44 protein-coding genes are annotated in these 57,038 nt (G+C 43.1%); 10 read left to right on the top strand and 34 right to left on the bottom strand.

What is annotated here, in order from left to right:
• The first annotated feature begins 301 nt into the window (after positions 1-301).
• A complete protein-coding gene (locus tag ABDW16_RS21590; protein ID WP_343672607.1) occupies positions 302-3,232 on the top strand; it encodes an FAD-linked oxidase C-terminal domain-containing protein in 2,931 nt (976 codons plus the stop codon).
• Between the two features lie 384 nt (positions 3,233-3,616).
• Entirely contained in the window at positions 3,617-4,129 is a 513-nt protein-coding gene (locus tag ABDW16_RS21595; protein WP_343672609.1) for an OmpH family outer membrane protein, read from the top strand.
• Positions 4,130-4,330: 201 nt separating this feature from the next.
• Here ABDW16_RS21595 and ABDW16_RS21600 read toward each other — a convergent pair whose 3' ends face one another.
• The 4 genes from ABDW16_RS21600 to ABDW16_RS21615 form a co-directional block, all read right to left on the bottom strand.
• Complete coding sequence (locus tag ABDW16_RS21600; RefSeq protein WP_343672611.1) at positions 4,331-5,209, bottom strand: inositol oxygenase family protein; 879 nt, start codon at positions 5,207-5,209, stop codon at positions 4,331-4,333.
• Positions 5,210-5,377: 168 nt separating this feature from the next.
• Positions 5,378-5,986, bottom strand: a complete 609-nt coding sequence (locus ABDW16_RS21605; RefSeq protein ID WP_343672612.1) for a ParB/RepB/Spo0J family partition protein — start codon at positions 5,984-5,986, stop codon at positions 5,378-5,380.
• A gap of 11 nt (positions 5,987-5,997) precedes the next feature.
• Positions 5,998-7,194, bottom strand: coding sequence for a DUF3440 domain-containing protein (locus tag ABDW16_RS21610; protein ID WP_343672614.1), 1,197 nt, complete (start codon positions 7,192-7,194; stop codon positions 5,998-6,000).
• Between the two features lie 155 nt (positions 7,195-7,349).
• Positions 7,350-8,981 carry a sodium/sugar symporter gene (locus tag ABDW16_RS21615; protein ID WP_343672616.1) on the bottom strand — a complete coding sequence of 544 codons (1,632 nt, stop codon included), beginning with the start codon at positions 8,979-8,981 and terminating at the stop codon, positions 7,350-7,352.
• Positions 8,982-9,088: 107 nt separating this feature from the next.
• Between ABDW16_RS21615 and ABDW16_RS21620 the strand changes: the two genes are divergently transcribed.
• Positions 9,089-10,126: a hypothetical protein gene (locus tag ABDW16_RS21620; RefSeq protein WP_343672618.1), complete on the top strand. Its 1,038-nt coding sequence runs from the start codon at positions 9,089-9,091 to the stop codon at positions 10,124-10,126.
• 33 nt (positions 10,127-10,159) lie between these two features.
• Here ABDW16_RS21620 and ABDW16_RS21625 read toward each other — a convergent pair whose 3' ends face one another.
• From ABDW16_RS21625 to idi, 6 genes are all read right to left on the bottom strand, one after another.
• Positions 10,160-11,164 carry a ketoacyl-ACP synthase III gene (locus ABDW16_RS21625; protein ID WP_343672620.1) on the bottom strand — a complete coding sequence of 335 codons (1,005 nt, stop codon included), beginning with the start codon at positions 11,162-11,164 and terminating at the stop codon, positions 10,160-10,162.
• A gap of 9 nt (positions 11,165-11,173) precedes the next feature.
• The gene (locus tag ABDW16_RS21630) at positions 11,174-11,914 is read right to left on the bottom strand and encodes an SDR family oxidoreductase (protein WP_343672622.1); all 741 of its coding nucleotides are present in this window, start codon (positions 11,912-11,914) and stop codon (positions 11,174-11,176) included.
• Between the two features lie 5 nt (positions 11,915-11,919).
• Positions 11,920-12,156, bottom strand: a complete 237-nt coding sequence (locus tag ABDW16_RS21635; RefSeq protein WP_343672623.1) for an acyl carrier protein — start codon at positions 12,154-12,156, stop codon at positions 11,920-11,922.
• A 13-nt stretch (positions 12,157-12,169) separates the two neighbouring features.
• Positions 12,170-12,823, bottom strand: a complete 654-nt coding sequence (locus ABDW16_RS21640) for an acetyltransferase (protein ID WP_343672625.1) — start codon at positions 12,821-12,823, stop codon at positions 12,170-12,172.
• Between the two features lie 288 nt (positions 12,824-13,111).
• On the bottom strand, positions 13,112-14,071 hold the full coding sequence (locus tag ABDW16_RS21645) for a (-)-gamma-cadinene synthase (RefSeq protein ID WP_343672627.1): 960 nt from the start codon (positions 14,069-14,071) through the stop codon (positions 13,112-13,114).
• Positions 14,072-14,254: 183 nt separating this feature from the next.
• Complete coding sequence (gene idi / locus ABDW16_RS21650) at positions 14,255-14,770, bottom strand: isopentenyl-diphosphate Delta-isomerase (protein WP_343672628.1); 516 nt, start codon at positions 14,768-14,770, stop codon at positions 14,255-14,257.
• A gap of 286 nt (positions 14,771-15,056) precedes the next feature.
• Here idi and ABDW16_RS21655 point away from each other — a divergent pair, with 286 nt between their 5' ends.
• The 3 genes from ABDW16_RS21655 (at position 15,057) to ABDW16_RS21665 (ending at position 17,229) form a co-directional block, all read left to right on the top strand.
• Positions 15,057-15,536, top strand: a complete 480-nt coding sequence (locus ABDW16_RS21655) for a GAF domain-containing protein (RefSeq protein ID WP_343672630.1) — start codon at positions 15,057-15,059, stop codon at positions 15,534-15,536.
• A gap of 9 nt (positions 15,537-15,545) precedes the next feature.
• Positions 15,546-16,304 (top strand): CpsB/CapC family capsule biosynthesis tyrosine phosphatase, encoded by a 759-nt coding sequence (locus tag ABDW16_RS21660; RefSeq protein WP_343672632.1) that lies wholly within the window; start codon positions 15,546-15,548, stop codon positions 16,302-16,304.
• Positions 16,305-16,551: 247 nt separating this feature from the next.
• A complete protein-coding gene (locus tag ABDW16_RS21665; protein ID WP_343672634.1) occupies positions 16,552-17,229 on the top strand; it encodes a response regulator transcription factor in 678 nt (225 codons plus the stop codon).
• A 672-nt stretch (positions 17,230-17,901) separates the two neighbouring features.
• Here ABDW16_RS21665 and ABDW16_RS21670 read toward each other — a convergent pair.
• Complete coding sequence (locus ABDW16_RS21670) at positions 17,902-18,471, bottom strand: hypothetical protein (RefSeq protein WP_343672636.1); 570 nt, start codon at positions 18,469-18,471, stop codon at positions 17,902-17,904.
• Positions 18,472-18,967: 496 nt separating this feature from the next.
• On the opposite strand from ABDW16_RS21670, the gene ABDW16_RS21675 reads away from it, so the two are divergent.
• Both ABDW16_RS21675 and ABDW16_RS21680 read left to right on the top strand, forming a co-directional pair.
• Entirely contained in the window at positions 18,968-19,582 is a 615-nt protein-coding gene (locus ABDW16_RS21675) for a hypothetical protein (RefSeq protein WP_343672638.1), read from the top strand.
• Positions 19,542-20,144: a hypothetical protein gene (locus tag ABDW16_RS21680; RefSeq protein WP_343672639.1), complete on the top strand. Its 603-nt coding sequence runs from the start codon at positions 19,542-19,544 to the stop codon at positions 20,142-20,144. Before ABDW16_RS21675 ends, ABDW16_RS21680 begins: the two co-directional genes overlap by 41 nt.
• Positions 20,145-20,196: 52 nt before the next feature.
• On the opposite strand, the gene ABDW16_RS21685 is transcribed toward ABDW16_RS21680, so the two are convergent.
• The 22 genes from ABDW16_RS21685 to ABDW16_RS21790 form a co-directional block, all read right to left on the bottom strand.
• Positions 20,197-20,565, bottom strand: a complete 369-nt coding sequence (locus tag ABDW16_RS21685) for a hypothetical protein (protein ID WP_343672641.1) — start codon at positions 20,563-20,565, stop codon at positions 20,197-20,199.
• A 21-nt stretch (positions 20,566-20,586) separates the two neighbouring features.
• Positions 20,587-25,008, bottom strand: coding sequence for a DUF6443 domain-containing protein (locus ABDW16_RS21690; RefSeq protein ID WP_343672642.1), 4,422 nt, complete (start codon positions 25,006-25,008; stop codon positions 20,587-20,589).
• Positions 25,009-25,017: 9 nt separating this feature from the next.
• Complete coding sequence (locus ABDW16_RS21695) at positions 25,018-28,227, bottom strand: hypothetical protein (protein WP_343672643.1); 3,210 nt, start codon at positions 28,225-28,227, stop codon at positions 25,018-25,020.
• A gap of 20 nt (positions 28,228-28,247) precedes the next feature.
• The gene (locus ABDW16_RS21700) at positions 28,248-29,414 is read right to left on the bottom strand and encodes a hypothetical protein (RefSeq protein ID WP_343672644.1); all 1,167 of its coding nucleotides are present in this window, start codon (positions 29,412-29,414) and stop codon (positions 28,248-28,250) included.
• Position 29,415: 1 nt separating this feature from the next.
• Positions 29,416-30,600: a hypothetical protein gene (locus ABDW16_RS21705; RefSeq protein WP_343672646.1), complete on the bottom strand. Its 1,185-nt coding sequence runs from the start codon at positions 30,598-30,600 to the stop codon at positions 29,416-29,418.
• Positions 30,601-31,064: 464 nt separating this feature from the next.
• Positions 31,065-32,657 carry a gliding motility-associated C-terminal domain-containing protein gene (locus ABDW16_RS21710; RefSeq protein ID WP_343672647.1) on the bottom strand — a complete coding sequence of 531 codons (1,593 nt, stop codon included), beginning with the start codon at positions 32,655-32,657 and terminating at the stop codon, positions 31,065-31,067.
• A gap of 227 nt (positions 32,658-32,884) precedes the next feature.
• Positions 32,885-34,015 carry a DegT/DnrJ/EryC1/StrS family aminotransferase gene (locus ABDW16_RS21715; protein WP_343672649.1) on the bottom strand — a complete coding sequence of 377 codons (1,131 nt, stop codon included), beginning with the start codon at positions 34,013-34,015 and terminating at the stop codon, positions 32,885-32,887.
• 15 nt (positions 34,016-34,030) lie between these two features.
• Positions 34,031-34,630 (bottom strand): acetyltransferase, encoded by a 600-nt coding sequence (locus tag ABDW16_RS21720; protein WP_343672651.1) that lies wholly within the window; start codon positions 34,628-34,630, stop codon positions 34,031-34,033.
• 12 nt (positions 34,631-34,642) lie between these two features.
• Complete coding sequence (locus ABDW16_RS21725; RefSeq protein ID WP_343672653.1) at positions 34,643-35,257, bottom strand: sugar transferase; 615 nt, start codon at positions 35,255-35,257, stop codon at positions 34,643-34,645.
• A 16-nt stretch (positions 35,258-35,273) separates the two neighbouring features.
• Positions 35,274-37,421 (bottom strand): discoidin domain-containing protein, encoded by a 2,148-nt coding sequence (locus ABDW16_RS21730; protein WP_343672655.1) that lies wholly within the window; start codon positions 37,419-37,421, stop codon positions 35,274-35,276.
• 28 nt (positions 37,422-37,449) lie between these two features.
• A complete protein-coding gene (locus ABDW16_RS21735) occupies positions 37,450-38,616 on the bottom strand; it encodes a glycosyltransferase family 4 protein (protein ID WP_343672657.1) in 1,167 nt (388 codons plus the stop codon).
• A gap of 40 nt (positions 38,617-38,656) precedes the next feature.
• On the bottom strand, positions 38,657-39,739 hold the full coding sequence (locus ABDW16_RS21740) for a glycosyltransferase (protein WP_343672659.1): 1,083 nt from the start codon (positions 39,737-39,739) through the stop codon (positions 38,657-38,659).
• Positions 39,739-40,260, bottom strand: a complete 522-nt coding sequence (locus ABDW16_RS21745; RefSeq protein WP_343672660.1) for an acyltransferase — start codon at positions 40,258-40,260, stop codon at positions 39,739-39,741. Before ABDW16_RS21745 ends, ABDW16_RS21740 begins: the two co-directional genes overlap by 1 nt.
• Positions 40,257-41,345: a glycosyltransferase family 4 protein gene (locus ABDW16_RS21750; protein WP_343672662.1), complete on the bottom strand. Its 1,089-nt coding sequence runs from the start codon at positions 41,343-41,345 to the stop codon at positions 40,257-40,259. The genes ABDW16_RS21745 and ABDW16_RS21750 overlap by 4 nt, the downstream gene beginning before the upstream one ends.
• Before the next feature lie 4 nt (positions 41,346-41,349).
• On the bottom strand, positions 41,350-42,546 hold the full coding sequence (locus ABDW16_RS21755) for an O-antigen ligase family protein (protein ID WP_343672664.1): 1,197 nt from the start codon (positions 42,544-42,546) through the stop codon (positions 41,350-41,352).
• Positions 42,547-42,548: 2 nt separating this feature from the next.
• The gene (gene asnB, locus ABDW16_RS21760) at positions 42,549-44,474 is read right to left on the bottom strand and encodes an asparagine synthase (glutamine-hydrolyzing) (protein WP_343672666.1); all 1,926 of its coding nucleotides are present in this window, start codon (positions 44,472-44,474) and stop codon (positions 42,549-42,551) included.
• 3 nt (positions 44,475-44,477) lie between these two features.
• Positions 44,478-45,701: an oligosaccharide flippase family protein gene (locus tag ABDW16_RS21765; RefSeq protein WP_343672668.1), complete on the bottom strand. Its 1,224-nt coding sequence runs from the start codon at positions 45,699-45,701 to the stop codon at positions 44,478-44,480.
• A 102-nt stretch (positions 45,702-45,803) separates the two neighbouring features.
• On the bottom strand, positions 45,804-46,811 hold the full coding sequence (locus tag ABDW16_RS21770) for an SDR family oxidoreductase (protein WP_343672670.1): 1,008 nt from the start codon (positions 46,809-46,811) through the stop codon (positions 45,804-45,806).
• A gap of 18 nt (positions 46,812-46,829) precedes the next feature.
• On the bottom strand, positions 46,830-48,119 hold the full coding sequence (locus ABDW16_RS21775; RefSeq protein ID WP_343672671.1) for a nucleotide sugar dehydrogenase: 1,290 nt from the start codon (positions 48,117-48,119) through the stop codon (positions 46,830-46,832).
• 31 nt (positions 48,120-48,150) lie between these two features.
• The gene (locus ABDW16_RS21780; protein ID WP_343672673.1) at positions 48,151-50,562 is read right to left on the bottom strand and encodes a polysaccharide biosynthesis tyrosine autokinase; all 2,412 of its coding nucleotides are present in this window, start codon (positions 50,560-50,562) and stop codon (positions 48,151-48,153) included.
• Between the two features lie 21 nt (positions 50,563-50,583).
• Complete coding sequence (locus ABDW16_RS21785; protein WP_343672675.1) at positions 50,584-51,429, bottom strand: polysaccharide biosynthesis/export family protein; 846 nt, start codon at positions 51,427-51,429, stop codon at positions 50,584-50,586.
• A gap of 60 nt (positions 51,430-51,489) precedes the next feature.
• On the bottom strand, positions 51,490-53,394 hold the full coding sequence (locus ABDW16_RS21790) for a nucleoside-diphosphate sugar epimerase/dehydratase (protein ID WP_343672677.1): 1,905 nt from the start codon (positions 53,392-53,394) through the stop codon (positions 51,490-51,492).
• A 1,387-nt stretch (positions 53,395-54,781) separates the two neighbouring features.
• Here ABDW16_RS21790 and ABDW16_RS21795 point away from each other — a divergent pair.
• Positions 54,782-55,798, top strand: a complete 1,017-nt coding sequence (locus ABDW16_RS21795; RefSeq protein ID WP_343672678.1) for a GntR family transcriptional regulator — start codon at positions 54,782-54,784, stop codon at positions 55,796-55,798.
• A gap of 13 nt (positions 55,799-55,811) precedes the next feature.
• Here ABDW16_RS21795 and ABDW16_RS21800 read toward each other — a convergent pair whose 3' ends face one another.
• Positions 55,812-56,411 (bottom strand): FMN-binding negative transcriptional regulator, encoded by a 600-nt coding sequence (locus tag ABDW16_RS21800; protein WP_343672680.1) that lies wholly within the window; start codon positions 56,409-56,411, stop codon positions 55,812-55,814.
• A gap of 88 nt (positions 56,412-56,499) precedes the next feature.
• On the opposite strand from ABDW16_RS21800, the gene ABDW16_RS21805 reads away from it, so the two are divergent.
• Positions 56,500-57,038 (top strand): Crp/Fnr family transcriptional regulator (locus ABDW16_RS21805; protein WP_343672681.1); only part of this gene is annotated, 539 nt, incomplete at its 3' end.

The following is a 57,038-nucleotide window of genomic DNA, read 5'->3' on the forward strand; positions in this document are numbered from 1 at the left end:
CTTACCCAAACCATAGTGAAGCTTTAACACTAAATGAGTACTAATACATCACTAAATGTGCACCTCAATATCGAATCGATATAGAAATGTACTTTTAATATACTTATAGTGTACTAATGGCAGTATAGTTATGCTATAGCTGAATTAGCTTTTAATTTTGGAATTCACAGCCAAAAAACAAGGCTTTTATTAAAAAAACAGCAAATAATCCCCCATTCATTAGAAAGTTTCCAACAAAATCACCCATTTGCATTCCACCATTCTAAACCGTACTTTTGCCTTCTGAAAAGGGAAGACTAATATGCGCGAAAAGCTTAGGGAGCTTGCCGGACAATTTACCGGAACGTTATACACAGATGACACCATGCGTACCCTGTACGCCACAGATGCTTCAGCATACAGAGAAATGCCATTGGCAGTAGCTATTCCAGCCAATGAAGAAGACATCAAAACACTGATCCGTTTTGCGAGGGCAAACAAAACGTCGCTGATTCCGCGTACGGCCGGTACCTCGCTGGCAGGCCAGGTAGTCGGAAACGGTATAGTGGTAGACGTGTCGCGCACCTTCACCAAAATCCTCGAAATCAATACGGAAGAACACTGGGTAAGAGTTCAGCCCGGCGTGATCCGCGATGAGCTCAACCTGTTCCTGAAACCATACGGCTTCTACTTCGGCCCGGAGACATCGACCGCTAACCGCGCCATGATAGGCGGGATGGTGGGCAATAACTCCTGCGGCTCCAACTCCGTTGTATACGGCAGCACCCGCGAACACCTGCTCGAAGTAAAGGCTATTCTCAGCGACGGTTCGGACGTGACTTTCAACAGCATCTCTGCCGATGAGTTTCATGCCCGCTGCGAAAGGAACGACGGCAGCCTGGAAACCGCCGTGTACAAACAAATGCGTACCCTGCTCGGGAACCACGCCCACCAGGAAGAAATACGCCGCGAATTTCCCAAGCCCAGCATCCTCCGCAGAAACACCGGCTACGCCGTAGACCTGCTGCTGGAAACGGCCCCCTTCACTGCCGGCAAAGAAGACTTTAACTTCTGTAAACTCATTGCCGGTTCCGAAGGTACCCTCGCGTTCCTCACCGAAATTAAAGTCAACGTATCGCCCCTGCCTCCCAAAGAAACAGGGCTGCTCTGCGTACACTTCAACAATGTAGACGAATCGCTGCGCGCAAATATTATTGCCATGCAATATAAACCCAGCGCCAGTGAACTGATCGACCACTACATCCTGGAATGTACCAAAGACAATATCGAACAGCGCAAGAACCGCTTCTTTGTGCAGGGTGATCCCGGTGCCATTCTCGTTGTTGAATTCCAGCGCAATACCCGCGATGAAATCACCGAAATTGCCGACCGCCTCACTGCCGAACTAAAGGCTGCCGGCCTGGGCTACCACTTCCCCCTCCTGTTCGGGGCTGACTCAACGAAGATCTGGACACTGCGCAAAGCAGGTCTCGGTCTGCTCAGTAACCTCCCGGGCGATGAAAAAGCAGTGCCAGTGATCGAAGATACCGCCATCGATATCTACGACCTGCCCGACTACATCCGTGACTTTAACGAGATCTTAAAAGCCAATAACCTTTACTGCGTACACTATGCGCACGCTGGTAGTGGTGAGATCCACCTGCGTCCTATCATCAACCTGAAAACCAAAGAAGGGAACGCCCTCTTCCGCAAAATTGCCGAAGAGATTGCAACGCTCGTAAAGAAGTACAAAGGTTCCCTGAGTGGTGAACACGGTGATGGCCGACTGCGTGGTGAGTTCATCCGCCAGATGATCGGAGATAAAAACTATGAACTGCTCAGGGAAGTGAAATATACGTGGGACCCGGAGAACATCTTCAATCCAAATAAGATTGTAGATACCCCGAGCATGAACAGCATGCTGCGTTATACACCGGGGCAGCAAACACCACCTATTCAAACCGTCTTCCACTTTCCGGAACAAACCATTCTGCAACATGCAGAACAGTGTAATGGCTCTGGCGACTGCCGCAAGACACAATTGAGTGGCGGTACCATGTGTCCCAGTTATATGGCTACCCGCAATGAAAAAGATACCACCCGTGCAAGAGCGAATATCCTGCGTGAGTTCCTGACACATTCTACCAAAGAAAACCGCTTTGACCACCAGGAGATCAAAGATGTACTGGACCTTTGCCTGGCTTGTAAAGGCTGTAAGTCTGAATGTCCTTCGAATGTGGATATGGCGAAACTGAAAATGGAATTCCTGCAGCATTATTACGATGCGAATGGAGTGCCTTTCAGGGCGAAACTGATCAGTAACTATACCCGGCTGAATGCACTGGCACAGTATGTACCGGGCATTTACAACTGGATGATCAATACCAAAGCAACCGGTAACCTGATTAAGCAAACTTCCGGTTTTGCAAAAGATCGTTCACTGCCGGGGTTAGCGTCTACTACCCTGCGGCGTTGGTTTAAGAAAGAGTGGCCGGGTATGAAGGCATCATTGCCGGTGGCGACTAAAAAGGTGTACCTGTTCTGTGATGAGTTTACCAACTTCAATGATACGCATATTGGTATCAAAGCGGTGCAGTTGCTGCATCGCTTAGGATATGATGTGGTGATGATTGAGCACCCTGAGAGTGCACGTGCATGGATGTCTAAAGGGTTGCTGCGCAAGGCGAGGATTTTTGCAGAGCAGAATGTACGCATCTTTAGTGAGGTGATTAATGATAATGCGCCTTTGCTGGGTGTAGAGCCTTCGGCGATTCTGAGTTTCAGGGATGAGTATCCTGATCTGGTGCGGGAAGAGTTGAGAGCAGCAGCGAAGGAGTTGGCGAAAAATGTATTTTTGATTGATGAGTTTTTGAATAAGGAGGCGGAGAAAGGGAATATTACAGCTGCTCAATTTACAGATCAGAAAAGACAGATTAAACTGCATGGGCATTGTCAGCAAAAGGCGTTGTCTTCTGCATTGTTTAGTAAGAATATTTTATCACTGCCGGCGCAGTATACGGTGGAGGTGATTCCTTCTGGTTGTTGTGGTATGGCGGGGTCATTTGGGTATGAGAAGGAGCATTATGATTTGTCTATGCAGATAGGTGAGTTGGTGTTGTTTCCTGCTGTGAGGAGTGCGGAGGAGGGTACGCTGATAGCGGCGCCGGGTACGAGTTGCAGGCACCAGGTGAAGGATGGGACGGGGAAGAAGGCGATGCACCCGATTGAGATATTGTTTGATGCGCTGAAGTAGGTTAATGTTGCATTCATAAACCGCCAAAAAATAACGCTTTTGCCGTAGGCAAAAGCGTTATTTTTTTGGGGGGGATAAATGGCCTGCGGCCGGCTAAGAAGCGTTATTTTTTGGCGTTATTTTTTGGGGCAGTGGCAAATGGCCTACGGCCGGCTAAGATCAGAAAATCCCCATAAGACAATCCTTCAAAATATTTCAACCGGATCAACAACCAACCCCTACAGCTTAACTTTCCTTTATCATTACCTTAACTTTTTATTAAAAGACATTTTTTCACCTTAGCATTATCACGGTAGCGGATCAACTGTCACATGCAGTTTTGATCCGAAGGGATTGCTTATGAAGTTGTTGTTTCGCTATCCTTTTTCTAACCAAACAAAGCCTATGCGCAAAAAATTTACGTTCGTTATCCTGTTGCTCTGTATTACCGCATTCTTTTCTTCTACATCATTTGCACAGGCCAAAATCGCCTATGTGAATATGCAACAATTAGTTGTCAGTATGCCGGAAGCCCGGAAAGCATATGATTCACTGCAACAATATCAACAGGAATTACTTAAAGACGGGCAGGCATTAGTCGCTGCTTACCAGGCAAGGGCGAGTGAATTTGATAGTACGCAGGAGAAACTGAGCCCCGCTATCAGGGAGGTGAAAATGAAGGAGCTGGAACTGGCCAAAAACAATATTGAAGAATACAGGCAAAAGATGGAACAGCAGTTGTCGGACAGGGAGCAAAAACTCACTGCACCGATCCTGGCAAGGGCGAAGAAAGCTATTGCAGACCTGGCGGCGGAGAAGGGTTATGTATGTGTACTGGACAATTCAAAAGATATTGTGGTTACTGCTACCTGCGAAGATCTTATGCCAGCAGCAAAGCAGAAATTAGGCATAAAATAAGCGGTCTTTCGCCATTGATACCCAACCCTCACACGACAAACGAAAGAAGAATTCGAAGTAGCCCCTCCCGGTCGGGAGGGGTTCTACTCTACTTAAGTGATTAACCACCGCAACAAAGATTTTTTTTCCATTAGTTGTCTGAATAAAAAAAACGGCTGTTTCATTTCTGAAACGGCCGCAATTTTTTGATATAAGCCCTTTTTAAAGGCGAATAGTTGCCGGCAGGTACTTTGCAATTAAATCCTCATAATAAGACTTTAATTCGGAGATAACCGGTGGTTTTGGACTCTTACTATACAGATCGTATGGGTTGAATTTCTTCACCCACTCAAACATTTCTTTATCATGATTGGTCATCAGGTGCTCGTAAGCATGCTCCCTGTGCTGTGAATAGAAAGAGTGATAACGGATCATATACAATGCCGGTTCCGGCAGGTAATCCTTCATCATCTGGTACAGGTATTCATCATGCCCCCAGCTCATAGATACATTATCCAGGCCGCAGTTAGGGCTGTAAACACCATATTTGGAATTATAGCGCTCATCCCGGGTATCGGGGTTCAGCGCAAAAAATTCAGGATAAACGATCTTGTCAGAAAAAGCACAACCTACCGGGAAGGTATCTCCCACCACCGCCCATTGGGCTTCGCCAAACAGGCACAGTACTTTTCCCATGTCATGGATAAAACCGGTCAGCACAAACCAGTCAGGATGCCCGTCTGCACGAATGGCTTCTGCTGTTTGCAACAGGTGTTGCAGCTGGTCGAGGTCAATGTCCGGATCTGAATCATCCACCAGGGTGTTCAGGAATTCCATGGCGCCCCATACCGGCATTTCTTTCCTGTTGAACCGCAGGAAATCGGCCCGTTTTTCCTGCACAAACTCATAAGTCTGATAGGTATGATTAAGGCGGTAAAAATCCCGTACAGTGTCTCTGCCGGGGTTTTCATAATTACGAAACTCTTCTTTGGCTTTGGCTGGTTCACCTGCATCCGGATAGCGCAGGAGTACATCATCTTCCCATTGTTCAATACTCTGCAGTGGGCGAAGCTCCTCACCGGAGAATTCATGTGCTTTCATACGTGTAGTTTTAAATAAAAGAGTGGAATCAGACTTGATAAGCTGAATTTACAAATTTCAATCGATTTCAACAAATGTTTTTGGGTGATTTTGAGGTAGTTTTGTGCTTTTTTAAAAAAGAGGGGAATTTCTGAATAAACTGTAACCAGTGGTGGGGAAAGCGCCCCTCTATTCGTAACTCTCCCATGAATCAGAAAATTTCTGATCCTGAAATGCCTCTGCCAGACCGGTAATCTGCCTTAATCGCAGCACTTCGTCCGGATCCATCCCCAGCTCCTCTCCAATTCTTTCATTGGACCAGTCCTTTCGCCTCAGAAAAGTAACAAGCTTAGCAGACAGTTCTATCTGGTGCGTGCCCCGGGCCATATTATGCCTTACAGTAGAAGCCACCCGGTTTTCCAACGATTTATCGAGCCGGGTAACCGGGATATATCCATTCAGCCCCGCCCCAATGTCTGCTATATTTTTACAAACTTCTGTGCGATGAAATCCATCCACGACCACCCAATGGTTATCTGCTTTTTCTTTGGCTACCACTACCGGCATGGTAAGACCATCTTTCCTGATCGATAGCTCCAGCAGTTTCATTTCAGGAGGGGCTACCTTATTGGGATTGTAATCATTCCCTTCCAGGTGATCTATGGGTATTAACTGTACATTTAACACCGGATGCGGGAGGCCAATAAATTCATACAGCTGTTCTGTAATGCTGTTAAAAATTTCTACTTTTTTTTCAAAGGAATCGTGTCTGTGGCTTTCAATGATTTTACTGATCATATTTCAAATTACTATAGTGTCGATGTTTTTAAGAGCAGGTTTAGCTGGCGCGTCATCTCCTTTTTGGTTTCTGAAAAAGAAAGTCCCTTACACCAATAATCATTTTTCAACAACACTTTGCAAATTCGCCGCCATGAGGGCGCCTTACGCTTTGCTTCAAGCTTCAGGTCGGCTGTTTCCGGGATATCTGTTGCATACCCACGAACCCGCCAATAGGATAAGAATTTATCTATTTTTTTCTCGTAATGTTCTTTCAGATGAGGCGGCATGGTATCCAGCAAAAAACGGGTATAACTCTTATAGGTGTGTCCTTCGGGCAGGTACATTTTAAAATTTGCAAATGCGATCCTGTTATTTTCACTGTAGCGGTTGCCGAAGTTAGCTCCTTCCACCCGGCCTACTACTCTTGACCATACTTCCGGTTCAAGTATTTTATAGAGGTATAATCCCTTACGCTGATCATCTCCATATGGCTGGCAAAGCCTCATTTTGGAAAGTGGTATACCGGCGAGGTACATCAGGTCATAGAGCTTATTATAATCAAAGTCATATTTGCCATTTGCAATCCAGATGTCCTTCGTTTTCCAGTCATATATAGGATAAAAATTATAGAAGTGCGGGGCGATCTTTGTACTCCATTGTTTATTCTGGTAACGGCTTTTGGAAAAGTTGGCGATCGTTTTGTACCTGTTATAACTTTCATCTGCACGTATGCCTACCAGGCAGGCAGTGTCTTCGCCCTGGGCAAACCATTTCCCGAATTCCCTTACAAATTCTTCAAATTCCATCCCCTTTCTGAAAAAAGGAAAGAATTGCTGATCTTTTATTACAGCCGGATGATCTGCGTATTCCCGCACCCATGAGTCCCGTTTTTCTTCGTCCCAGCAAATCCAATGTGGCTGGTATTGGCTAACAGCGTTACGTAAATTAAGCGGCAGGCAAACCCAATAGGCTTTCACTTCAACCCTGGATACCATCCTCAAAATAAATTCAACTGTTTTCTGATATTGTGCTTCGAGGTCAACTATCAATACATGCACCGGCAATTTGTTATGACGGCGGGCAACTTCTATTGCCATGTTTAGCATGACCCCACTATCCTTTCCACCACTAAATGCGATGTATATTTTGTTGAAGTTCGAATAGATAAAATCCAAGCGATCAATAGATGCGTCATATACTGCCGTATTGCTATACTTCTTATACATGCCGGGTTTTATTACTCAATTTAAAAAAATAAATTTAAATACCCCGGCACTCATCAAATTAACTATATGAACAGCAACGTTTTATAACGAGGAGGTTGTAAATAAAAAAAGGCTTCCATGACGAAAGCCTTTTAAAATTTAACAAGAGATTTTTTTTACCAGAATACTGTATACAACGCCGTCAGGATACCCATTATAATAACGGACCCTACCACGAATGCAGGCGACGCCTTAAACATCTTTTTATCTACGATGATCACCGGCTCCTGGTACTTACTTTTCTCTTCTGCATAAGTCAGTATCAACATAATTACTATCAGCAAACCGAACACGATGCTCATCCTATCCAAAAATGGCAAATCGGGGAATGCCCCACCCGTCCAGGCCGGGAGGAACTTGAGCACCACTGACAATGGAATAGTAAGCAATGCACCCGCCATGGCAGCTCTCGTAGTTGTTCTTTTCCAATACAAACCTAAAAGGAAGATAGCCAGTACCCCCGGTGCGATAAAACCTACGTACTCCTGTATAAACTGGTACGCCTGGTCCAGTGTACGCAATGCCGGTGCCACCACCGCTGCTATTAACATGGCAATGATCACCACATACCGCCCTATCCGCACCAACTCTTTTTCCGTTGCATCTTTCTTAAAATACTTATGATAAATATCCAGCGAGAAGATGGTAGATATACTATTGGCCTTACCTGCCAGCGACGCTACCACAGCTGCTGTGAGCGCGGCAAATGCCAGTCCTTTCAACCCTGGAGGCAATAAATTCAACAAGGTAGGATACGCCTGATCCGGTTTTAATGCCCCGGCAGCATCGTGCAGTTCTGCGCCAAACACGCCATTCTTATATAATACATACGCTGCAATACCCGGCAGTACCGCAATTACAGGAATCAGCAATTTCAGGAATGCTGCAAACAGGATACCACTGCGCGCTGTTTTCAGGTCCGCACCCAGCGTACGTTGTATAATGTACTGGTTACATCCCCAGTAGTTTAAATTATTCACCCACATCCCCCCTATCAGCACTGACAATCCCGGCAGGTCCTTATAATACGGATGTGTGGAAGGGAAGATCATATGAAAATGCGTATCTGCTTTTTCCTTAATTAAGCTCAACCCTTTAAAGATATCATCGCCGTAGCCAAAATGCCGGCTCACCATGTGCAATGCCAGGTAAGTAGTAGCCAGTCCTCCTACAATCAGTACAATCACCTGGATCACATCGGTATACCCGATCACTTTCATTCCGCCCAAAGTCACGATAACGGCAAACAATGCGAGTCCGAAGATGCACCAGTAAAAATCAATGCCTGATATGGCGGAGATAGCCAGTGCCCCTAAATAAATAATAGAAGTGAGGTTCACAAATACATACACCAGCAACCAGAATACGGCCATAATGGTACTCACTGTAGAATTATACCGCTGCAATAAAAACTGGGGCATGGTATAAATCCTGTTTTTCAGGTATACAGGTATAAAAAACACGGCGACAATAATCAGCGTTGCAGCACTCATCCACTCATACGTAGATATTGCCAATCCCAGCGCAAACCCTGACCCTGACATGCCTATAAAGTGCTCTGCACTGATATTGGATGCGATCAGTGAAGCCCCGATAGCCCACCATGTCAATGACCCTTCTGCCAGAAAGAAGTCTTTGGAACTCGCCATGGCAGACTTCTTGCGTTGGTAAATCCAGTAGCCGTAGCTCGCTACTATCACGAAATAAATCAGGAAGACGATATAATCAAGTTGCTGCAAATGCTTCATTACAACTAAGCTGTTTAATTGGCCTTAGGGAAAATTATAACTGGGCAAAGAAAGGAAAATATACGGAATTAATGTAGGCTTTTCAATTTATATTATATTTACTCAATATGCTGGAAGTTGACAAAAAAGACGCCCACCTGCTTGAAAGAGCCATTTCACAGTGGGAAACCGATGCCCTCATTACTCCCGACCAGGCGCAAAACCTGCGGGGCACCTGGCACATCCGGGCTACGGACTGGCAGGCAATTACCCTTTATATTTTTATCGCGGCCATCTCCTGTGCCCTCATGGCTTTTGGTGCACTGGTGCTCGATGAAAAGTGGATTGAGGTACTGAGGTTGAAGTTCTCCCTCGATGATGGTATTATCGCTGCGGGTTTTGCACTACTCACCGTGTTCCTGTGTCTCCACGGTTACCGCAGGCAACAGCGCTACCCGGTATACTCACTCAACAGGGAATTATTCTGGCTGTTGCCCATACTTAGTATAGGAGTCAGCGTAGTATACCTGGGCAAGTCGTTGCATTACCTGAATGGTAATTACGGGGTGTTCTGGTTGCTGGCTACCGCCTGCTATGGTGTACTCGGCGTGGTATTATCCAGCAGGTTACTGTGGTCAGCGACGCTGCTTTGCCTGATACCGGCGTATGTAAAGCTGACTTATTTTATCAGTCATGACCAGCCGTTCTTTTTGGGCATGAACCTCCCCTGCCGGATGATACTATTGGCGGCGCTGATGATGCTGATTCACGCTGCATTTTATAAAAATAAACATTACAGGCGGATTGAGGATATTACCTGGACGGGGGCCTGGCTGCTCTTTTTCCTTTCCGGCTGGCTGATTTCTATTTTTGGCAATACGGCCAACTGGGAAGAATGGCAGCAGGTACGGCAGGTGCATTTGCTCTGGTGGGTGATCGGGTTTACGATTCTTTGTGTGGGTGCGTTATTGTTTGGCATCAAAAAACAGGATACAATGGTCAGGGACATGGCGGTATTGTTCCTGCTACTGGATATGTATACACGTTACTTTGAATACCTTTGGGACCGTACGCACAAAGGACTGTTTTTCGCTATCCTGGCGGTATCTTTCTGGTGGATCGGGAAGTTATTGGAAAGGAGATTAAAAAAGGCTGATCCTAAGTAGATCAGCCTTTAAATAAAGAAAAGACTTTTATTATTACTGAAAATGTAAAACGGTTCCGCCCCAGGAATACCCTACACCAAATCCGGCGAGTAATACTTTATTCCCTTCCTTTATCTGGCCGTATTCGATGGCTTTGGCCAATGCTATTGGAATAGTAGACGAAACGGTATTTCCGGTATTTTCTATATACACAAAGAACTTCTCATCGGGAATTTTAATCTTTTTCCTGAGGTGATTCAACATATACAGATTTGCCTGATGGAAAATAAACAGATCCGTATGCTCCATGTCCAGCCGGTTTTTGACCATTGTTTCATTCACCAATCCTGGTACCGCCCTGGAGGTAAATGTGAATATTTCAGGTCCATTCATGTAGAGGCATGAAGAACTGTGTACGTTACCATACTGGTCTGTTTCCTCCTGGAAAGTCAGCACTGGTGCTTTGCTGCCACCTTCCTTAACAATCAGGTTTTCTGCACCTTTGCCATCAGATCCCAGTTCAAACTCACCGATCTCCGCAATACCTTCGTTCGCAACAATAGTCGCGGTTGCAGCATCACCGAAAATCGTTTTGTTTGATTTATCCATTTCGTGAATGTATTTGGTATATGTATCTGCTGTCAGTAAAAGGATTTTCTTTGCAATATTCGCTGCAATTAATCCCTTTGCTATCGCCAGGCCATATATGTAACCAGAGCAACCCAGGTTAAAATCCAAAGCCCCTGCTTTGGTAGATATCCCAAGTTTTTCCTGAATGATACAGGCAGTGGTAGGAAGCATATAATCCGGGCTCTGCGTACAGAGTATCACAAAATCGATATTTTCTGCAGCACCGGGGTGCGTTTCGAATAAGCGTTTGGCCGCAGCAATCGCCATATCAGATACATACTCGTCCTTGCCAGCAATATGTCTGTTAACAATACCTGTTTTCTCTGCAATTTTCTCAACAGACCATTCCGGATATAATTGATTCAGCTCGTTATTGCTCAATACGGTTTCCGGCAGGTAAAAAGCTGTAGCTTGTAAGTATGCTTTCATCTTCGAATTTTATTGTAGCATAAATCCTCCGTCCATTACAATATCACTTCCCGTCATCCACCTGGACTGATCAGAGAGAAGATAAACTACCTGGCCCGTAATGTCCTCTGCTGTACCGTATCCCAGCGGATATGCCTTTTCTGCTTCGGTCATCGCATCAGTAGATAATTTATTATTATCTTCTATAGCTGTCGTTTTTACGATACCGGGAGATATTGTATTTACACGGATTCTACGTGGAGCCAGCTCGCTTGCCAATACTTTTCCAAAAGCTGTAAGTGCAGCCTTGGAAGCTGCATAGAGCGCAGTGCCTGGCACCCCCAATTGTGCAGAAATGGAAGAGATAAATATGATAGATGCGCCAGCTGCTATTTTCTTTTTTTTCAGCAATAGCTGAATCAATAGCACGTTTGCATCAAAGTTTACTGAGAACACGTCTCTCAGCTTTTTCTCTGAAATCAATTTTACCGGCAGATATTCAACTACTCCTGCATTCAGTATAATACCGTCCAATACAGGGAGTGCATCTGTCAGCTGATGCAAATCGGTTGTGGATGTTAAGTCAGCCCGGTATGGTATAGCCGTTCCCTGTGTATACAAGCGAATGGTTTCATTCAGGCGCTCCTCGTTTCTTGCTGTAAGATGCAGTTCGGCGCTATATTGCGAGATGTCCCTGGCTAGTACACGACCTATGCCTGAAGAAACGCCGGTAATGAGAATTTTTTTGGCTGATAAAGTTGATGTCGTCACTATAATCAGGAATTCTGGGTTACAGTAATGTTATACAGGTCTTCCACAGTCCTCGCTTCATCAATCTGGCGTGCATTTACGCTGGTATTAAATTGTTCTTCGAGCATTACGATAGTAGCCAATGCGGTGAGGCTGCTCCATTCTCCGATTTCTTTAAACTCAGTTTCTAATTGAATTTCTTCGGGTGAGGTTTCGTCAAATAATCCTTGAAAAGCTTCCAGAAATGATTCTTTTGATTCCATTTAATATTTATTTTTAATCATGAAATTTTACGGGTTTGGCGGGCATCCCAACGGCTGTACATTTAGGAGGCAGGGATTTGGAGACAATAGCTCCCATCCCAATGACAGTTTCTTCACCAATTTCGCAACGGTTAATTATTTTAGCGCCGGTGCCTGCATACACGCCCTCTTTAATAACCACTTCGCCAGAGATATTCACAGATGGCATGAATGAGGAATAGTCGCCAATGATCGTATCATGTCCTACCGTACATCCCAGGTTCAGAATCACGTGTTTACCAATCCGGATATTTACGGTGATAATACAACCAGCTGTGATGATACAGCCTTCACCAATGCTCACATCATCCTTACCAATGATCACATTTGGGTGGATCAGTGTAGGATAATGGATTTGGGGGTTCAGGATTTTCTCAACAATAGTTTTCTTGACCTTAGGATTTCCTATGGCGACCAATATTCCCATTGGTTCATTTACTTCATTTAACGCGGCCAGTCCCCCCAAAACAGGGTATCCATTTACGATTTTTCCGGCTTCCATACCATCATCATAAAACCCGACAAACTCCAGCCTGGGGCCTTTATTTTCCATTTCATTGACCTGATCAATGAGCATTTTTACTTCACGGCCGAATCCCCCGGCGCCATAAATTGCAATCTTTCCCATGTTTATTTGGGGCTATTTGATTATAGGTATATTAAAAAAATTCGTGCAATATTAAGAGAATTACAGGAACAACTTGTTAAAAATAAGTTAAACCGCTGATACTGTGAGCTTTTCTAAAAAAAAACTTCTATTTATGGAAGCCCACGCAATCATCTAACCTTTGGGATTATAATGTATTGAATGCAATTGAAGGCCCGATTATCCAACGACAAACGGCTTGAGTCCAGTAAACTACCGAACTCAAGCCGCTTAATTAAAATAGCAGTTGCCTAAACTTCAGGGTTGTGTTTAGTGTGCAATTTCAATGGCTCTCACCTGGTACCTGCCGGTATCATAAAAACTCCAGTCATAATTTGCGGTAATCCACGACCGCAGGATCATAATAAATCTTTCCAGTTCCTTGTCCATCACTTCTCCAAATGAGGGCACCAGTTTTTCGAGCGCGGTGAAGAGTTTTACTTCTTCGTTGTGCATGCGTGCAGTTTCGTCGACTGCCTGCTGCAGGGACAGCTGCCGTTCATGCTGCAATACGAGTACGAGGTTGTGTACATCGCCCTGTTTTGCCTCTTTGGCACAGGAGAAAATGTCATTGCTCCAGCACACAATATTGTTACAAGCTAAAACCAATCGCTGCACGATAAAATGCTGCAGAATTTCTGCGGGCAGGTAGACCTTTTCGATGATCTCGATAGCCTCTACATCGGCAAATAATGCGCCGGTGTAAGGGCGCATGGTCACGTATTCTGCTACGGTAGGCGTAACATTGGCGGCACGGTTGCCGGCCTCCCAGTGGCAGGAAGTAAAATACTCTTCCATGCTCCTGATAAACCGTAACTGCCACCCTGGCGAGCCCAGTGCCTGCATGCGTTCCCAGATATCTGCAAAACTGCGGCCGAGGATGCTATCCACTGGCGTATTATTGCGTAAGATCTGCATAAAACTGTCCGTCACGCTCTCGAGGTATACTGCTTTCTTACCCAATTGCGCTTCGTCGCACTGGTCATCGAGCATAAAGAGCCAGGTATTAAAATTAGCGATCACGCATAGTTCATGCAGTGCTGCATATGGAAAGGCTCTTGCCGCCAGCCATGCAAAGCGTGCTTTGTTAAATTTAGCAATGCCTTCGGGCGTATTGACAAGACCAAACTGCGTAACAAAGGCCAGGTTCTGGGCGTGTGCAGCTTCTACATGCTGGTTAATAAGAGAGGGAAACGGATATGCAATCCGTGGCATAATGATCGTTGGCATAAAAAAGAGGATTTTTTTTGAGTGGGTACATGCATCTGCGGCAATTAGGGGCGTAAAAATGAGGAAGGGCCCGACCTTCCGGGGTGCCGGATGATCAAACCCTCAAACATTCAGGAAAAGAGGTTCCTGGTGCTGTCATTAAAAACGACGGCTCCCTGGTTCTCTTACTGCATTTTGACAACCTTATTTGCCCAGATGCTCAATAACTTTTGGAAAAGCCAGCTTAAACCAGCTGGTGAACTGTGCAGGTTGTTCGTGCAACAACCGGGTTATGGTTTCTACAGGTATAAACCGATAGTCGTTTACTTCCTGTGGGTTCGGGTTAATTGTACCGTTATATGTCCCCATGAGTACATGGTCATATTCATGCTCTATAAGGCCATTATCAAAATCTGTACGGTAGGTAAACTGAAACAATTCTGACAATGGGCAGTCAAAACCCATTTCTTCTGTTAAGCGCCTATGGGCCGCCTGTGCGACCGTTTCTCCTGGCATTGGATGGCTACAACAGGCATTGGTCCATAATCCTCCTGAATGATACTTATCAAGTGCACGCTGATGTAACAACATGTCTCCGGCATCATTCCTGACAAATACAGAAAACGCCCTGTGTAATAGTCCTTTCCGATGAGCTTCCATCTTCTCCATTACCCCCGTCACTTCATCCTGTTCGTTAACTAGAATTACCTGTGCTTCCATAATCGTAACAAATATACTAAAACCCGGTTGGCATTATAAACAACTGGCAATTTGAATGCTGAATGGCAAGCATCATGCATGCGGTGGCGAATGAATGGTTTTCATGACTGTAGTCTTTTAAAGGTTTTGTTTTGTGTGGGGTCTTCAATAGGAACGCCGTTAAGAAAGAACGGGCTGATTGGCTAAAAAATACGCCCTGAATATACGACAATATTTGTTCATTCTATCTTTTGGTACGGTAGTGGCTGGTCTCCCATATCTTAAGTTTACCGTATATTTGTAGCTTATGGCAGAAGATTTAAGCATTGTACAAGGAGACAAAACAGCCCAATACAAGTCTATCATTCCGCAAATAGAGGCACTAACAGCAGGGGAACCCGATCTGGTGGCTAACCTTGCTAATACTGTAGCTGCGCTGAAAGAGCAATTTAACTGGTTTTGGGTAGGATTTTACCTCGTAAAAGGAGATGAACTGGTGCTTGGCCCCTTTCAGGGTCCGGTAGCCTGCACCCGCATTAAAAAAGGCCGTGGCGTATGTGGTGCCAGCTGGGCACAGGCCACCACCCTCATTGTTCCTGACGTAGAAAAATTTCCGGGGCATATTGCCTGCTCGAGTCTCTCGAGATCTGAGATTGTGCTGCCTGTCATTCGCCAGGGCGAAGTGATTGGGGTACTGGATGTAGATAGTGAACACCTGTCACATTTTGATGAAACGGACCGGCAATACCTGGAGGCGATCATCTCCGGCCTGAACTTTGAGGAATAAATTACAATTATGTTTTTCTTTCGTAAAAAATCTGAAAACGTCGGGACCAATCTGCCCTTTCTGGCAAGTATTGGCACTGATATTCATTCACATCTGTTACCCGCTGTGGACGACGGTTCTCAGGACCTCGACACATCTATAGAATTTATTGAAGCCTTGCATGCACTTGGTATCCGGAATGTGATAACGACCCCACACTGCATGATGGACCGCTATCCAAATTCTGTTGAGACCCTGAGTGAGCCGTACCAACAGGTAAAAAATGCACTGGCTGAAAAGAATATTCCTGTGCATTTTCACCATGCAGCAGAATACTACATGGATGAATTTTTTGAAGAGCTGATGAAGGCGCCGCTCATGACACTGAATGGTGAACTGGTGCTGGTGGAGATCTCGTTTATGAGTGCACCGCCACAACTGCATCAATGGCTCTTTGAACTTTCAGCACAAGGTTACCGCCCGGTGCTGGCACATCCGGAAAGATATAATTACTACCATACGCAGCTGGAAGAATACAAGGTTTTTAAACAGAGAGGTTGTCTTTTGCAGGTAAACCTGCTCTCCCTGACGGGGTACTATGGCAGGCATATTCAGAAAGCGGCGGAATGGCTGATTGAAAATAAATTAATAGACTTTATTGGCACTGATTTGCATCATAGTAAGCATTTGCAGGCTATTAAAGCAATTGGGAAGGATAAAAAACTGGTGAAGTTGCTGGATACTTACCCTTTTAAAAATAATACGATTCAACTGGTTCCCCAGGTTTAATAATATGGCGGCGAAGCGATGCTTCGCCTTTTTTTTTGTCACTGCGAAAGCGTTGCTTTCCGCAGTGGTTGATGTATTCTAAAAAAAAAGCAATATCTTTACACAGGCCTCACACTTAAAAAACCCCATATCTTTTCTGCAAAGCCTCCCTAAGATTGTTATTATTCTATTCCGATCCTAAACCATTACTCAGATTCAACAACAATTGATTATTCTCATAGCAACCGTATGAGAAAAACCATATACCATGAACGTACCTAATAATGACCCTGGCGTAAATGATGTTACCCAGCGAATACTCTTAGTAACCGGCGATGCAGGCATGGCCCGGAAAATCCGGCAATTGCTTACAGAGCAGTACACCCTTCTCAACACCAACTCAATTACAGAGGGTATAGAAATGGCCTATCAACATCACCCCGATCTCATTCTCTGCGATGCGATGGTACAGGACGCTACTGGCTACCAATTCCTGATCACACTACGAAATGATGCGGTACTGAAGCCGATCCCTTTCATACTCTTTTCCCGTCCGAATATGCCGGCGAACATGCGCAAGGGCATGAACCTGGGTGCAGATGATTACCTTGTGGCACCCTTTACGGGCGAGGAATTGCTGAAAAGCATTCACTCCCGCATCAGCAGGTTTCATCACATCAGGGACACCCCTAATTATTATATGCGGGAAAAAATGACATTGCAGGAAGTAAGTACGCTTGCCATCAATGACAGGCTGAGTAAAACGGAGGCTAAAATACTTGGTATGATAGCGAGAGGGATGAGTAGCAGGGATATTGCATCTTATAAATGTATAAGTGTGAGGACTGTCGATAATCACCGGCATAATATCACTAAGAAGTTACAATTGTCCGGCCCCAATGCGCTTGTTAAGTTTGCTATTGGTTTTGCAGGTGCTATGAAATGAGGTAGTTTACCCATTTCTCATAATATATGTCGCGTTGAACCCGGGGACGGGGGAGACAGGCAGCATTGTGGGTATATGGTACTTTTATGTGGGAGATGCGGGGATCTGGCATATGCCCTAAGGGTTGTTTTTTAGCGTCAGCCCCATCTGGTGGACATTTTTGGGCAAAAAAAAACGGCCAACCATGAATGGAAAGCCGGTCTTTCATCCATTGTTTGTTAACCCCAGTTACCGAATTTTTTGTTTCAAATTAAGTAGCTGGGGCTACCCTTGCAATGTTTGTTATGCAATATTAATGCATTACTCGATACGATTTTGTTAACCCTTGGTTAACGCGAAATTATTCTTTTATTATTTTTGCCATTCGTTCATTTCCATCCCACGTTAATGGGATATTGCAGAGGCCCTTATCCAGCGTCATTTTCACACGACTACCCGATACAGGTGCATCTGTACGCATGCACTAAGATATATATACGATTACTTCCGGGTACCGGGAACTACAACTAAATACATACCGTGAAATCTGCAGAAATTTTCCCGTTATCTCACTGATTGTCGGATGATTGATAAAATATGGTGCGGTTTAAGCAATTAGTTTTGGGGGGCGTTGAAATAAAAAAACCCCGGATGAAGAATCATCCGGGGGGTTCATCAGTATGAAAGTTAACCCTATGCTTCAAAATCAACTATTGTCTCATTGTCTGCCAGGTCTGTCGCTACCACATTGATGATACTACCTGCTACGGCGTCGTTGGCGGCAGTGGCAGTATACTGCCAGCGCCATTTACGCTGCTTCACCGCATTGCCGGTTTCCACGAGTGTACCATCAGCTTTCACAATGCTCACTACTACGCTGGCTGCATCGACCACATCTCTGACGTCTATGGACAGGGGATCACCGATATTGCCCTTGTATTTTGTTGTCTGCACTTCCTTTATTTCAGGGGCATCGAACGCATCCTTGAGGGCAAGGTTGTAGGCAGATGCACCGACTTTTGAGCTATCGGCTGCTGCCTGGTATAGTGCTTTTTTAGCAGCATCTGCCAGGATACTTTGCGCATAACCGGCTGCCATTGAAAAACGATCTCTGACAGCCGACTGCTGTTCATTGGGAGGCAGGGAATAGGCGCCTACCTTTTTACCGAGAACGGTATTTTCTCTGCGCACCCTGACGGTCATCTGGTTACCGATGGAGCCGGACAGTTTTGCGAGAAAGAGGTTTTTATTTGCTATTGCCATGTTTAATATTTTTGTTTGTTGAACAATGCACTGACAACCGGATGAAGCAACAGGTACCGCTCTATTGCTACAGGTACAGCTCCGGTGGATCATTTCGATGCAATAGTAGGGAGAAAAATTATACAAAAAACTACCCTGCGGCTGGTATATAACTATATAGTATATACGACTATTTTGATCCGTATCACTTTTGATACCTCTATACAGGTACTACAGATGTAGCGCCATCCGTACCGCTTTTGATACCTCTGGAGAGATACTACGGTGGCGCACATATATTTTTAAAAAAATATTTCCATTGTACTTCCCGCAGCAGGCTGCTGTCGTTACTTTATCCTTATTCACCATTAAAATCCTACTATGTACCCTTGCATCATTCGATACTTCGTGATCGCCGGTTGCATCAGCGGAATGTATCACGTGTTCTAGTACTCATAGCATGCAATCGGACTTATTAATAATCATCACATTATTTAATTAAAGTCACTCATTGCATATGCAAACTTTTAACTTTGAAATCCAGCTTACGGCTTTTTATACACACGCCATTGCCGATAAAAAAATCAAAAAGCATCATATCTCCCTGTACTTCGCCCTTGTGATGAAGTGGCGGAAACAGAAAGAAAACCCTGTAATAAGGATTAAAGCCCGGGAAATGATGCCCATATCAGACATAGGCTCCAGGAACGCTTACTTCCGATACATGTCGGAACTTGTAAAATGGGGCTATATTGCTCAATATGGAAAAGGGTTGAGAGACGCTTTTGTAGTCATGAAGCCCCTATACGCCGATATACCGCGGCACATCAGTATCTCATCCGATACTGATCTATCTGATCTGAATAATAATAAGATAGAGATAAGAGAAGATCAGAGTTCTCACGCACCGTCACTGGAAGAGGTAATAGCCATCTACACCGCCCAGGGCCTCACTGACAATGAAGCCACCCGGTTCTATAGTTACTACAGCAGAAAAGGCTGGAAAACGAAGAATGGGGAACCGATAAAGGACTGGAAGTCCCTTACACAGGTAGCGGTTTACAGGTTGCTTAATAAAAAACAGTCTTCCAATGACAGCGAAGGGAAAGGTAAATATCAGGAGCCTATTTGACTACAAGGCTATCTATTCCCTGATAGAACAGCACATCAGGGAATACCCGCAGTGGCAGGACTTCACCTTCAGGCGTTATCATTTTACTGCTGTACGACAAATACTGGGATGGGCGCTGCGCGATGAAACAGAAGCAGCCGCACTGAATATTGATCTTCAAAAAGGGTTGCTGGTCATGGGTACTGCCAATATTGGCAAGACCCGCCTGATGCGGTTCATCAGTAAAATAAAAGTTGATGATGATCCACGACCTTTTAAGATGATCAATTGTGCAAATCTCAGTGATCAGTATGCGATCACAGGCAGGCATGCTTTGCTACCTGTGGTTCATACCTCCTGCTGTTTGGATGGGCTGGGCAGGGAAATGCCGACGGGGTATTTCGGTCCTACATTTGAACTAATGGCGAAGGTATTGTTGGATTTTGCGGAAGATCATGTTAGTACAGGGTTGATAACGCATGTTACTACAACGCTCGGAGGAAAGGAGATTGAGGATAGGTATGGGAAGGAAGTAAGAGCGAAGATGAAGGGTATGTTTAATCAGGTAGTGCTGGATAAGTAAAAAGTATAAGGTTGTCTCCTGGCGGAGACAACCTTTTTTTGAATTAAGATGTTTAAACTCCTACTTTGAATTTGAAAAAATAAATTATAGCAACAAGTCCAAGTACACCAAGACCGATCCCGCTCCAAAATTCACTCTTGCCGTCATCCGTGGGGAATAAGAGTTTATCATACCCTTCCAGGTATCTCATATTGATGAGATCTCCTACAGCATGGTCTTCACAAAATCTCACCCCGATCTGTTTATCAAAAATTCGCCCCTGATAGCTCAGCTTCATGTAATATTTGGCCTTTGTAGTGATACAATGTCCGGAGATCTCTGTGATTTTCATTTGAACAACCTTACCTTCCCTGGCAATTTTTATATCGGGGAATTGTAGCATAAGGTATACAAATCCATAAACGTAAATGGCTAAAACCATCCAAAAAATAAATTTCATATCTTATAAACCTGGCATTCTTGTAAAGTTAATGGATTTTACCTGATTTGTTCCATGGTTTTCATTTGCCACCGGAGAATTAGCTTCACTCATTCCTTCTATTTTCTCCTGGGCCACAGCTGCACCAGCACTCATAACAACGCTAGTCGCTGAGTTAGCAACAGTATTGGCAACTTTTTTAGTCTTCAATTCTCCTTTTAATGCGTTAACTGCATTTTGCCTTGATGCCCTGGCAGTATTGCCTGCTAATACTCTTTCTGCCCGGTCAAGCTGCCTTGCAGTTCTTGCAACTGAATTATCACCGTAAATATTCGCCCTGTCGGAAACTTCACTTACTACCAAATTCACTGATGCATCGATCACTACCTGCCCTACCGATACCGGTTCATTTGGTTTTTCCGGGTCATATACTTGTCTCACTACCGATTCTGCTGCACTTATTGCAACCCCTACAGCTTTCATTAAATATTTGCCGGCAGCGGTCGTTGATTTAATAGATGAAAGCCCTCCCGAAATAGCACCCGACCCTGCAGCAATCGTAATGGATTTTAAGCTAATATCATGAGTAAAGGATTCGCCAAGGGAATACCCTTTCATCTTGTTAGCAACCACCTGCGCGCTATAATCCATTACTGCACCTGCCACAGCACCCGCTACAACTCTGCCGGCTATAGCCAAACACGCAGGGCATTTTCCATCGGGGTCATTATACTTAGCCGGATTGTTTTTTGCAAATTGGTATGGACTACCCTGTTCCTGCTCCCCTTCTTCAATTTTAGGATCTATCTGGCTAAAACGTCCTAATTGCTGGTCATAAACTCTGGCATTAAAGTCATACCATTCCAGGCCACTTCCGTCGCTAAACTCGGCCTTTTGCAGCTCATTCGCATTATACCTGTGATAGTTTTCTGCATAAGCAACTCCTTTCAGGGCCTTACTACTTATTGCTGCCATCGTGAGGCCATAAGGATAATAATGCGTCTCTTCTAATAATGGCCCTGCATTATGCACCACCACCAGGTTATCAAAATACACATCCTGACCACTCTCATTGGACTCATAAATGTAGATGAACCCGGTTTTTTTGATCACCATTTTTGGCACTTCCAGCTGGAGTAATACATTCGTCTCTCCTTTTACCTGCCTTACGCCGCTATTATCATCTACCAGGTTAAACTGGTCATCAAACGCAGCATAATTCAGGTAAGCTTTCGGCTGCGTGGTAACATTCTGGGTCGCATCCTTGTTCTTTAATGCATCGTAGATGTCAGTTGTCAAAGATGAGATAGGAGAATTGGTACCTGTACTTCCATGGCTACCATCGCTCACCCCGCTGCCCGAAAATGCCTGTAATATAGCACTCAGCATATTCTGAGAGGAATTCTGAGAAGTACTTGCACCTGCGTCTTTATAAAATGCTTTACTTACAATCGCTATTGTATCTCCGGCCATTACACGTAATACCAAAGAAGGACCGATCTTCTGTCCATTCACCCCATTCAGCTTTGCTACATAATCGTTCGGACTGGTCGTGTTATCTTCGGGGTAACCAACCGGTTTGGCCGTTCTTGTATTATCGATGTTACTGAACAACGCATTTTCAGTAGCACCTGTAGCCGTCTCCATGGTGGCAGCATATACGGCTGTATCAGATTTTGTGCCCAGCACTATTCTTATATTGTCCAGGTGATCCTTTTCAAAATAGTCATAGGTGAAATTCACTGGTTTGTCTGTAGCATACAATGGCCTGATCCGCCCCTCTTCGTGAGAAAGATATTGCAGCGTATCCTGTTGGTAAACAAAACCACCCAGATAATCTGTAACAATTGTTCTGGCAGGGCTGCTTGTATTATCCACCACGGTTTTCTTCAACTTAGTTCCGGCTGCATCATACAGATAGGTAACAGTGCCTTTGCCTGTAACGACTACAGTAGCCGGAAGATTCAGGAGGTTATAGGTAATACTGGATATTCCCCTGTTTGCATCTGAGATGATATTTCCGTTTCCGTCGTATACATACTCATTCGTAATATTACTTCCGTCAGTAAAATCACCCAGCTTTGCACCAGTGGTAACCGCTGTATCTTTAACTGCGATCAGTTTGTTAGTTCCCCCCTGGTAGGTATACTTCAATTGATCGACATTAATTAGTTTAATGCCGTCCATACCTTCCTGGTGCATACTATTGATATTACCATTTGCATCATAGGTCATGTATTTTACAGTGAAGTTCATTTTATCAGCTTTCCAGGTATCGCCAGGGGTATTTTGTTGGGTAAAGTCGGCCTGGGTAAGGCGGTTCACCTTATCAAAACTAAACCCGTATGATCGCGGGATGCCATTTGACTGGCTCTTCCATTTTACGCCTGCAATGTTACCATTGATCTGGTTAGCTGTAAATCCATTATCATAGGCCACTTCTTCACCAAACCAGTTTGTAGTACTGGTTGAATTGACATAGGCCTTGTTAATACCGGCTATCCATCCACGGATATTATAATGATAGGTCAATGAGTCAAGCTGGCTGCTACCTGCCGCATTGAGCCGCTTACGTTGTAACTGGCCCAGTTCATAATAGGTATTGGCTGCGATTATTTTATCATTTGCGGTATTGTCATTGATACGTTTCAAGGTGCTGACTAACCTGCCGCCATTATCATATGTCATAACGGTTAACAGTGTTGTCTGTGCGGTTGCATTGCTTAGCGGGTTTTTATGGCGCAGATAGGTACTGAGTATTTTACCATTGAAATCATACAGGGTAGTCAGGACATCTTTACCGCCTGCGTGATTGTCAGACACCACCTGGATCATGCGTCCCTTGTCATTGTAATAATTGGTAGTGGTCAGCCACTGGTTGGTACCTAATACGCGGACTTTACCACCGGTCACCATGCCTTTTGTATTGCCGGAAGGCACCGATGACAATGTTTCCGGATAAGGATTACTGCCTGCTTCGGGCTTACTGAAATCGCTGCTTACATAGGCCAGTTTACCATTGAAATTATAATTATCGTAAAAAGTATATGTTAATGGCGTCAGTGCAGCGGTATTGATTGATGGCAACGAATTAGTTGTTTCTACCGTGATGGTACTACCAGCAGTTGTAGTGTCCAGGTAGGTATCCATTTCGGCGCCATCACCCGTATTAAAGCCGGTTGTTAGTATGATAGAATTACTGGCTTTGTATTCACTGCTACCGTCATACTCATTCAATACCAGGTCTGGTACCAGTGGGAAACTATTCGCAATACTTTGAGTGGCAGTTGCCGTCGCGGTATTCATGCTTGCCTGTAAAGCCGCCCTCGTAGTGGTGGCATTGTAAATAGCGGTCATCACCTGCCTGTCCAGGTTATCATAGAAAGTGGCTAACCATTGCTGCGGCGAAGCGGTACGTTGTACTGAATCCTGCGTGAATACCAGTCTGTCTCTTACATCATAGACCATATAAACAGCACCGGCGCCGGGTACCCGTTTTGAGATCATGCGTTTCCGTTCATCATACTGATATTGGAAGCACAATTCGTTCAGGATAGCGCTCACGCTCCAGGTAGCCGCCATCGCATATTCTACTGCAAGCGGCGGGAGCACTGCCACCAGGTTGTCCAGGTCATCATATACATAGTAGGTGTTTAGCCAACCTACATGCGCGGTGCCTGGCGTAGTTGCCTGCTGGGTTCTTTTCAGCATGACATGCTTGTCTTTGTCTGTAAAAGAAACGGTTTTATTACCAGCTTCGTCGATTACCACATTTTTATACAGGGTACCTGCGGTATAATAGCCGGTCCTGGTGGGAATGCCGCCACTGATTGACCAAATCACGACGGAGTCCGTGCCATTATTAACCAGGTACTGATTTTCTACAGGTTTATTGCCACCTTCTTTTGCCCAGCTGTTTCCCGGCGCATAAGTTTTCAGTACCCTGTTCAGCGGAGACGCTTCGAAGATTGTCTGTCCGTAGTAGACAGTTTCTCCGGCGGCACCGGGATTGATAGTTACGTCCTGGTAGAAAGTTTTTTGACTATTAAAAGGATCAGTTTTAAAACTACCATCGCCTGCAGTTCCTGTATAAGGAAGATAGGAATATTGTTCCCTGCCATATGCATCGTATGTTACAGGAGCTATTACATCATTCCCCCGGGGGCTTATTCCTTTATTTACCTTTTGAAGGGTTCTGCCCAGGCCATCCATATATTCGGTACTCATTTTCACCTCAGCTACGGTACGGGTTGTTGCATTCACCACTGCGGTATCTGCCGTAGGCATGGATGGCTCCCATGTCCTTACATAATTTATATTGATATTACCGTAAGCTGATGGTACTGTTACCGGTGTTGCTGTTGGACGTGCACTGGATAGCGGCACATTTTGAGCATATCCAATTTTACCTACCAGCAGAAAAAGGCATATACTAATTTTTCTCATAGGTTTATGTTATTGGTTGATAGGTTGGACATACTGGTAAGAGAACTGCTTCAGTATCTTACCATTCAGATCTTTGATCACTTTCAGTCTTCCAATCGCATCGTATTCATAGTAAATGGTCTTGCCGGAAGGATCTGTTTCGCTTGTCACACCTACTTCCGGGTTCACGGTATAGGTACTCACCAATACGTTGGCAGCAGCTAACCCTGTCCTGATTTTATTCAGTTCAGTGCGCAGGGCTTCGTCACTGGAGGGATTACGGATTACGTTCATGTTGACGTAGCTCACAGCGGTATCATAAGATGTGCCCACGATTCTGGCCACAGGGTATAGATTGTTATATCCCCATATATAGGCCTCTTTCACCCCATATATTGCTTGTTGTTCGCGGATGTTGCCTGTGCTGTCGTATGTTTTAAAGCTGATCGTTGCCTCATAGTTTGCATCTGCTTTCACGGTTCCATTTGATACGGCAGCTGGGGTAAAGCTGGTGAGCGGTGCGGCTGTTTTCAGTCTGAATGCGGTATCCATCACGACCATTGTTGCAGAGGTAGCAGGTAATACCTTGTATCTCACATATTGAGCACCTAACGTGGTGGTAACGCCCTGTTTGATCTGCTGTTCATATTGTTCCAGGGGAACGTTATGCATATTGCTATCCTGCATCTGTTTTAAGGCCTGTGCACCGGAGGTTAATGTACCGGTAGGTACAGCAAAATCAGTGGGATATTTTCTGAATGTCCAGATATCATTGCCCTGGGAATTTGTATTGTGAATACGGGTAGGCAGGATATGGTTCATATTATCATAAACATAATCAGTCTCAGTGATCAGGGAATCAGTTCCTGCGTATTCAGTTTTAACAGAACTACTCAACAGTGTGCCGTTACTGATGTATTGATAATAGTTGTTTACAAATCCTTCTTCCGCATATGTAGGATACAAATCATCTTTTTTGCTGTATGCAGCTTTCCAGCCCTCAATAGACCCTTTAGCAAAGGTTGTATAGGTATTGATTGTCTTACTTAGCAGCTGTCCTGTATTTGAGAAAATGTATTGTTCTTTTAAAGAACCTTTTTCAGGATAGACATTTGTGGACGGGCCAAAGGGATAGCTGCCCACGCCGCTGGAATTGTTCATAAATTCATACACATACCGGGTACTTCCATTTTGGTTATCGGTTTCAAGCACGGTTTTATAGACGACACTACCCTCTGCTGACTCTATCTCATTGCCTGCTGCTGAGGTCCTGATCCAGACGTCGCAGGGAAAGGCAAATCTTTCTCCGACCCCATAGGTAACCGGCCGCATGGAGGTGAATGAATATTTGTAATTAGGCCGGTTTGTTAAATATCCGCTTGAAGAAACGGTATCGCCGGGAAACTGATACGTATAGGTTTTAATAATATCCCTGTCATGACTGATCCCATCATAGGTGGTCATTTTTTTTAATCGTAAACCGCCACCAGCAGCTATTCCTGTAGTACCTGTCAAGGTCTGATATTTTGCATTTACCGTCACCTTCTCGTCACTCACTGTAGGCTCTTCATGAGAAGCTTCCATGATTATTCTATACTGTCCGCTGTCGAGGTATATATAGCTGTGGCCATTTGCGGGAGTGACAGTATCGCCAGTAGTTACATTTGTAATATAACAATGGGAAAAATTACCACAACAGGACGTCAATGAAAGTTCAAAATCCAGGTACTGGTCAACATTCAGGTTGATGGTCAGGCTATCTTTGATATAGGATGGATAAGTTGTACTGCCTGACACCCCGGTATGAATTGATTTATATACACTTGCTGATCCATATACAGGATCCGCCACTACAGCGGAGGTTCCATAATGGCTGTAGCTGTTGCCTTCATATTCAAAAGTGGTAGTTCCTCCTGTAGGGTATGTGATCGTCTGCAAAATGCCAGCCTGCGTATATTGAATATTTGCCTCCCTGTCTGCGCCGGAATAACCAGGCATAGCAGGCAACAAAGTAGTATTGCTGGCGCCGTTGTAATATCCCCAATGGTCTTTAGCATAAGAATTTACAGCAGGTAGTTTTGTAGAATTATATGAAAAGTTATAGGAATTAATTACATTATTTGAGGGATCGACCGTACTTACAGACGATAATCTTAACCTGTCAGGAGTAATGTAATTCAGCAGGTATTTTTCGGTAGTAACATTACCATTGCTATATACTATTTCGCTTAATGCATAGATTATATCCGTAGTAAATGCAGACAGGTCAGTTCTTTTGAAACTATAATTAAATGTAACGGTACCGCCCGGGTAGGTTATCTTTTTGATCTTTTGCTGCTGCTGTACACGGGTGGTATTACAGGTAGATAAGATCGGAATAGTAGGAGTTGGACAACCTGCCAGTCTGTTAGTATAACCATAGTTCCGTCCCCATGATTCAGTCATACTGGTATTGGGTATAGCGATCCCGGGATCAGCCACGTACTCAAAATTGATAGTACGTTTACTTTTAGGCAAAATAATCTGGCTCAGGTACCATGCAGATACATATATATCCGGATCTCCGCTACATTGGTTATTCTGAGTCGACTCCTGGTTGTTAAAAATGTATTTTGTACCATCTTCGGTTACCAGGGTAAAATACATTCCGTCTATAGTCTGCACCCAGGTTATTTTGATATCCTTGTATGGAATCAGGTAAATATTCTTGTTAGCATCTACTACAAACTTGCCGCTATAGTTACCAATATTATATGAAAACTCATCCGGTTGGGTATCGTTTGTACCAACCGCACTACGCACGAATTGTTCAAAATTGTTGGCATCGGGATTTTGAGGATGATTCGGAGGAATCTGTGCCTGGTGGTTCAGCCCAACGTATCCATTTTCATCCGGCCGCCCCCGTACGGTACGGGTAATTACACCACCAGCTCTCAGCGACCATCCCAATCCTGCAAAAGAAGCCACTTCATCTACACGGGTTCCACCCGCGTGATAAGACAAAGTTATTTCTGAACTAAACTCATCGCCTACGGAAAAATTACCAAGTGGTACCTGTACATTTGGTAATCCATTGAATAAATTTACAGGTACATTGCCATATTTGCTGATACCAGCGACATTAGGAGCAGGAGGTATTACATTGAACTTTGTAGGGTTCAGACCACCCTGGTCCTGGGCATGTACGGTCCTACAAATAAAAATGATCAATATAATTGGAAAAAATTTCAATCGCTTCATAAAATTCATCTTTAGATACATTATTTCGCTTCTACCTTCTTCTCCAACGCTTCAATTCTTTCCTGCTGCTGTATCAGGTATAAGGTCAGCTCTTCTACTTTCTGCAATAAGATCTTATTCATTTCTCCTACATCTATACCTTTTGCTGCTACTTCATCTGCAGATGGCACGCCGGGCAAATGCTGATGGGTATCTATGTATTTTGAAACTTCATGTAGGGATGGTAATTGGTAATCTGTATGGAATACAAAATCTGCCCAGCCGGTTTGTGTGATTTGTAATTTCTTCGCACCAATGGTTCCGTTTACGGCCAGCTTATATGTACTGGTTGCAGTTGTACCGATACTTACATTTCCTGTTGCGCCTATGCGCATACGCTCTGTACCGTTACTTGTCAGGAAAGAAATAAAGCCACCGGTTACACCCGTTCCCTTATTAAAAACGATACCACTATTCATATAGCCTGCAATCTTATGGATCAACCCGAACATGGGAGAACTGTTGGTATTGTTATAGGTACGTACCCCCAGGAAAGTACCATCGGAAGTAGCATTGCCAAACGCCTGTCTGCCAAGCACGCTGGCAGTGGTATCATCTATTGTCGTCGCCACATCCAGGGTAGCACGCGGTGTCAGTGAACCTAAGGCCAGGCGGCCTGTCAGCGTCGCATTCAGCGTATCGGCCAGAATAACCGTGCCTTTAAACTGGTTTTTATACGCAATAGAAGTAACAGTAGCGGCTGTAGTGGCCAGCGAGTCGTCTGTAATGGTCCAGCCCCTGTAATTGGCTAATATATCTGCAGATTGTCCCATAGAGAACGCACGTATATGGACTCTTGGCGCATAGGGTTTATCATCGATCCATAATACCACCTTTCCATCTTCATTGGCGATATAAATAGGTGGTGTATATCCACCACCACTACTGATATTGGAAGAATAAATCCTGTCTTTATAAATATAGTAGCTAATTTTCAGGTCTATTATCTGAGCCGCACCGAATACATAACCTTCGAGCATGATAGTTGGCATATGCGTACCATTCGTAAAGGGCAAGTTGGTTTTGATTTTTAAACCTTTTGTGAGTGTGTAGTTATTATAATAAGAACCCACACTATCGGAATAAATTTGTGCCTTCAGGGAAAATGAAGCGATCACAAGGGATAAACAAAATAAAAAGCTTTTCATACTATTTATTTAATTGACTTGTCAGGTTATTGATTTGCACTTGCTGATCGCCTACAGTTTTCTTCAGTTCAATCAGGTATAAGGTTAATTCTTCTACTTTTTGCAACAGGATCTTATTCATTTCTCCCACATCTATACCTTTTTCTGCTACTTCCTGTGCAGATGGCACGCCGGGTAAATGCTGATGGGTATCTATGTATTTTGATACTTCATTTAAGGATGGTAATTCGTAATCTTTATGGAATACGAAATCTGCCCAGCCGGTTTGTGTGATTTGTAATTTCTTCGCACCAATGGTTCCGTTTACGGCCAACTTATATGTACTGGTTGCAGTAGTACCGATACCTACATTTCCATTGGCATCCAACCGCATTTTCTCACTTCCATCATTTGTGGCAAAAGTGAGGTAGCCACCTTGCATCGCATTCCCTCTCACAAAATTGATGGCGGTATTTTTCAGCCCATAGAAATAATGCTCAATGGAAAATGAGGTACTTCCACTGGCTGTAGTGGTACCTGCATGTATACCCAGGAATGTTCCCCGGCCCGAGGTATTGCCTTCCGGCAGCCTGGATACAATGGCCGTCATGGTATCGGGGATCATGGTATTGATTTCGAGAGGGGTTTTGGGAGCAAGGGTACTGATACCCAATTTACCATCAGGGGTAACGGTTACACTGTCTGGTAAGAATGCGGTGCCTTCAATCCTGTTTGCATAGGGTACACTGGTGATACTGCTGGCAGTGGCGATCAGGGTACTGTCTACCGCTGTCCAACCACTGAAGTTAGCCGCTGTTTCAGATTGTATGCCGTAGGCGTATGCACTCACATTAAAACGCTGGTAATTGATCTTTGAGTTAATGAAGATCACAATCTTCCCGTTCTCCTGCGCGAGCGTAATTGGCGGAGTATGGGTACCAGCGCTGCTTGCTTTCGGAAAAGTGAACGTATTGTTGTAGTAATAAAATGACAACGTAATATTAATAGTGCCCGCAGTGCCGAAACTATAACCTTTGATAAAGATCGTCGGCATCATGGAGCTTCCTGTTCCGGAAGGCAGGTTGGTTTTGATTTTCACGCCATTCACAGGTACAGTGTCGCGGTAATAGTTAACCAGGTCATAGCTTTGGGCACTGGCTGCGCCAGCTGCCAAAATAAGGGATAAGAATAAAATTAACGAACGCATATGCTTATTTGATTTTCTTTTCAAGGGTTTTGATCCTGTTCTGCGGGGAAGGGAATACATAATGGTGATGAGATAAAAAATCGGCCCGGCCGGTTTGCGTAACCTGTATATTTTTTGTCCCGACCATATCATTCACAGATAAATTATAGGTACTCGTCGATGTAGTGCCGGTGCCAACATTTACACTAAAATAAAGCTCTCACCCAAATTAATGGATTATGTCATAAACATAGGGGCATCAATAAATTCAAAAGGTTAAATTTTTATGTAAATAGATTAACGTTAGTTGGTTAACTCTGCATTTGACACTACGAAATAAGCCAAAACATTTAATAAATGCAAATAAAATTTTAATGATTCGCAAGCTAAAACAAAAGGTCCACTGAGAGGTGCCTGGCTTATCCTTATTATACATGAATGCCTACATTTTGCGTCAATCAGTCAATTTACTTTTCAGGATTCAGCTATCTTGCCAGGACAAGACTCCCTGTTTGTTTCATTGCCTGCCCTTTGCTATCCGTATAAGTCACTACATAAACATAATTCCCAACGGGCATCGGCGTTCCTCTATACATGCCATCCCACCCCTGGCCCGGGTTGCCGGAATGAAATATCAACTGCCCCCATCTTCCATAAACTGACAGATTAAATGCAGTTACATCATCATGTACCATTGCCCTGAATATATCATTCCTGCCATCTCCATTCGGGCTGAAAGCCGTAGGCAGGTACAATGCGCAATCCTGGGATTCCCTGGATATTTTTGCGTCCCCTTCCACCATGCAATTGTTAGCATCGGTAACCCGAAACCGGTATTCTCCAACATTGAGCCGGGTAAACACACTATCTGTCTGAACAGTTTCGCTGCCAATGATAGCATATGTATAGGCACGCACCCCTCCCTGCACTGTTACCTCAATTTCACCATTTTGTGTTGTACTACAGGATATATTCTTCGTAGTGACCTTCTCAATCTTCAATTCATCAGGCGCTGTAATAGGTAATTTACGCAGGTCTACTTTGCAATTAGCAGCATCTCTTATCTTCACATTATAGGTACCTGCTGCCAGGGAAGTAAAACTGGAGACAGCACTGTAACTGGCGCCCCCGTCAATGCTGAAAGCATAAGGAGACACTCCGCCGGATGCTGTTATATAAATAGCGCCGTTGTCAGCATTGTAACAACTGTTGTTGACAAGGGTGGCTGTGGCTTTTACTTCGTACTCGCCAATGACGATCTCCTTTTCTGCGCTGGTACCACTTGCACTGGTGACCGTGATGGTATATTTGCCAGATGCCAGGTGCGACACAGCAGAATCGCTATAGTTACCCGGGTTCCAATGATACTTATAAGGCCCTTCCCCTCCTTTCACCTTCACTTTTGCAGTACCATTGTTCGAGTTCCTGCACGAATTGCTGACAGATACTTCTATCTGTGGTACTTCATCAATAAAAGCAGATAAATTATCGAGCAGCACTGCTGAATATATCCCGGAGTCACATGTACCAGGCAGGTAAGGGCTGAATAACAGATAATCGCAATCCACTTTAGGGCGGATGGTCACAACTTTTCTCTGCCAATCAGTATTATGGAACTCACCAGAGGTCCACAATGTATCGTCTTTACTGTTGATACCATTGCCACCATAGATTCCCAGTGAACCAATGCAAATTTTTGTAAAATAAAATGCAGGACAGGCGATGTCAAAACTGAGTGTGTAAATTTTGCCTGCTTTCAAGGGTGTTGTGAGCTTCTGGCCATATGTTTCATCCCAGGTGTTTCCATGCATGGCACCTACATAGGTATTCCCGTCTGATGCAGGTTTATCCACCCCAAGGAAACCGGGCTGGGTATCCGGAGATTTACTGCCGATCAGCCATTCAGCAGGCACTACTGCCGTGCCAACAGGCCCTTCCAGCGACGGGTTACGTATACGTATATCCTGTCCTGATATGGTCTTGCATAAAGAACAAATAATGGTTAAAACAAAAACAGCACGAATGAATAGACAATACACTTTACAGACAGATGCTGTGCTCTGAATTAGTGTTTTCATAGGATAATTAAAATAATTGTTCACTCAATTAATGGATTCACCCCATTAAAAGGACACGGTTTTCATAGGACTTAATATGACAGCCTAAATATATACTATATTTTTAATTATAAAAATATCAAATATTAAATTCAATAAAAAATAATGACTTGTTAACTTCCTATAACGAAAAAAGAGGGACTCCATTATCATGAAGTACCCTCTTTTATTATTGTAAGAACCTGGAATTAAGCGAACAAATTCCTGATAATCTTCGTTACCCGGTCCAGATCCCCGTGGGCTAAATTGGAACCACTTGGTAAACACAAGCCGGTATTGAATAGTTCTTCGGAATTACCATTTACATAAGCTGGTGCGCCTGCAAATACAGGTTGTAAATGCATTGGTTTCCATAAGGGCCTTGACTCAATGTTATCTGCTTCCAGCGCCAGCCTGATGTTTTCCCTGGTGACACCTTTACTAACGGCAGGATCAATGATCAGCGTAGTCAGCCAGTAATTGCTGAATGAGCCGGGTACCTCTTCCAGAAATTTGATACCTGGTAATAGTCCTAATGTTTCCCGATAATACGCATTATTACCTCTGCGCTGCAACACGCGATCTTCCAGCACTTTCAACTGCCCCCGGCCAATACCTGCGGAGATATTACTCATTCTGTAGTTATAGCCTATATGACTGTGCTGGTAATGCGGCGCATTATCCCTTGCCTGTGTAGCCAGGAAACGGGCATGTTTGATAGCTTTCTCATCGTTGCTGATCAATGCCCCTCCGCCGCTGGTGGTAATGATTTTATTGCCATTAAAACTCAGGATACCAAAATCGCCAAACGCGCCACATGCAGTTCCTTTATAAGAAGAACCCAGAGCTTCTGCTGCGTCTTCAATCAGGGTAATTTCATATTTGCGGGCTATGGAGATGATTTCATCCATCATTGCAGGCATTCCGTACAGATGCACGACGATAATAGCTTTGGGCTTCTTACCGTTTTTAATCCTGTCGAGAATCGCCTCTTCCAGTAAAGCCGGATCCATATTCCAGGTGTCCTTTTCACTGTCCACAAAAACCGGTAATGCCCCCACATACATTATAGGATTTGCCGACGCGGAAAATGTCATGCTCTGACAGATTACCTCATCTTCCCTGCCTACGCCAGCGAGTATCAATGCCAGGTGCAATGCAGCAGTGCCTGACGACAATGCAGCCACGTGTTTTACGCCGGTAACGCCAGACAGTTCTGCTTCAAATCCGTCTACATTAGGTCCTAATGGTGCAATCCAGTTAGCAGCAAATGCTTCATTTACAAAGTTCAGCTCCTCTCCGCCCATATGTGGAGATGACAGCCAGATTTTTGTGTTCATTATTTTTGATTAAAATTATTTTCGTATCATTTCTTTTCCCGGATTACCAACTATCACGGCACTATCCGGCACATCTCTGATCACTACAGTTCCGGCACCTATCGTAGCCCATCTGCCTATCATGATACCGGGTTTCACCACAGCACCAGCACCGATATGCGTGCCTTCGCCGATTGTTATGCCACCGCATAATGCTACATTGGGCGAAATATCTACATAATCTTCAAGGATGCAATCGTGATCTACAGATGCATTGGTATTGATAATACAATGCCGGCCTATTACTGCATCGGCATTGATCGTAACACCTGCCATTACTACAGTTCCATTGCCAAGCACCGCTCTGCCTGATACAGTGGCTGCAGGATGAATACCTTTGATAAAAGGTACATTCAGCTGTTCTGCAATCTGCCTGCGGGCGCGATTATTTCCCAGGGCGATCAGCATCCCGGTGATTTTGCTGTTCCATTCAGGCGCATACCTGTTTACTTCATATTCCCATAAGGAATGTAAAGCCTGATTGTCATCAAACAGGCCAGCGACCTTATTGCCCTGTTGTTCCAGGATCTCCAGGATTACTTTGGCATGACCACTGGCCCCGTACAAATAAATCATTTGTTTTACATTTTAATTGCCTGTGAATTTTTCTGCCGTAGCGACATTGGCGGCATTGATTCCCTCCGACTTCGCCACTTTGGCAAAGGTCAGGTATAGAATCTTCAAATCTAAACCGGCACTGATATGGTCTACATAATAAACGTCGTAAGCAAATTTCTGTTGCCAGCTGATGGCATTCCGGCCGTTCACCTGGGCCCAGCCAGTAATGCCAGGTCTTACGTTATGTCTCCTGGCCTGTTCTGCATTATATAGTGGCAGGTATTCAGGCAACAGGGGACGGGGCCCTATCAGGCTCATATCTCCTGTTATCACATTAAGAAGCTGGGGTAACTCGTCCAGCGAAGTTTTTCTTACAAATTTTCCTACAGGAGTTAGCCGCTCTGCATCCGACAGTAAATTCCCCGCGGCGTCTTTCTTATCATTCATGGTCTTGTACTTCACCACATGAAAGATTTTCCCGTTTTTTCCAGGACGCTGCTGGAAGAAAAAGGGAGTACCTCTATTGAAGATGGCCAGCAGGATGGCCATGACGATAAATACGGGAAATAATACTATGAAAGCGATGATCGCTACTACAAAATCTATCAATCGCTTAACATATACACTATAAAATTTGTCGGCCATTACTATTGATATATTTTTACTCTGATAAGGCTGTAATCATTTTATCTCTCGCCGCATCTGCCTGTGAGGCATCGCCGGGTGTACCTACTACAGATGCTGCCAGTGCTTTTGCCTTTGCGGTCCCTACTTTCTTTGCATACAATTGCAGCAGTTCATAATCTTCTATTCCCATCATAAAACCCTCCCAGCGGCGGGATGATACGATATTGTCACCATCAACGTATACGGCGGCGTAGTTGGTAGATGCCGCAAAATAGCGTGTCTTCAGGATATTATTAAAACTTGCATCCTTTGAATCGGCATAAGCCCAGAATCCAACGCCCTTATACCCGTTTGCGAAAGCCTTCCAGGACATCAGGCGGTAATAATTGTAAGGGCTTAGCAACTCGGCATTCCCTTTTGTATTATATACCCAGGATTTATCTGCCGTTGTCGATAAGGTAGTTACATAATCCTCGTAAACCTGCATTACATCCATATACTGATTTAACTGCGATATAGTGTTTTTTGACAATTTCCCCAGCGTCATATACAACTTGATTCCGGGAATAGCACTCTTTGCCCATTTTGCAAATGCAATCAGCTTGTCTACATCCTTTTCGGTAATCTCATCATATGGATACACATATACGTTTTGCATGTTCCATCCGCTTTGGGTGGCTACTTTACTCAGGTTTTGATACCATATTCTGAAGTCTGCTTTCCACTGGTCTGACAAGAAATCATTCTTTTTACAATAATTTAAATTCTCCTGCGAGATAAAGTTCATGTATAGCAATAAAGTTCCTGGCTTATAATTTCCAAAAGCAGATAAATAATTACTAAGCGAGGAACCACTATTATGCTGCATATCACCTAATGCATTCGGAGGAATTACAGCTGTATTGATGTGATGTTCATATAAATCCTTCACAGCTGCGGGCTTTCTTGTATTCAGCATAGGATAATACAAATAAGCCCATACATTCGCATTCAGCGCAAACTTACCTTCATCGAACCTGAGATTGGTTACTGATACATTGATCGATATTGTTTGATTTGTCTTACCGTTACTCACTACTATACTATTCTTTCCGCTTCCAGCTTCCTTTCCTTTCACTTCAGCCAGGAATAACCTTGATTCACCTGCATCTAAAGTCAATTGTTTATCAGCAACCTGTAGCGGATCAGCGGTCTGTTGGTAATTCATGTGAGAGGTCAGGAATGGTACTGTATACAATGTGAGCGTATTTACGCGCTGAGCGTCGCTCACATCAATTGTATAATTTGCTTTTCCCTGACTCAGATTGGTCACAATAAACCCTACAAAGGAATGCCCATTAATCACAGTTTTAACATTAACATTATCTGAAGTACGTTTGACTGGTTTATAAACAGCACTCATCTCATCCCATGCATTGAAGAAATTTACGGTAAAGTCAGTTCCCAACTGCTGTCTTAGCTGACTTGCAAAAGCAACACCGGATGCCATTTTATTGTTACTTCCTATCGGTCCTACTGCCGACTGATATTGCAGGTTCCTCGCCATATCAACCTTATTGGAAACATCCTTGTGCAGCAGTTCATTCACCTGGTCTTCCAGCGGCTTACTGCTGAAGGTCATTTTAGGGGAAGCACCACTTCCGGTTTTGAAGATCTGTATTTCATCACAGAATAATAATAAACCTTGTACAATTGCTACCAGTTTAACATAGCGTGCACGTACCAGACCTGCGTTCAACTGAAAATTCTGTACCTTATAATCTCCCGGGCCATTATCCCCATTTGCTATCACATCACCAACATATTTATAAGCAGATTTATCATCCGATACAAATACAAACACATTAGTAGGATAATACACACTCGCCTGTTGCCTCCTGGCGGTATTAAATGTTACCTGGTCAAAATCAAGTGACTTTCCCAAATCGATCTCAATGTCAACCCTGTTAACCTTTTGCCAACCAGCTGTTTGTTTACTATTCCAGAAATATCCTGAAGTAAAAATACCATCTGTCAACACACTCTTATCATTCCCGGGGGCTGTGTTCGCATAGTTAGGGGCCACACTCAGTGTATACGGCCTGTTCAAAGCCAGATCTTTCTGTCCGTTAGCAACATTACAAGCGCCAACGATCATCATGAATATTGAAAAAAAACAGAAAAATACTTTTGTCCGGTTCATCCTTTTGAATTTTTGAATGTCATTAATACTAACAGGCCATAATAACATCCTGGTATTTTGCTGCAGCAATTTCCAGGGAATACTGTTCTTTGGCCAGTTTAATTGCATTTTCACTATGTTTCGCAAGGGTTGAATGATCGTTAAGATAATTGGACAATGCTGTAGCAGCCTCTTTAATGGTCATTGTCGGAGACAATACTATTCCTACTCCTTTTTCCTGAATTACGGTAGCCTGCCAGCCGCCATAGTTGATCAGGATGGGCCGGCCTGCGGCCAGGCAATCAAAGAACTTATTGGCCGAATTTGCCCACAGTTCTCTGACAGGTATAACAAAAGAACTGCCAATTGTGCTTTCAGCATACAATATTGGCAACATATTTTTAGGTATTGGGTCCAGGAAGAAAACCTGCCTGTCCAGGACCAGCCTCTCCGCTGCGTATCGAAGCAATTCTGGTTTTTCCATACCATCCCCCAATACAAGGAATACGACCTCAGGATCAATCTGAGCGGTTTCTGCTGCCAGATCGATCAGATACCTGATGCCATTCACCATGCCCAGTGTTCCTGCATAGAGCACCACCTTATTTGATTGAGTATACATTGTCACGATTGACGTATTTTCGGGCACGGTGGAAAATCGCTTTATCTCTGATATATTATATATAACTGTAATTTTATTACTATTGGTTCCCGTTCTGCTAACAATAGAGTGTTTCATGTCTTCCGAAAGCACTACTATATGAGTTGCCTTGCGGTAAATATATTTTTCAAATGAATTCAGTACCCTGATCAATTGCCGGTTTTTAATAATACCCATAGCAACTGGTACTTCCGGCCAAACATCCCTGGCCTCAAAAATGAAAGGGGTACGATGAAACATTTTTTTTACCAATGCGGGTACCGCAATACTTATAGGAGTAGAGGTGGCAATGACCATATCTCCTTTTACCTTCAATACTCTACCGGATGCATATAGGAAAAACTGCAGGAAGGCAAGGATACGTTTTGCAAAACTCAATTTGTTACTATATTCCTGCTTTAATACATGCAATTCTATCCCTTCATAATTGAAAATAGTCCAGGTGCCGGTAAGTTCAAATCCCTTCAGAAAGGCACTTGTTGTGATCATGATCACCTGGTGTCCCTGTTCAAGAAATTTTTTCGTCAGGTCATAGGAGCGTGTTCCCCCGGACATGGATGGAATTGCAAAATATTGGTGTAGATAAATAATTCTTTTAGTCACTTGATAAGGCTATTTCATTGTAAATTTTCTCCAGCTTCTGCATGTTCGTCTGGCGGTTTCCCTTCTGCACCACAAAATCCTGGTTGTTTGTAATGATACCAGGCACCTTCACAAAAAATTCGTTCCTCAGATATGTCAATTCTTTTGCCAATTTTTCTGCATCACCTACAGGGAACAACAACGCGGACGTTTCATGTACGAGAATAGCCCTGTTCGCCACGATATCTGTCACTACCGGGAAAAGGCCGGCGGCCATTGCTTCCAGCAGGCTTAGGCTGGTGCCATCAGACCTGGAAGAAGAAAGATACACGTTGCACTTTTCAAACACCGCTAACTGAGCAATATTTTCTACTTGTCCGTAAAAAGTGACCTGGTTTTCCAGACCATGCATATTCACAAAATTGATAGCTGCCTGCAGCAATGGACCACCACCAATAAAGGACATCTCAAAAGGCACCTGTTTTTGCCGCAGTAATACTAATGCCCTCAGAATTGTCATATGGTCATAAACAGACTCAAAACGCCTGTTACATACCATCTTTAACACATAAGGTGCCGAATGAGCTGCGTGATGCTCCCTGAAAATATCATAATCGATACCTACATTGATATTATAAATCTTACTTTCAGCTATACCCAGTTGCAACACTTTATCATACAATTCGCCGGATACCACGTTTACTGCCGATACCCTGCCCAATATACGTTTGAGTAAAAAGCGCCATACCGGGGACTTTACACTGGCGTTTATGTCACTTCCATGTGCTGTCAACACCGTCTTTGGATGATTGATCACATAGGCAGCCAGCCCACCACTTGTTACATAATGAGCGTGAATAATATCCGGCCGAAGCTTACTGACAATCTTCCTGGCCTTAAAAGCAGCTGTGATATATTTATATTTATTTGCCTTTACATCATATTCCTTACCTGTCCATGCATTGTGTACCGGTACATTCCTTTCAGGAGAAGGGCTTAAGGCAATAAAATGCACCTCATGCCCTTTTCCTTTGAAGTAATCTATATATGGCTGAATATGGGTAAATGTACCCGCAGACAAAAAACATATCTTCATTACTGATTTCTGTATTTAAGGATTTTCGCAGGATTACCTCCTACAATTGCATAATCAGGAACACTTTTAGTCACCACAGCACCTGCTCCTATTATTGCTCCTTTACCGATCGTAACGCCAGGCAAAATGATAACCCTTGTGCCAATCCAGACATCGTCATTGATTTCCACCGGCTTCACAACTGCTTCCTTTTGCCTGTTCATGGGGATGCTCAGGTCATCATACTTATGGTTGCGGGTGAGGATAATAACCTCTGGTCCCATCATGACATTCTCTCCTATCGTCAGTGGACCTCTCACATAGGCTCTCACCCCAAGTCCTGAATTACGTCCTATAGAGATCCCCCTTCCCGAACCTACATTTGCACGACTTTCCACATTAATATTAGCACCGGCCCTATCAAGTATACCACTAGCAATGAATGCACGTATCTTCCTGATAAAAAAGAAATAACGGTTATTCGTTTCCGGCAAATAATAGGCAAAGCCGTAATAAAAGAATAAACTGATAATCCTGATCATAACTTCAATAAGTTCAGATATTTATTTAAGAAGACCGATTTGTCAAATTCAGCAGCAGCAAATGCCAGATTCTCTTTACTCATTCTGTCCTTCTCTGCCGGAGATAACGCTATTAATTTTTTAATCGCATCCGCAATAGACATCACATCACCTGGATCGAACAGAAACCCGTTGACGCCCTCTTTAATCAATCTTGGATTGTCACATACATTGCTTGCCAATACCGGCTTACCGCATGCCATCGCTTCGCAGATCACATTCGGGCATCCTTCGTAAAAGGATGGCAGGCAAACAGCATTTGCCTCATTAAAAAGGCGGGGGATTTCCCTTGAAGGTCCATCCAGAAAAATAATATTTTCCAACCCATGCTCCTTTACATACTGCTCAGCCTCAAGATATCGCGAGGTGTTCTGCGGCACACCATCTTTCAGCATCTTATTGCCATACCAATACAACTCAACTGGCAGCCCTTTCAGGGAATGAATTGCTTTAATCAGATTTTCAGGATTCTTTAGCCGCTGATAACTTGCTGCTACTACAATCTTCACCACATCTTTTGCCGGAGTTACCTCCAACGGTCTGAACTTCTCAAAATCCACTGCATTCACAATCGTATGCACCTTTTTTTTCAGCCATGGTGCATTATTTACCACATAATCAGAAAGATTATAACTATTTGTTACCACTACGTCTGCCAACCGGTGAAAATGAAACCGAATTTTATCCCTTGTTGATATCTTCCCGATCTTACCCGTGCGCTCAGACACGATCAGGCCCCACTTTCGGAAAGGAAGTGACGCCAGTTCTGAGATAAGATTTGGATTATCTAAAAAAGAAATGACAAAATCAGGTTTTGCCTGCTTTACTGCCACCAGGAAATTATATGTTCTTGAAAACAGGTTAGTCCACTTCACGGTCACCACATTAATCCCAAACTTATCAGTCACCTCTTTATAAAAATTGTCATCCAGATAAGTGATAAATTCCACCGTATGTCCACTGCTGATCAGCAACTCAGCTAATAACACAATCTGACGTTGTGCACCTCCGGAACCCAATCCGTCAATACATAAAACAACCTTCATAATTTTAATTTAATTGATGCACCGTTATGGCAGGTACTTCCCTCGGCACAGTATGCATTTTCAGGTAAGCCACCATTGAGAAATATAAAAGCCAGAACAGTTTTTCTCCCAGCAAGACAATTGCAAATGAACTAACTATCACCATCAGGCCAAAATAACAGGTCCAGGCAATATTACTCTTCCGGTGAATGCCTGATCGACTCGCCATCACAACCAGCTGCACCAATGCTGCATGAAACAGCAAAAATCCTATGATCCCTGAATTGGCCAGTAACTCAATCATATTGTTGTGCGAATACAAATTATATCCACCTAAATACACAAAGGCGCCGTAGCCCCATCCAAATATGGGTCGTTGTGTCCACATATCCCATCCCTTCACTGCCAGATTATACCTGAGCAGATCGGAATCACTATAATTTCTATTCCCGTTAAAAACATCCTGCAAATAATGGAATCGCTGAAAAGCTTCGGAGTTGTCCAACATGAAATTGGAGACAAAATAACCGGATAAGAAAACAATGAGAATAGATATAAATACCAAAGCCGTCGTATTCCTTATCACCCGTATATAAAAGATCAGATACAGAACGTTGATCAGATACATCAGCAATCCCAACTTGGAACCACTCATCATCACCCCATAAGCAGACATTACAATAAAGATCAATACAAGATTCCGCCAGAACCTCGAATACAACTTGTACCGCTGCAATAAGAACGATATACAAAAATTAATCATGAGGGCAAACAGGTTGGCGTTTCCCAGGGTACCGGAAAAACGTCCGGTCCGGCCAAATTCATCTATTGGCGGCACTAAAATGTTAAAGACAAACCCAATAAATAAACCAATGCTCACTCCTAGCAGCACCATATCGAACGTCCTGACATTGTCCACGACACGGATCAGAATGTATGACAACACATAGATCATCACAATATTAATAATCGATTCTCCCGGAAGATCATATGGCAAAAAAGCAAAAGAGATCAGACTGTACAGTGCAAAATAAAGCAGGCAACACAGACCCCAATTAAACGAACCTTTTTTGTTGGTCTGTTTCAGATGTACCGTTTGAATAAAATACTCCACCATCAGCAGACCGGCAAAGATCTTCGGAATGATCGTCAGATCCTCGTAATCAAAACAAACGATCGCTGTACAAGCATATAAGAACAATAATATATTGATACGAGTCATTACTATACTTTATCTTTTATCCAATGGCTAAACCACATTTGAAAGCACAAGATACGCCAGATCCTGTCTGCATCTGCCCTTCGCCGCTCCTTTTGAAAACGGAGGCGTAACTTTTTAATTTCCTGATAATTGAATACCCCACTTGCAGCAATTTCCTGCTCACTTAGATAATTATCACAAAACATTGCCAGCTCATTCAACAACCAGTGCTGTATGGGTACTGCAAACCCCCGCTTAGGTAAGTCAAGGAGCTCCTTCGGCAGCAGTGTATAATCTATCTCTTTCAACAGATATTTCGGAATATTATTTTTAAATTTTATTCCCGCTGGAATCCGTGCTACATATTCAAACAACCGGTGGTCCAGCAAAGGTTCTCTTCCTTCTAAGCTATGCGCCATCGTAGCCCTGTCTACCTTCACCAGAATATCATCCAGCATATAGGTCTTTACATCAGTAGACTGCATCTTTTCGATTTCGCTATTGTCAGCAGATAAACTGCCTGTGACATCAAATGCCGTATCCACTTTTTTATACGTTCCTTGCAAGAGTTTCTTCAACTCATAATTGCTAAACAACCGATAATCGATTTTCTTCAAAAAAGAAGCACTTTTATCTTTAGCATGCACAATTTCCTGTGCTCTTTCCAATATTGCATCCTTGTCATACCGTCCCTGCATCCTCCAATACCTGCGCATCAGTCCTAATCCCCAGCCAATGGGATACCGTAATGCAACCGGAGAGTTACGCAACATATTATATAGTCCTTCGCGGGAGAAATACTTTGTATATCCACCAAAGAGTTCATCTCCGCCATCTGCCGATAATGCGACTGTTACATGCGACCGTACTTTCTCGCTTAACAACATCGTAGGTATAGCAGATGAATCTGCGAATGGCTCATCATAATATATTGGCAACTGTGGAATAATCTCCAGCGCTTCCTTCTCCGTGCAGATGTATTCGTAATGTTCCGTATTCAGCAGTACCGAGACCTCCCTTGCGATCTTCGCTTCATTATAAGCCTCATTGTCGAATCCGATCGTAAATGTCTTCAGCTTATATCCAAGTTGTTTAGTCAGCAATGCTGTCACCAACGAACTGTCAATCCCCCCGCTTAAGAATATCCCTACTGGTACATCCGCCACCATACGATATTGAAATGCCGATTTTAGCAAATCAACTATTTCACTCGTGATCTCTGTCTCTGTTTTATTATAGAATTTTTCTTTATTAAAAGCAGCCAACGGCTCCCAATATGTCAGTTCCCGCACTACCATTCCCTTTTCCACATCATACTGTAGTATCTGCCCTGGCTTCACTTTCCGCACATGCGTAAAGATAGAATACGGTGTTGGAATATACCCGTATTTCAGGAATAAGGGGATCGCATCCTGGTTAATATCACTTTTAAACTCCGGGTGCTTATAAAACGCCTTGATCTCTGACGAAAACATCAGTAACTTTTCCGATTCAAAAATGAACAGTGGTTTTACACCAAACCGGTCTCTGACAAAATACACCTGTTTTTTCTTCCTGTCAAACAACACAATTGCAAACATCCCAATGAACTTTGATACCGTTTCTATACCCCATTCCTTGTACGCATACAGGATCATTTCTGTATCACTGCCGGTATTGAAAGTATACCCCAGCGTCTTCAGCTCATTCCGGATCTCATCAAAATTATATATCTCCCCGTTGAACACTACTACCAATTCTTCATCATTACTCAACATTGGTTGTTTACCTGCATCGGAAAGATCGAGTATCGCCAGCCGGCGGTGCCCCAGAAAAACACACTCTTCCTCATTTCCCCAATGACTATTACTATCAGGTCCGCGGTGTGCAAGCACCTCCAACATTTCTTTCATGACGCCGTCATTGTAAGTCAATCTTGTCTTATGAATATATCCGGCGATACCGCACATGAGTTATTTTTTTAAATCAGCTACTATGGAAAGCCCTTTGTATAAAAAGATCAGCAATTGTGTCGCAAAAGACAACCACGCTAACCCTGTTACAGAAAAATAATAAATTACCGGTACTACAAGCACCAGATTCATCACAGCAGAATAGGTCACCGCACGCAGCAATACCTTATTCATATTCTGGATGGCCAGCATGTTCGTAAAGAATGCCCCAAAAGGGTAAAGGATCACACTTAATACGAATACCCGCAACACCGCCAATACAACCGTATCTTCATGGCCTACCACTAGTTTTACGATGATGGGAGATGCAATAAATACTCCTACGCCTACTGCCGTACAAACCGATAATAATATGAAAAAAATCTTCTTTGATTCTTTAATATAAGCAGTTATGGACTCCTTATACAGCCTTGCCTGCAATGGAAAGAACACCTGCGTAAAAGGAGTAGATACATTATATAGCCCTCTGAACACCTTGTCTGCAGCTGAATATTGCCCTACGACAAACGGTGTTTTAAAATAAGCGAGCACCAGTACGTTGGTAGAAGAATATAATGTCACGAACACCCTTGATAAAAAGATCCGCCAGCTTTCGGATAAATCTGCCTTTACATCTTTCCAGGCAGGCGTAAAATACCGCAGCTTATACCTGGTATACACCGGAATCACGGCTACGATTCCTCCTGCCAGAAAACCAATCGAGTTAAAAAGGAATACAGTTCCCATTTGATCTGCCCTCTTAATAAACAAAAAGATACAGCCAGTGAAAAAGATTTTTATCGAGGCATTGATAATTGTCGCTACCTTCATTTTCCGGATCGCCTGGTAAAACCAGATCGGGAAAATAGCCTGTCCGATTACCATTGGAAAAGCCATCAAATACGCCATGAAGTGATTACGCACCTCAGATGCGCACAATCCTGATATCAATAAAACGAGAAAAGAAATGCCGATCAGTAAGCCCTTGGATGCCATAATGGTGTTGAACACTTTCGACTGCTCTTCTTCATTAGCGGCCTGTGAAATATTCTTAACACCTGTTACATTAAACCCGAAATCTACCAGTATGATAAAATATGTAAGAACAGTTTGTATCACTGTATACTCTCCAAATACACCCAAACCAAACACCCTAATGAGATATGGAAATGTTAGCAGGGGCAATATATAATTTGAGGCCTGAAAAAGCGACAAATACAAAAACTCAGAAACTAATTTTTTCAACTATTTAAAATTTACTTTCTAACTGCAATTGCTTTTCAGGTGTGATACTAAGCGCCGATAATCCGGATATGCTAAATAGAAAGAAAGATCTCCGCCGGTATCCTATTTCAGGTTGCGCCAATACCACGCCACCGCCTCATTCAGTCCTTTTTTAAAGGAATAGGCAGGCTGATAGCCCAGCAAGGTTTTTGCCTTGTCAATAGACGCCAGTGAATGTGGAATATCGCCTTTCCTGTTAGCACCATAGATCACTGAAACATCGCTGATCTTTGTATCAAAAGCGACCAACTCCTCTTTGATAGCTTCCGTCAGCTGTGTCAGCGATGTTTGTTCTCCAAATGCCACATTATACACCTGTCCCAGGGCTGCTGCATCAGGTACAAACAGCGCTTTGATATTTGCCTGCACCACATTGTCTATATAAGTAAAGTCCCTGGAAAAAGCACCATCTCCATTAATAACAGGACTTTCATGGTTAATGAACTGGGACACGAACTTAGGAATCACCGCTGCATAGGCACCATTCGGATCCTGGCGTTGTCCAAATACATTAAAGTAACGCAACCCGATCAATGACATACCATAGGTCTTTCCAAACACATCTGCATACAGCTCATTTACATACTTGGTTACCGCATAAGGCGACAAAGGCTTTCCGATCTGATCTTCTACTTTGGGCAGACCAGGATGATCCCCATACGTACTGGAACTGGCCGCATATACGAATCTTTTGCAGTTCTCATCTCTTGCAGCTACCAGCATATTCAGAAATCCTGAAACATTAATCTCATTAGTGGTTATCGGATCGTTAATGGACCGTGGTACTGAGCCCAGCGCTGCCTGGTGCAACACATAATCCATTCCCTTTACTGCGGCTTTACAATCGGCCAGGTTCCGGATATCCCCTTCCAGTAATTCGAAGGCAGGATTATCCATGAAATCGTTTAAATTCTTCCTGTGTCCGGTTAAAAAATTATCTAACACCCTTACTTTCCCTGCGCCATGTTTGAGCAGATACTCTACCAGGTTGGACCCTATAAATCCAGCGCCTCCTGTTATCAAAAAAGAATGCGCTGAAATTTGAACGGGATGATATACTGTATTGTACATGAACTGAACTATATTGAATTAAAGTCTGCCGTCTACCATTTCCTTATTCAGTACTCCTTTTACATCATAGATCACACTGGTATTTTTACACAACCCCTTAATATCGAGACCGGAGAACTGCTTATGTGCCACGGCGGAAATAACTGTGTCATAGTCACAGGTGCCATCCAGTTCCTGCACGGAATCCCAGCCATATTCATGCTTTACTTCTGCTGGGTTGGCCCATGGATCATACACCACGATATCTGTTTCGTATTCTTTCAGTGCGTTCAGAATATCAATCACACGGGTATTACGTACATCAGGACAGTTCTCCTTAAAGGTAAAGCCCAGCACTAGTATCTTCGCACCCTTTACCGGAATGCTCTTCTTCACCATCAGCTTCACTACTTCCATTGCTACATATTGTCCCATACCATCATTCAGCCGGCGACCCGCCAGAATGATTTCAGGATGATAACCCAGCTCCTGGGCTTTTTGTGCCAGGTAGTAAGGGTCTACACCTATACAGTGACCACCTACCAATCCGGGTTTAAACTTCAGGAAGTTCCACTTGGTACCGGCAGCATTCAACACATCTTCTGTATCAATGCCCATTCTGTTAAAGATCTTCGCCAGTTCATTCACGAATGCAATATTGATATCGCGTTGTGAGTTCTCGATCACCTTTGCCGCTTCTGCAACCTTGATGGAAGCTGCTTTGTAAGTACCAGCAACGATTACAGAGTTGTACAATGCATCTATTTTATCTGCTGCCTCAGGGGTAGAGCCTGAAGTCACTTTCAAGATTTTTGACACAGTATGTTCCTTATCACCAGGGTTGATACGTTCCGGAGAATAGCCTGCAAAGAAATCCACATTGAATTTCAAACCGGACACTCTTTCAAGAACGGGGATACACTCATCCTCTGTCACACCCGGGTATACTGTGGATTCATACACAACAATGTCTCCTTTCTTCAATACTTTACCAACAGTTTCGCTGGCTTTGTACAATGGGGTCAGGTCTGGTCTGTTGTGTTTATCTACTGGGGTAGGCACAGTCACAATGAAATAATTACATTCGCGGATTTCCTCTAAATTAGCTGTACAAAGTAACCCTGATGGGGCATTCAGGTCCTTTGTCAACACTGTCAGTAAATCTTTGCTAGATACTTCAAGTGTAAAATCATTTCCTGTATTTAACTCTCCGACTCTTTTTTGATTAATATCAAATCCAATGGTCGGGTATTTTTTGGCAAATTCAACCGCCAGCGGTAATCCGACATATCCCAATCCAATTACCGCTAATTTTGCGTTAGAGATCATAAAGGGTTACTATTTTACTTGATATTTATTGTTATGCTTTTTTTGATTTCTGCAATTTGGATCTCAAACCCTTAGCTGATTTGCTGTCACTGGTTTCTCCTGCATAGCCATATCCATAACCATAACCGTAACCATAACCATACCCGCTGCTACGATCCATTTTCACATCATTCACGACCAGATTGACTTTTGGCATCTTTCTCTGCAGGTATAGGTCACGGCTAATTTGCAACTGTGCTTTGAAGGTGAAGCCTTGTCTTACAATGTACAGTGTGGCATCGGCATATTTGGCCAGCAGCTGAGCATCTGTTACAAGGCCCACGGGAGCTGTATCCACAATGATATAATCGAATTCAGCACGTAAATGTGCAAACAATTTTTCCGTTTTCTCAAGCAACAATAATTCCGCCGGATTGGGTGGAATAGGTCCAGATGTGATCAGGCTACAATTTGGGTGAATATCTGAAGGACGGATCAGGTCTTCAAATGTAGTTTTACCAATAGCATATGTACTGAAGCCTGTCTGGTTATTTACACCCAGATTCACTGAGATTTTTGGCTTTCTGAGATCCATCTCCATAAGGACCACTTTTTTGCCGGACAATGCCAGAACAGCAGCCAGATTGGTCGCAATAAAAGATTTACCCTCACCGCTCATACTGGATGTCAGCAAAATAGTCTTCTCATCCCTGCCGGACAATACAAACTGCAGGTTTGTTCTGATAGCCCGGAACTGCTCTACCAATGGAATGGAAGAATTCTCTTTCTTTACCACTACCAAGTCTTTATAATCACTATGCCCAATTTCCGCAAGAATAGGCACAGGGCTATTCTCTTTAATATCGTTTTTATAGGCGATCCTGGTGCTAAGAATATCTTTCAGATATAAACACAGTGAAGGGATAGCGATACCAATCAGTAATCCGATCAAAATCACCAGCGAACGCTTAGGTTTAAATGGTATAGGCTCACTTTTTGCAGCATCGATGACCCGTGCGATTGCCATATTGGAAGACTTGGAAATTGCAGATTCCTCACGTCTCTTCAACAGGAACAGGTATAACTCCTGCTTGATTGCCTGCTGTCTGGAATAATCCAGGAAAATCCTTTCTTTTCCCGGCACCTGATGAATCTGGCTATTCAATGCGGATGAACGTGCCTGTAATTCACGAATGCTCACCTCCACACCGCGTTTATAAGTACCGAGGCTGGATTGCAAATCTGATCTTAAACCAGCGATCTGTATGTCAATGTTTTTTACCACAGGGTTCGCTTCTGTATTCGTCATCAGCAAACGCTCCCTTTCCAGTTCAAGGTTATTATATTTCTCGATCAGCGACATGAAGGTTGGATCCTGTACGATCAGGGCAGTCGGAACGATGCGGGAATTATTCTTTTCATCTTTGATATAGGATTCCAGTGATTGTATCACGCTCAGGTTCACTTCCTGCTCGGTCAGTTGCTTCGTAAAATCAGTTGTACCATTGATCAGCGCTTTAGATTGCTCTGTAATATCAGCGAGGTTGTTCTCCTGTTTAAATTGCTGAATGTCCTTTTCAACTCCGGACAATTCACTGCTTACTACCACCAGTCGGCTGTCAATAAAGGAAATTGTGCTGTCTGCGATTCTGTTTTTATCTTCCACATTGGCACGTAGGTACGCATTGATCAGGGAATTAACAATCAGCTCACCTTTAGCCGGCAATGAAGATATAAGCGACATATCGATCACGCTCACCTGTTTGTTGGGTACAGAAATCGTAAAATTCTTTTGATAATCGGCCACTGCCTTATCGATAGAGATGACCTGAATACCGTATTTATGCCCCTCTTCCAAAGGAAATTGCCATTCACGTGTTAACACGGCGGCTCCTTCAGTCAGTTTCAGCGTATCCCCCCATTTACCTTTTGTTTCTGGCATTCCCTTGCTGGAAATTTCAAACCCTTGTTCGCCTTTGGTTACAATCTGGTAATTATTGGGAATGAGTGTATCTTTCAGAGACACCCAGCGTAATTTAAATGGGACATTGAATATTTCGGCAGTTTTGATACGGCCAAATTCAGTATAGGCAACGTTGAGTTGCAGATCACGCACTACTTTTTCCATCAGGGAACGTGACTTCAATACTTCCACTTCATTATCTACGTTATCCTTATTACTGAACATGGACAACTGGGACAAGAGTTCCTGTCCGGGGAAATCACCGCCTTTCTGATCATCTTTTACAATGATCTTCGCATTTATCTTATAATCAGGATTTGCATATCTCAGATATGCCATTGCGACACCTACACCCAATACCAGAGACAAAACGAACCAATACCAGCTGGATATTACTTTATCAAGGAGATTTCTTATTACTAATTTATTATCAGCACTGTCACTTTTAAGGGCCTGACCATTTAGATGACCATTCAGATTTATATTATCGCTACTATTCATATGCTTTATATGAAAATTATACTAGAAATTAATTCTGGATATTGCAATGATCACTACTGATATTACAGAAGTCAAAATGGAAATGTTTCTTACCTGTGTCATGTCAGTCGAATTTACCTTGGCTTTGTTCGGTTCTACATAAACTACATCTCCCTGATGCAAATAGAAGTAGGGAGAAGAAAATATCTTACTGTCATTCAGGTTGAAACGTACGAAATCTTTTTTACCATTGTTATCTCTTATCAGCAGTACATTCTCTCTTTTGCCATATATGGTCAGATCACCCGCTAATCCAATCGCATCCAGTATGCTTACTTTTTCATTAGGCATAACATATGCCGATGGTCTTGCTACTTCTCCAAGTATAGTGATCTTAAAATTTGCAAAGCGGACATTTACAACCGGATCTTTATAATACTGTTCTGCAGCCTTACTGATTTCGTCTCTGACCTGGTCTGTAGATTTACCGGCTACCACTATTTTTCCGATAATGGGAAGTAAAACGTATCCATTTTTATCTACCAGATAACCGTTTGATATGGTTTGACTGGCAGTCGGAGCGCCGGGGATAGAAGCAGTGGCATTGCCACCGGACGTAAAAATTGAGTTGCCCTGGTTCAGTGCAGAATTAGTGCCAGCATCGAGCGTTTGAATGTTTACTTGCAGAATATCATCTGGCTGGATCACAGGAGTTACAAAATTGGCCAGCGCAATACTACTTTGTTTAATTGAATCAGGAATATCTTTGAAGTAGGTAATGTTTTTAGGAGTGGAACATGAAAATAAGCTAACTAAAACAATACATCCTATCCACAGATACTTAATAGGGCTATATCGCTGTATCCCTTCCTTTTTAATTAGATTCATTTATATAAAAAATTGTTTTAAGATGATGGTTCCGCCAGGCAAGTTTTTATGCCAGCAAACTTAGGATAATTTTATTTTATCTTTATCCAATTGCTCATATGTGGAATTTTTACTAATAAACTCAGGCACCAGTTGCTTCATGAGAGCCACGGTGGGTGTAATATAATGTTTATTAGCGGATTCTATCAATTGCTCAATTAATGCATTCACTTCAGCAAAATCATATTCCCGTACTTTGGCTATCATGATCTTTTCATGATAAGTACTCACAGTATTTTCCGAATTATTGAGTAGTTCCTCATACAATTTTTCTCCCGGGCGCAAACCAGTATACACAATTTGGATGTCTTTTCCGGGTTCGTGGCCGCTCATCTGGATCATTTTTCTAGCCAGGTGGGCGATTTTCACGGGCTGCCCCATGTCAAATACGAAGATTTCGCCCCCCTGCCCCATTGCACCGGCTTCCAGTACAAGCTGGCAGGCCTCGGGAATTGTCATGAAGTAACGTGTGATTTCCGGGTGTGTTACAGTAAGTGGTCCCCCTTTTTCCAGTTGCTGTTTAAAGCGGGGAATAACACTTCCATTTGAACCGAGTACATTTCCGAACCGGGTGGTAATGAACCTGATTGGCGGATGACCGTATACAGGGCCATTTTTTTTGTACTGTTTGTGCATGTGATGGTTGAAAGACTGGGTAAAGATCTCGGCGATCCTTTTGGATGCCCCCATCACATTTGTTGGGTTAACAGCTTTATCGGTAGATATGGTCACAAATTTCTCTACGCCGAAGTCTGCAGAGAGTTCAGCCAGGATCTTGGTACCCAATACGTTATTAATGACGGCTACAGAGGGGTTCTTTTCCATCATGGGCACGTGCTTGTAGGCAGCGGCGTGATAAACCATGGTAGGTTCATAAACCTCAAATAGCTGTTGCATACGATTTTTGTCACATACGTCTGCAATAAAAGACACAATTGCTACGTTGTTGGTAATCATGTCCTGGAGTTCCAGTTCCAATTCATGCAGGGGTGATTCAGCTTTATCGCAAAGAATCAGCACGGAAGGTTCCAGTTTTACGAGCTGGCGAACCAGTTCACTGCCAATAGATCCGGCAGCACCTGTAACCAGGATAGATTTCTTTTTGGCTTCTTTTCTCACCTGCTCATTATTGATTTTGATCACTGAGCGGTCCAAAAGGTCTTCGATTTTAATATCCTGTAATTGTTTGGAGTTCCATCCGGATGTAATCCACCTATTTACGGGTAAAACTTTCTGCACTTTGAGATTCAGGGAGAGGCAATGATCTACCAGATTATTCAATAACTGGGAGTCCATAGTTTCTTCGGCGATAATTAATAGCTTAATTTTCTCCTGGGAGACCAGTTTTTCTAAAGATGCTCTGTTTGTGGCATAGATGGGCAATCCTTCCAGTCGCTTTCCGGCGCGTGTCAGTGTATCGTCGAGGAAGCCACATATCCGGATACTGCCGCTGGCGTCTTCGCTGATGGCTTTGCGAACCATGAGGCCGGAGTAGCCGGCGTTATAGATAACTGCTTTAGTTTTATTGATAGTTCCGTAACGGGCATAATAATTAAATGCCCATTTCACGAATAACCTGTAGGATAAAAGGAGGGAAATACTAATAAAAAAGTTAATGAGAATAATGGACAATGGAAACATGATACCAGTGCCGTAAGATACAGCAGCATAGTTCACAGAAAAGTAGATTAAACTTCCAAACACTCCCATCCCTGATATTCTGCCTACGTCAGACATGCTCGTATAACGTACAATGCCTGTGTAAGTACGAAATATCAGTGACGATAACAGATTCGTACATAGCACCACCACCATAATATCTTTAAGGGGGAAGTGGCTAAAATCTTCGAGGTTAAAGTTGAACCTAAGCAGAAAAGCCAGGCTCATTGCAACAATAGAACACCCGAGGTCTAATAATAATATCAACCAAGACGGGGTTATCCAAGATCTCTTAGTCATTGAATTAATAGATAAGGTTAAAACTGTATCAGTGATTCATAATTGTCCCAATCATTAATACTTACCCTTATAATTTATTTATGTCCTGCGATATAAACAGCGTGCAAAATAAATATATAATATTAATTTTTGCGAAAAGAATAAGTAATAATAATTAGATGTTTTTTTTATTTATATGTTATTGTCTGATAAATTAATTAAAATAATATGTAAATCAATTAAAGTAAGCATGTTATAATAAACTCCTGTTACTCGGCCCCAAAAGATTTAAATTGGAAATAAATTAACTTATTGAAAAAATACGTATTTATACGTACCGCATTTCCAGTCAGTTTCAGGTGGCATTCACCATTTACCTGCTCAGCACATTTTAAATGCTTCTGCAGGCAGCAATTAAGATTTTGATACAATTAGCTCAATCTTTCACATGGCTTAAACAGCCGTTTGGAGATTAGATGAACTCTAAAGACAATTGTTTTAGATAATTTTAAAACAATAAAAGATAAAATTGCCATTCACCACAATTATCGACAGATTCACTATTCGAGCAAACACTATACCAATTCAAGTAGCTTGTAAATATTTTACCTAAGTTGGATAACAATATTTAAAGAAGATTGTTGTCATACAATCTGAAAACAACTTATTGAAGTAGTAATGAATCTCAGATATTTCTCATATCTGTAATCCAAATTTCCGGGGTATTTGGGGAAAAAAGGGTTATTCACCATTCCGATGCCATACGTAAGATTTTTTGAAGCATTTGTAACAGATGTATCGTCTGAGAGGGAAAACTCCCAGGATATATTTGACGATGAAACCTCTGGGCACTCTGTCTTCGAGTGTTCCGCTTTTACACCGTGGACAACGATGCACTTTTTTGGTGGCAGCAGCTTGGGGTATTGCCGCCTCGTGATTGTGATTCATAGTTTAATTGGTAAGTTGTGTACATATAACCTGCGAGGCTATAACAAAAAACGACGACATCCGCTCTAAGGATTGCTTTCACATCAGATGGTTAAAATTCTTAAGGAGGGAAAAAAGTCAATATAGACCAAAATATTTGTAACCCAAAATTAATACAATCGATGATATAAAAACAATAATGATTTGTTAATACGCCTTAATCAATGGTTACAACACCTATTACGTCTACATATACACGAAGAGCATAAGAATTATTGGTTTAATTCTCAAAAATATGCATTTTCTTTTTTTTGTCCTGTCTATAGATTCTGCTGGCTAATAGGCCAATATTAGAACAATAATTATGCAAATTATGTTCGGTCTGATATATTAATTATATCGCCATATCATAGATAGAATATGAAGTAAGTTTTAGTATTTTGGGGGTATGAAAGGGCTGAAACTTGATACCAGTAGTAAAATTCCCGTTTATCAGCAGATAGTACATTCTATTATGGCGGCCGTTAGGGATGGCATATTGAAGCGCGACCAGCAGATCCCTTCTATAAATGAGTTGAGTGAAGAATATCTGTTATCACGCGGAACTGTAGAGAAAGCGTACAATGAATTGAGAGATAAGAAAGTAATTATATCAGTAAAAGGCAAAGGGTACTTTATTAATCGTACTGATGTAACTACGCCATTGCGGGTATTGCTCTTATTTAATAAAATCAGCAATTATAAGAAACAACTTTATAATGCATTTGTACAGGCATTGGGGGATAATGTATTTGTAGATCTACACATTCATCACCATAGTGTGACCTTGTTTGAGAACCTGATGAATAACCGGATTGGGGATTATGACTATTATGTAATCATGCCTCATTTTTATGAGCAACCGGAGAAGGTGCTGGAGATTATACAGCGGGTACCGGCAGATCAACTGATCTTATTGGATAGGGATCTGCCCGGCCTGAAGGGGAAATACGGGATAGTATATCAAAATTTTGAAAAGGATATATATGCTTCATTAACAGATGCATTGCAGCAGTTGAAGAAGTATGACCGGTTGGTTTATGTGAATCCGGGAATGACACCGTACCCGGAGGAGATTAAAATGGGGTTCCAGTATTTCTGCAGGATGAATGATTTTAATTATTCGGTGATAGAGGGTGTGGAGATGGATGCGCCGGTAATAAAAGGACAGGCATATGTGATTATTGAGGAAACGGACCTGGTCAATCTGGTGAAAATTTGCCGCAATCAGGGGTTGGTAGTTGGGAAGGACGTGGGGATTGTAAGTTATAATGAGACGCTGTTGAAGGAGGTGTTATTAGATGGTATAACAGTTATTTCGACGGATCACGATGAGATGGGGAAGATAGCCGCCAGGATGATCTTAGGCAAAAAAATGGAGGTAGTAAAAAATGAGTTCAGGTTGATCATGAGGGGAAGTTTGTAGAGGGAAATTCCCTCTATTCCATGTACTCTCCTAATTGAGTAGCGGTACTATCCCCGGAAGTTTTCAATGATTCAATTATTCTTTTTCTTTCTTCGTCGGTTTTATTCTGACTGAGTTTCTTCTTTCCCTGCAATGTAGTAACGATTATTTCAAAGGCCACAATTCCATTCGCCATTTTGTGTTTGAAAGTCTCCGGTAGTTCGTTCCACTGCACCATATACGCCGGTTCATAATCTTTAATAGCACCTTCCAGCAGTGTCATGACCGCCTCCTGATCCGAAATGATATTCGCCTTTCCATAAGCATGCACAGCTAAATAATTCCAGGTAGGGACTGACAGCAGGCTGTCGTAATGAGACGGAGAAATATAGGCGTGCGGCTCGGAGAAAATAACTAAATTTTGTTGGTCAGTAATTGCCTGCCATTGCTTGTTGGCTTTGGCAATATGCGCAGTAAGGATGAGCTGCGTACCCCTCATCTCCGCATGAAAAGGCAGGTGTGTAGCAACGGGTACCCCTTCAATATTCGTAATAATAGTTCCAAAGCTGTACCGCTGAATGAAGGACAGGATTTCAGCGGGGTTATCCATTAAATTGTCGTGTGGTATATACATAATGCAAAGGTCGGCTATTCCGGTTGCTTTGGAAGGGGCCAGCAGGGAAATAACCAATAGTCCAGAGAATATTTACTTTTGCACAATTATGACCTTGACTGCAATCATACAACGGATTCATCCCATCCCCCCGGAGGCGGTGGAAAAATTACTGGCCATTGCGGATGTGGTGTCTTTTCCTAAATATCACCTGCTGTTCAGGGCGGATAGAATAGATCATAATTTGTATTTTATTAAGAAAGGGATAGTGCGGGCTTTTACAGAAAAAGAAGATACGAATATTACTTTCTGGTTTGGTATGGAAGGTGATCCGGTAGTGTCTATGAAAAGCTATGTGAGTAAGGAAAAAAGTTATGAAGATGTCGAGTTACTGGAAGATAGTGAATTGTATCATTTTGATGGGTCTTTATTGGAAACACTTTATCACCAGGACATTCATATTGCCAACTGGGGTAGGAAACTGGCTGAGATTGAGCTGGCCAGAACAGAAGTAAGACTGATAGCAAGACAGTTCAGAACGGCGGCGGAAAGGTATGGGGATTTAATGCAGGATACACCGGAATTGCTGAGAAGGGTGTCGTTGGGGCATATAGCTTCGTATTTGGGGATTACGCAGGTGAGTTTGAG

It is taken from the genome of Chitinophaga sp. (assembly GCF_039596135.1).
GTDB lineage: Bacteria > Bacteroidota > Bacteroidia > Chitinophagales > Chitinophagaceae > Chitinophaga.

Coding starts and splice junctions, on each gene's coding strand:
- ABDW16_RS21590 (WP_343672607.1), top strand. CDS start 302: ATGCGCGAAAAGCTTAGGGAGCTTGCCGGACAATTTACCGGAACGTTA.
- ABDW16_RS21595 (WP_343672609.1), top strand. CDS start 3,617: ATGCGCAAAAAATTTACGTTCGTTATCCTGTTGCTCTGTATTACCGCA.
- ABDW16_RS21600 (WP_343672611.1), bottom strand. CDS start 5,209: ATGAAAGCACATGAATTCTCCGGTGAGGAGCTTCGCCCACTGCAGAGT.
- ABDW16_RS21605 (WP_343672612.1), bottom strand. CDS start 5,986: ATGATCAGTAAAATCATTGAAAGCCACAGACACGATTCCTTTGAAAAA.
- ABDW16_RS21610 (WP_343672614.1), bottom strand. CDS start 7,194: ATGTATAAGAAGTATAGCAATACGGCAGTATATGACGCATCTATTGAT.
- ABDW16_RS21615 (WP_343672616.1), bottom strand. CDS start 8,981: ATGAAGCATTTGCAGCAACTTGATTATATCGTCTTCCTGATTTATTTC.
- ABDW16_RS21620 (WP_343672618.1), top strand. CDS start 9,089: ATGCTGGAAGTTGACAAAAAAGACGCCCACCTGCTTGAAAGAGCCATT.
- ABDW16_RS21625 (WP_343672620.1), bottom strand. CDS start 11,164: ATGAAAGCATACTTACAAGCTACAGCTTTTTACCTGCCGGAAACCGTA.
- ABDW16_RS21635 (WP_343672623.1), bottom strand. CDS start 12,156: ATGGAATCAAAAGAATCATTTCTGGAAGCTTTTCAAGGATTATTTGAC.
- ABDW16_RS21640 (WP_343672625.1), bottom strand. CDS start 12,823: ATGGGAAAGATTGCAATTTATGGCGCCGGGGGATTCGGCCGTGAAGTA.
- ABDW16_RS21645 (WP_343672627.1), bottom strand. CDS start 14,071: ATGCCAACGATCATTATGCCACGGATTGCATATCCGTTTCCCTCTCTT.
- idi (WP_343672628.1), bottom strand. CDS start 14,770: ATGGAAGCACAGGTAATTCTAGTTAACGAACAGGATGAAGTGACGGGG.
- ABDW16_RS21655 (WP_343672630.1), top strand. CDS start 15,057: ATGGCAGAAGATTTAAGCATTGTACAAGGAGACAAAACAGCCCAATAC.
- ABDW16_RS21660 (WP_343672632.1), top strand. CDS start 15,546: ATGTTTTTCTTTCGTAAAAAATCTGAAAACGTCGGGACCAATCTGCCC.
- ABDW16_RS21665 (WP_343672634.1), top strand. CDS start 16,552: ATGAACGTACCTAATAATGACCCTGGCGTAAATGATGTTACCCAGCGA.
- ABDW16_RS21670 (WP_343672636.1), bottom strand. CDS start 18,471: ATGGCAATAGCAAATAAAAACCTCTTTCTCGCAAAACTGTCCGGCTCC.
- ABDW16_RS21675 (WP_343672638.1), top strand. CDS start 18,968: ATGCAAACTTTTAACTTTGAAATCCAGCTTACGGCTTTTTATACACAC.
- ABDW16_RS21680 (WP_343672639.1), top strand. CDS start 19,542: ATGACAGCGAAGGGAAAGGTAAATATCAGGAGCCTATTTGACTACAAG.
- ABDW16_RS21685 (WP_343672641.1), bottom strand. CDS start 20,565: ATGGTTTTAGCCATTTACGTTTATGGATTTGTATACCTTATGCTACAA.
- ABDW16_RS21690 (WP_343672642.1), bottom strand. CDS start 25,008: ATGAGAAAAATTAGTATATGCCTTTTTCTGCTGGTAGGTAAAATTGGA.
- ABDW16_RS21695 (WP_343672643.1), bottom strand. CDS start 28,227: ATGAAGCGATTGAAATTTTTTCCAATTATATTGATCATTTTTATTTGT.
- ABDW16_RS21700 (WP_343672644.1), bottom strand. CDS start 29,414: ATGAAAAGCTTTTTATTTTGTTTATCCCTTGTGATCGCTTCATTTTCC.
- ABDW16_RS21705 (WP_343672646.1), bottom strand. CDS start 30,600: ATGCGTTCGTTAATTTTATTCTTATCCCTTATTTTGGCAGCTGGCGCA.
- ABDW16_RS21710 (WP_343672647.1), bottom strand. CDS start 32,657: ATGAAAACACTAATTCAGAGCACAGCATCTGTCTGTAAAGTGTATTGT.
- ABDW16_RS21715 (WP_343672649.1), bottom strand. CDS start 34,015: ATGAACACAAAAATCTGGCTGTCATCTCCACATATGGGCGGAGAGGAG.
- ABDW16_RS21720 (WP_343672651.1), bottom strand. CDS start 34,630: ATGATTTATTTGTACGGGGCCAGTGGTCATGCCAAAGTAATCCTGGAG.
- ABDW16_RS21725 (WP_343672653.1), bottom strand. CDS start 35,257: ATGGCCGACAAATTTTATAGTGTATATGTTAAGCGATTGATAGATTTT.
- ABDW16_RS21730 (WP_343672655.1), bottom strand. CDS start 37,421: ATGAACCGGACAAAAGTATTTTTCTGTTTTTTTTCAATATTCATGATG.
- ABDW16_RS21735 (WP_343672657.1), bottom strand. CDS start 38,616: ATGTCCGGGGGAACACGCTCCTATGACCTGACGAAAAAATTTCTTGAA.
- ABDW16_RS21740 (WP_343672659.1), bottom strand. CDS start 39,739: ATGAAGATATGTTTTTTGTCTGCGGGTACATTTACCCATATTCAGCCA.
- ABDW16_RS21745 (WP_343672660.1), bottom strand. CDS start 40,260: ATGATCAGGATTATCAGTTTATTCTTTTATTACGGCTTTGCCTATTAT.
- ABDW16_RS21750 (WP_343672662.1), bottom strand. CDS start 41,345: ATGAAGGTTGTTTTATGTATTGACGGATTGGGTTCCGGAGGTGCACAA.
- ABDW16_RS21755 (WP_343672664.1), bottom strand. CDS start 42,546: ATGACTCGTATCAATATATTATTGTTCTTATATGCTTGTACAGCGATC.
- asnB (WP_343672666.1), bottom strand. CDS start 44,474: ATGTGCGGTATCGCCGGATATATTCATAAGACAAGATTGACTTACAAT.
- ABDW16_RS21770 (WP_343672670.1), bottom strand. CDS start 46,811: ATGTACAATACAGTATATCATCCCGTTCAAATTTCAGCGCATTCTTTT.
- ABDW16_RS21775 (WP_343672671.1), bottom strand. CDS start 48,119: ATGATCTCTAACGCAAAATTAGCGGTAATTGGATTGGGATATGTCGGA.
- ABDW16_RS21780 (WP_343672673.1), bottom strand. CDS start 50,562: ATGAATAGTAGCGATAATATAAATCTGAATGGTCATCTAAATGGTCAG.
- ABDW16_RS21785 (WP_343672675.1), bottom strand. CDS start 51,429: ATGAATCTAATTAAAAAGGAAGGGATACAGCGATATAGCCCTATTAAG.
- ABDW16_RS21795 (WP_343672678.1), top strand. CDS start 54,782: ATGAAAGGGCTGAAACTTGATACCAGTAGTAAAATTCCCGTTTATCAG.
- ABDW16_RS21800 (WP_343672680.1), bottom strand. CDS start 56,411: ATGTATATACCACACGACAATTTAATGGATAACCCCGCTGAAATCCTG.